Below are 57,671 nucleotides of genomic sequence, written 5' to 3'. Positions count from 1 at the left end.
GGCACGAAGCCGGCGCGGCCCACGCAGCCGAAGGCTATGCCCGCTCGACCGGCAAGCCCGGCGTCGTGCTGGTCACCTCGGGCCCGGGCGCGACCAACGCCATCACCGGCATTGCCGACGCCTACATGGATTCGATCCCGCTCGTCGTCATTTCGGGCCAGGTCGCGACCAACCTGATCGGTTCGGACGGCTTCCAGGAGGCCGACACGGTCGGCATCTCGCGCCACTGCACCAAGCACAACTACCTCGTGAAGGACCCGGCCGATCTTGCCGCGGTCATCGACGAGGCCTTCCAGATCGCAACGACCGGCCGCCCCGGCCCGGTCCTCATCGACATTCCCAAGAACGTCCAGGTCGCCACCGCCACCTGGAGCGACGCGCCCATCCAGCGCCGCGATCGTTACGTGCCCCGCCTGCGCGCGGACACCAACGAGATCGCCGAAGCGATCGAGATGATCGCCTCGGCCCGCGCGCCCGTGCTCTATACCGGCGGCGGCGTGATCAACTCGGGCCCGCACGCCACCGCGCTGCTGCGCGAACTGCAGGCCAAGACCGGCGCGCCCGTCACCTCGACCCTGATGGGTCTGGGCGCGTTCCCGGCGGACCACGCGGACTGGCTCGGCATGCTGGGCATGCACGGCACCTACGAGGCCAACCTGGCCATGAACCAGGCCGACCTCATCGTCTGTGTCGGTGCGCGCTTCGATGACCGCGTGACCGGGCGTCTCGATGCCTTCGCGCCCAACTCGAAAAAGATCCACATCGACATCGACCGCGCCTCGATCAACAAGATCGTGCCCGTCGACCTGCCGCTCGTGGGCGACTGCGGCGAGATCCTGAGCCAGCTTCTCGAAGCCTGGGGAACCCGCGCGCCGCAGGACCTGTCGGGCTGGAAGGCCCGGATCGACACCTGGCGCGAACGCAACAGCCTGGCCTATCCCGGCAACACCGCCGCGATCATGCCCCAGCACGCGGTCGAACGCCTGTTCGAGCTGACCAAGGCGAAGGACCCGATCATCGCCACCGAAGTCGGCCAGCACCAGATGTGGGCGGCGCAGTACTTCCACTTCTTCGGCCCGAACAAGTGGCTGACCTCGGGTGGCCTTGGCACGATGGGCTACGGCCTGCCCGCCGCCATCGGCGCGCAGCTCGGCAACCCGGACAGCCTCGTCATCGACATCGCGGGCGACGCCTCGATCCAGATGAACATCCAGGAAATGGGCACCGCCAGCCAGTACCGCCTGCCGGTCAAGGTGTTCATCCTCAACAACGAATGGATGGGCATGGTGCGTCAGTGGCAGGAGCTCACCTACGAGAGCCGCTACTCGAATTCCTACTCGAGCAGCCTGCCCGACTTCGTGACGCTGGCCGAGGCCTATGGCTGGAAGGGTATCCGCATCGAGAACGAAGGCCAGCTTGACGCGGGCATCGAGGAAATGATGGCCTATCAGGGGCCGGTCATCGTCGATTGCCGCGTGGCCAAGGAATCGAACTGCTTCCCGATGATCCCCTCGGGCGCGGCCCATACCGAGATGATCCTCTACGGCGATGCCGTTGCCGGTACGCTCGATGATGCCGCCAAGGCGCTCGTCTGAGCGCGCTTGCGAACCCAGGAATACGGACAATGATGCAGATTAAGCAAGAGGTCGAGGAACGGCACGTCCTGACCGTCATGGTCGACAACGAAGCCGGTATCCTTGCCAAGATTGCCGGGCTGTTCACCGCGCGCGGCTACAACATCGACAGCCTCACCGTGGCCGACATCACCGAGAACCACTCGGTGAGCCGGATCACCATCGTCACCCACGGCCCGCCGAGCCAGATCGACCAGATCCACGCGCAGCTCGAACGCCTCGTGCCCGTGCACAAGGTGGTCGACCTCACCGAAGCAGGCCCGCACGTGCAGCGCGAACTCGCGCTCATCAAGGTGGCGGGCGTGGGCGAAAAGCGCGTCGAGGCGCTGCGCGTCGCCGACGTGTTCCGCGCCAAGGCGGTCGACACGACCACGTCCAGCTTCGTCTTCGAGCTCACCGGCAGCCCGGAGAAGATCGACAGCTTCGTTGCCATCATGCGCGAGCTGGGTCTTGTCGAAGTGGGCCGCACCGGCATTGTCGCGATGATGCGCGGCGCCGAGGAAGCCTGACGAATTAATCCCAACTTCGCGTCGCACCGCACTTGATTGCGGGCAGGCGGTCGATAAACCGCGACGCAGGATCGAAAGCGAGCTGGCCGTCCCATCCGCACAGGACGCGCCCGAGCACCAGAAGGAAAGCCAGATGAAAGTCTATTACGACGCCGATTGCGACATCAACCTGATCACCTCCAAGAAGGTCGCGATCCTGGGCTACGGCAGCCAGGGCCACGCCCACGCGCAGAACCTGCGTGACAGCGGCGTCAAGGACGTGGCGATCGCGCTGCGCCCGGGTTCGGCTTCGGCCGCGAAGGCCGAAGGTGCCGGCTTCAAGGTCATGGCGAACGCCGAAGCGGCCGCCTGGGCCGACGTGCTCATGATCCTCGCGCCCGACGAGCATCAGGCCGCGATCTACGCCGCCGACCTGCACGACAACCTGAAGCCCGGCGCGGCCCTTGCTTTCGCCCACGGCCTCAACGTCCACTTCGGCCTGATCGAGCCGCGCAAGGACATCGACGTCATCATGATCGCGCCCAAGGGCCCGGGCCACACCGTGCGCGGTGAATACCAGCGTGGCGGCGGCGTGCCCTGCCTCGTCGCGGTCGACCAGGACGTCTCGGGCAACGCCCACGACATCGCCCTTGCTTACGCCTCGGGCGTCGGTGGCGGCCGTTCGGGCATCATCGAGACCAACTTCCGCGAAGAGTGCGAAACCGACCTCTTCGGTGAGCAGGCCGTGCTCTGCGGCGGCACCACCGCCCTCGTCCAGGCCGGTTTCGAAACCCTGGTCGAAGCTGGTTACGCACCGGAAATGGCCTACTTCGAGTGCCTTCACGAGCTCAAGCTGATCGTCGACCTGATGTATGAGGGCGGCATCGCCAACATGCGCTACTCGATCTCGAACACCGCCGAATACGGCGACATCAAGACCGGTCCGCGTCTCATCACCGAAGAGACCAAGAAGGAAATGAAGCGCGTTCTGGAAGACATCCAGTCGGGCCGCTTCGTGAAGGACTTCGTCCTCGACAACCGCGCCGGCCAGCCGGAACTGAAGGCTTCGCGCAAGACCGCGCAGCGCCACCAGATCGAGGAAACCGGCGCCAAGCTGCGCGCCATGATGCCCTGGATCGGCGCCAACGCCCTGGTCGACAAGACCAAGAACTGATCGCGCTGCGTCCCACCGGACGCCGCATCGCGACACTTGCAGACCCGATCCTGTTCGCGCAGGGTCGGGTTTGTGCTTTCTCGGGTTCTGCAAACACGCAGCCAGCACCCGTTCAGCCGCCCCTTGCGAAGGATCGCGAATGACACGCTATACCCGCCGCCTCCCCGCCCTCGTGGCCGCTCTTGCCCTTCCCCTGATGGCCCTGCCCGCCTGCTCGGCCTCCTCGCATGGAAGCCCCGACATGGCTGCAAGCCCTACCGATCCGACACCGGCTGCATCCCGCGACGCCTCGCCCATCGGCCCCGAGCCGGAAGCGCTGTGCGGTGTCGAACTGTTCGAACGCCACGTCGGCGAAGAGGCCACGGAAGCTCTCCTTGCCTCGATCCGTGAAGCGCGCGGCAAGAAGCCCATGCGCGTCCTGCCGCCCGGCTCTGTGATGACCATGGATTTTCGCCAGGACCGCCTCAATATCCTGACCGACGAGGACAATATCATCACCACCATGCGCTGCGGCTGATCTCTCCCCACGCCCCGTTCTGCCGCCACGCGGACAGATGCGCGCCGCGCGGCGCGGCGTGCGGATTTGGCGCAATCAGGCCCTTTACATTGCGCGCAGCAGTGCCCATAGGCTGTGGCATGACTCGTCGTCTTGGCCTTCTCCTGCGACTTACGCGCCCTTGGGCGTGAGCTTGCGTGCTGCCCTGACAGCGCGCACGGCGCTCAAGGGGACCTGAGAAAGACGCGCGCAGGACGCCAGATCCGCGCAGCGCAGTGCCGACAAGACACATTCCGAACGAGACACACCCATGACAATGCTGAAAGACCCCTCGGTCAAGTATCGCCCCTTCCCGCAGATCGACCTGCCCAACCGCCAGTGGCCGTCGCAGACGATCACCAAGGCGCCGCGCTGGCTCTCCACGGACCTGCGCGATGGCAACCAGGCCCTCATCGATCCGATGGGCGCGGAGAAGAAGACCCGCTTCTTCGATCTGCTCGTCAAGGTTGGCCTGAAGGAGATCGAGGTCGGCTTCCCAAGCGCAGGCGCGACCGAGTTCAATTTCATCCGCGGTCTCGTCGATTCGGGCCGTATCCCCGAGGACGTTCTCGTCCAGGTGCTGACCCAGTCGCGCCAGGACCTGATCGAGAAGTCGTTCGAGAGCCTCGCGGGCGTTCACGAAGCGATCGTCCACGTCTACAACGCGGTTTCGCCGCTGTGGCGCAATGTGGTCTTCAACATGGACCGCAAGGACGTGCGCGGCATTGCCGTCAACGGCGCGAAGATCATCCGCGACCAGATCGCGAAGTATCCGCAGACCAAGTGGAACGTGGAGTACAGCCCCGAGACGTTCTCGACCGCCGAACTCGATTTCTCAATCGAGTGCTGCGAGGCGGTGATGGAGGTTCTCCAGCCCACGCCCGAGAACCCGATCATCCTCAATCTGCCGGCCACGGTCGAGGCGGCAACGCCCAACATCTACGCCGACCAGATCGAGTACTTCTGCCGCAACCTGCCCAACCGCGAAAGCGCGGTCATCTCGCTGCACACCCACAACGACCGGGGCACCGGCGTTGCCGCGGCGGAACTGGGCCTGATGGCGGGCGCGGACCGTGTCGAGGGCTGCCTGTTCGGCAATGGCGAGCGCACCGGCAACTGCTGCCTGGTGACGGTTGCGATGAACATGTACACGCAGGGCGTCAGCCCCGAACTGGACTTCTCGGACATCGACGAAGTGATCCAGACGGTCGAGTACTGCAACCAGCTCAAGGTTCCCGAACGCCATCCCTACGGCGGCGAACTGGTCTTCACCGCGTTCTCGGGTTCGCACCAGGACGCGATCAAGAAGGGCTTTGCGGCCAAGGAAACGCGCAACGACGAAGTCTGGGCGGTACCTTACCTGCCGATCGACCCCGCGGACCTCGGCCGCGACTATGAGGCGGTCATCCGCGTCAACTCCCAGTCGGGCAAGGGCGGCTTTGCCTGGGTCATCGAGCAGGACCAGGGCCTCAAGCTGCCCAAGCGGATGCAGGCGCACTTCTCCAAGCACGTGCAGAACCTGGCCGACGAACTCGGCCGCGAGCTGCAGGCCGGTGACATCTGGGACGTGTTCCGCGCAGCCTATCGCCTCGATGCGCCGCAGCGTTTCCAGCTCATCGACTGGGACGAGGCACGTGGCAGCGACGGCACCCGCGTCTTTGCCGGCAAGATCGGCGTCGATGGCCAGGAACAGTCGGTCTCGGGCCGTGGCAAGGGCCTGATCTCCTCGATCGTGGCGACGCTCGATGAGGGCTTTGGCGTCAAGCTCGACGTGCGCGACTATGCCGAGCACTCGATGGGCAAGGATTCCAACGCCCGCGCCGCCGCTTACGTCGAATGTGTGACGCCCGAGGGCCAGGTCATCTGGGGTGTGGGCATCGACGAGGACGTGGCGACCGCCAGCGTACGCGCGGTGCTGAGCGCAGCCAACGCCGTGGGCGCCTGACACCCCCACCAAGACAAACGCAGAAGGGCGGGAAGAGCATATGCTTTTCCCGCCCTTCTCGTATGCCGCGCCGACGATTTTTCTTTCCCTATACGTAAAGCAATCTCGACAGTTCGCTTCCGCCCGCCTATCCTTTTGGACAAAGCATATGTTCTGGAAGAGAGATTGCCCGTGACTGGACCTGACAGCGGCGCCGCAGCGCGTCTTCGCGCCAAGCTGCGCCTGCCCGTGATTGCTGCTCCAATGTTCCTGGTCTCCGGCCCCGAGCTCGTGATCGCACAGGTGCGCTCCGGCATCGTCGGCTCCTTTCCCTCGCTCAACGCGCGGCCCGTCAGCCAGCTCGACGAATGGCTTCATCAGATTACCGAGGAAACTGCGGGGTGCGAGGCTCCCTTTGCGGTCAACATGATCGTCCACAAGTCGAACGCCCGCGTGGAGGAAGACCTCGCCGTGCTGGAAAAGTGGAAGGCGCCGCTTGTCATCACCTCGCTCGGAGCCAATGCGGAGCTGAACCAAGCGGTTCACGACTGGGGCGGGATGGTCCTCCACGACGTGATCGACGACCGCTTCGCCCGCAAGGCGGTCGACAAGGGCGCGGACGGCCTCATTGCGGTCGCGGCCGGGGCTGGCGGGCATGCCGGACGCCTCTCCCCCTTCGCGCTGGTTCAGGAGATCCGCAGCTGGTTTGATGGGCCCCTCGCCCTCTCCGGCTCGATTGCCAATGGTCCCGCCATCCTCGCCGCACAGGCCCTTGGCGCCGACTTCGCCTATATCGGCACCCCCTGGATCGCGACCGAGGAAGCCCAGGCCGTACAGGGCTACAAGGACGCCATCGTGGCGGGATCGGCCTCCGACATCGTCTATTCGAACCTGTTCACCGGCGTTCACGGCAACTATCTGCGCCCCTCGATCGTGGCGGCCGGGCTCGATCCCGACAACCTGCCCGAAGGGGACCGAAGTCAGATGAACTTCGGCTCGGGCGGGAATACCGCGGCCAAGGCCTGGAAGGACATCTGGGGCGCCGGGCAAGGGATCGGTGCTGTCCAGGCCGTGGAAAGCGTTGCGGCGCGCACCGAGCGCCTCGAACGCGAATATCAGGAGGCCCTGGCCCGCCTGCGTGGCCGCACCGGCATGGCCTGAACCGCAGGCTCGGCGCTTTCCGGCGGCACGGCGGGGACAGGCGTTGCCGCCCAGAGGGCTTCGGCCACCTCATCGAGCTCGGAGAAGTCGCGCGTGGCCGGGTCATAACGGTTCAGCAGCGGACGCTGGATCCGCGTGTCGAGCAGGAAGCGCCGCAAGGCCCGCTGCAGAAGCGCGAGGCGCATCTGCGCCTGGCGTGCCGCCTGCGCGGGATCGCGGCTCCGCTGGCGGGCCCAGTCCGCCTCGATCTGCCCCACCCGCAACGTGACGAGTTCGCTGTAACGGCGATGCGGCCCTCGGTGGAGCGGCAGCCCAAGCCGCAGCGCCGCCACCTCGCGGCAGGGCAGCAGCAGGCCATTTTCGCGAAAGTCCTCGAAACGGGCATGACCATCGCCGATTTCGCGAAACATCCGTTCAAAGCTGGTGCGGGCCAGCAACTGGCGTGGCAGGAGGTGATGACGCTGAAGGGCGGGATCGTATCCCGGTGCGCTCTGGCGGTTGACCGATCGGAACGCGAGGAATTTACGCCTGCCACCCTCGCGCAGGGTCATTCAGCGCGCCACGCCCAGATCTTGCGCCCCTGCCCTGCAGGCTCGAGGACAAGCTGCTCGGCGCCGATGCAGATCTCCACCTCGTCTGGAGGCACTCCGTTTGCGACGAGGTAATCAACCAGCCGCACCGCAAGCTTGATATCCGCCACGGGGTCGCCCTCAGCTCCGGCTTCGAGTTGCATTTCCGCGCCCGTGAAGAACGCCAGCCCCTGGCTCGCTACGCTGCCATCGGGCGCACGGGCCAGCGAGGTCAGCCCCAACGCCGGAAAAGCCCCGCCCGCCAGCCAGTTGAGGACGAGGCGGGCAAAATAGGCGGGCTCCATCGCACTGCGGGCTGGAGGCCAGAGTATCTCTCGGAGCGGCAGATGCAGCGCCAGGTTCGCGGCCAGCCCGGCCATGGTGCGAATGACCGGCGCCAGTCCCGCTCCAGCGGCAATATGGCCCGCAGGCCCCAGGATCACGGCTTCGCCCGGTGCTGTGGGCGCATTCTCGTCCGCCGGAGCAAAACCATATCTCTGGGCAGACGCCGGTAGCGGCTCGGCCTCGGCGGGGGCAAGGCCGCGCAGGTCGAACGTCAGGCCGCTTGCCAGGATTTCCACCCAGCCTTCCTCGGCCGGGGGCTCATGGCTCAACCGCGCGACAAGGCCGTCGTTTCCGCCTTCCTCGACAATGCGGCGTATGGTGGCAAGATCCGGGCGGGCTCCAGGCGCGAAGACGAGCGCAAAGGCCTCGTCCGCGACGGGCCAGGCCCTGGTTGAAACGCTCGCTTCCACCGCTCTTGCCGTCCTCCCGGGCCCCCGAACCGCATTGGCGCACAGCCAAGCCTCCTCGTCCAATAGGCCACAACTGGCCCCCGTTCGTCGAGTCTCTTGCGCACCTTCGTCTCAGGACGGGTCAGAAGACGCCCATGGCAAGCCCTGTCGCGAGCGCCTCGCCCATCTCCCGGCATGCCGATAGAGATGCCTGCGGCACTATCTTGGGCGCCAGGATCTCCTCGGGCGTCTGCGCCCCCAGGTTGACGATCATCCCGTCGGCCACACGCTTGAGCCGCCAGCCCATGGCGATACGCTCGATCTGGGCCTGCGCGCCGTGTCCGTCCGAGCCGGCCGCGATCACCGTCGCATAGCCCCGCCCCTCGATGCGGCCCAGCACCGGGTAGTAGGCCTGGTCGAACATCTCCTTCATCTCGCCCGTCATGCTGGCAAGGTTCTCGGGGCACACGAAGACATAGGCCCCTGCCTCCAGGATATCGTCCGCCGTCACGTCCCGCGCGCGGATACGGCGCACACCGGCCCCCTCACCTGCATCACGCGCGCCCTCTTCCAGCGCCTGCGACAGCGCGCGGGCCGCCCCTGTTCGGCTGTGCCAGATGATCGCCAGATGGCTCATTTCGGGGTCTACTCCTCATGCCCGGGTGCTGGCGGCGTGAACGCTCTTTACCGTTGCCACGCGGTACGTGTAACCGCAGCGCCATGGCTTCGCGACCTTCAACCGTTTTCGGCATCGAACGCTCCCTCACCGGCAAGTCCTGGCTCTGGCGTGGGGGAAACATGGATATCTCGCAAGGCTTCGGAAGCCCCGGCGGGCTGGAGGACGACATCGTCACCCAACTCCTTCTTTCACGCGGGGTCGATCGCAGCGATCTTGACCGCCATCGTAATCCCTCGCTGCGCGCCTTCCTGCCCGACCCGTCCGAGTTCCAGGACATGGACGTGGCCGCTGCGCGCCTGGCCGATGCGGTCCAGAAGCGCGAGGCGATCACCGTCTACGGCGACTATGACGTCGATGGTGCAACCAGCGCGGCGCTGCTGATCCTGCTGCTGCGCCGTCTGGGCATCGAGGCGCGCTACTACATCCCCGACCGCCTGCTCGAAGGCTACGGTCCTTCGGGCGAAGCGCTGGTACGCCTGGGCAAGGAAGGCTCCGATCTCGTCGTCACGGTCGACTGCGGGGCCATGGCGCACGAGGCGCTGGCCATGGCGAAGGATGCCGGGCTCGATGTCGTCGTGGTCGACCACCACAAGTGCTCGCCCGAGCTTCCCAGAACGGTTGCCCTGGTCAATCCCAACCGCCTCGACGAGAGCGACCTTGCCGCCTCACACGGCAACCTGGCCGCGGTGGGCGTTGCGTTCCTCCTTGCCATCGCCACCGTGCGCACGCTGCGCGCGCGCGGCTATTTCCAGGAGAGGCCTGAGCCCGATCTCTTCGCCCTGCTCGATCTCGTCGCGCTGGGCACGGTGGCGGACGTCGCCTCGCTTCACGGCCTCAACCGCGCGCTCGTGGCCCAGGGGCTCAAGGTCATGGCCAGGCGCGAGCACATCGGCATGTCCGCGCTGATCGATGCGAGCCGCCTGAGCCGCGCCCCCACCTGCTCGGACCTCGGCTTTGCGCTGGGCCCGCGCATCAACGCCGGCGGGCGTGTCGGCGAATCGACGCTGGGCGTGCGCCTTCTCACCACCACCGACCCGCACGAGGCCGAGCAGATCGCCGCCCAGCTCTCGCACCTCAACGACGAGCGCCGCGCGATCGAGCAGGCCGTGCAGGAAGCCGCCGAGGAACAGCTTGCCCGCCAAGACAACCGCTCGGTCCTCGTCCTCGCTGGCGCAGGCTGGCACCCCGGTGTCATCGGCATCGTCGCCGGGCGCATCAAGGAGAAGACCGGCAAGCCTGCCCTTGTCATCGCGCTTGAGGCTGACGAGGCAGGCAATGGCAAGGGATCGGGCCGCTCGATCGCGGGCGTGGACCTGGGCGCGGCGATCATTGCCGCGCGCGAGGCGGGCCTGCTGGTGGCAGGCGGCGGCCACGCCATGGCCTGCGGCCTTACCATTGCGCCGGACAAGCTGGATGCCCTGTCCGACTGGCTCGACGAGCGCCTTGCCGGCGATGTCGCGCGCGCCAGCGCCAGCCAGTCGATTCGCCTCGACCTGGCGCTCTCACCGGGGGGGCTTACGCCCGATCTTGTCGAAACGCTCGACGGCGCAGGCCCTTACGGCATGGGTTGGCCGGGCCCGCGCGTGGCCGTGGGGCCGGTGCGCGTGTTCAAGGCCGACGTCGTGGGCAAGGACCATGTGCGCCTGATCGTGGGCGGACAGGACGGCGGGCGTTTCAAGGCCATGGCCTTCCGCGCGGCCGAAACCGACATGGGTCAGGCCCTCCTCCATGGCAGCGAGGGACGCCGCCTGTGGCTCGCCGGGCGCACCAAGATCGACGACTGGGGCCCGCGCCCCCAGGCCGAACTGCACATCGAAGACGCCGCCTTTGCCGACTGAGTTTCAAGAATTTTTGCAGGAATTTCATTTTTCGCCAACGATAGGGGTTGACCGTTCATGGGACCCCCGCTAGAGGCGCGGTCCTGCCACCGGCGCAGCACGGTTTGGCCCCTTCGTCTAGCGGTCTAGGACGCGGCCCTTTCACGGCTGAAACACGGGTTCGAGTCCCGTAGGGGTCACCATTTCGGTGCTGTGCCTGGCAGGTTTTAAAATGGCTTAACGGCCCCTTCGTCTAGCGGTCTAGGACGCGGCCCTCTCACGGCTGAAACACGGGTTCGAGTCCCGTAGGGGTCACCAAGCTTTTTTGAAACGCCTTACATGGCCTTCGTGGCCCCTTCGTCTAGCGGTCTAGGACGCGGCCCTTTCACGGCTGAAACACGGGTTCGAGTCCCGTAGGGGTCACCATTTCGGTGCTGTGCCTGGCAGGTTTTAAAATGGCTTAACGGCCCCTTCGTCTAGCGGTCTAGGACGCGGCCCTTTCACGGCTGAAACACGGGTTCGAGTCCCGTAGGGGTCACCACTTCTCTTCCCGGCCAAAGCGCCGGACCGGGTGCGACAGAGCGCCCTCCCATCACATTCATGACACCTCGTCCTAGCGACAGGCCGTAGCGCCCATCGTGCGCCGCGCCTGGTCCAGATGAAGGTGATTGGCGTGCGCGGCGTTGTAGTCGGGCGAAAGCACGGTCGCAAAGGGCCCGCAGGCTGCATCGCGCACCGCGTGGAGAAACGCCGCCTTGCCGCCGCTCTCCTCCTCCCAGTCGTCGAGCACGGTGACGCGCGTGCCATCCTCCAGGACGAAGCCCGCAATGTCGATGGCGTTGCCGGTAGCGTGCTCGCTCCAGCTTCCCTCCTCGCCGCCACCGATCCGGCGGCAGTTGTAGGTCCCCATGTGCTCGATCCGGGCGACACCCTGCCCCAGATGTGCGCGCGCCGCGGGCTCGATGCCATGGCGCAGCCAGCGCGCAAAGGCGGCATCGACCGCGCAGGTCGTCTGCGCCGTGGAGGGGCGTAGCCCAAATCCCAAGGCAGAGACCGCGGCCAGTTGCTGGCGATCCTCGCGCCGACAGGCGCCATCGCCGGTGGCCGGCAGGATCTCAGGACTGATGGCGCTGCGCTCCAGAAAGGCGGCACATGCCTTGGCATCGTCACGCAGGGCCGCGAGCTTGAGCCCGGTGGCCCACCCCTCGGGCTGGTCAAGCGTCAGCGGCGCGCGCGGATCGTGTTCGGGATGATCGGCGAGCCAGGTCAGCCCGGCCGCCACAAGGCACACCAGCGCCAGGAGAACGAGGGCAATCCGGTCGAGAGGCAGGCGGCCAAGAAACGAGAACATGGCCCTTACAAGCCGTGTCGCGCCGCTTTGCTCCCGCCTGGCGTGTCCTGCAAGTGGCGGTCTCAGTCGCTCAGCATGGCCACGACGAACCAGGACAGGCCGGTTGCGGCCAGGAACAGGGGCCAGGACCAGAAAAAGGTATGGCCGTCGATCGACGCGCGCTCGAGCAGGAGTACGCCGCCACGCATGCCCTGCGAGCCCAGAATACCCGCCACGATCCAAGTCAGCAGCCCGGCCGGAAAGAACGCCTTGATAAGCGCCACGTCGCAATCTCCTCCTTCAATTCCCCGGCTAGACATGCGCCCAAGTGGTTAACGTCGTGCAAATACATAACGAACGATAGCGAAATTCAATGAAAGTCACGTGACTTGGGGATCACGCGGACATCGCGCGGGTGGCTGCGATGGTAGCCGCAATCGCGGTTGCCCGGACCCGGCGCGCGCCAGGGCTCGACCGGCGTGAAGGCCTCCCCCGATCCGTCGCCTCGGGCCCCGGCCGCGGCCATATGCTCGGCGCGGCTCGGCAACGGGTTGGTCACATGATCGGCACGCGCCGGGGAGGCGGGCAGAAGGTCCTCGGACAAGCGGTGCAGGTCCTGCGTCGCGTCGGTAAGGTGCGCGGCGATGACGTGGATCACCTCGTCGTCGTATTCGACCCGCCCGCGCACTTCCATGACGCGCGCCCCCATGATGACGCGGCGCTGCTTTTCCATGAGATCGGGCCAGACCACGATATTGGCTACCCCCGTCTCGTCCTCCAGCGTGATGAAGCACACGCCCTTGGCGCTTCCCGGGCGCTGACGGATGAGGACCACGCCCGCGACCTTGACCATCGCGCGAAACTTGCGCGCGCGCAGATCTCCGCAGCGTACGAAGCCACGTTCGGCCAGGGATGCCCTCAGAAAGGCCATGGGATGCGCTTTCAGGCTCAGCCGCTGGGTCTGGTAGTCGGCGACCACTTCCTCGCTGAGAGGCATGCCCGGGAGGCGTGTGGGCGATGTCTCAGCCCCCTCGTCGCGGGCCGCCGCCGCCGCGAAGAGCGGAAGGTCGGGCGCGGCGATCAGGCTGCGCGCCTCCCACAGGGCCTGGCGGCGCGGCAGGGCAAGCGAGGAGAAGGCATCGGCCGAGGCCAGCTTCTCGACCAGGGCTGGCCCCAGATGCGCCCGCTCGCGCAGGGCGGCAACGTCGGCGAAGGCCCCACCTGCGGTGCGCGCGGCCACCAGCTTGGCCGCGGCGTATTCGGGGAAACCATCGATCTGCCGCAGACCCAGCCGCAACGCGACACGTCCAGCGTCCCTGGGAGAATCCTCCAGCGTGCAGTCCCAGTGCGAGTGGTTCACGTCAACGGCACGGACCTCCACCCCGTGCTCACGCGCATCGCGCACGATCTGCGCGGGCGCGTAGAAGCCCATGGGCTGCGAATTGAGGAGCGCGGCGGCAAAAGCCGCCGGGAAATGGCATTTCAGCCAGCTCGACACGTAGACAAGGTGCGCAAAGCTCGCCGCGTGGCTTTCGGGAAACCCATATTCGCCAAAGCCCTTGATCTGGTTGAAGCAGCGCTCGGCGAAATCGGGATCGTAACCGCGCGCGACCATCCGCCCAACCATCATGTCCTCCAGTTCGTGGACCATCCCGCGCGAACGGAAGGTCGCCATGGCCTTGCGCAGCCGGTTGGCTTCGGCGCTGGAGAACTTCGCGGCATCAAGCGCGATCTTCATCGCCTGCTCCTGGAAGATCGGAACCCCCAGCGTGCGCGCGAGAATACTGGTCAACTCGTCCGGCGGGCCATGCTCGGGCGCGGGTGCGGGGATCGCCACCGCCTCCTCCCCGCGCCGCCGCTTGAGGTAGGGATGGACCATGTCGCCCTGGATGGGGCCGGGGCGCACGATGGCGACCTGAATGACAAGGTCGTAGAATTCGCGCGGACGCAGGCGCGGGAGCATGTTCATCTGCGCGCGGCTCTCCACCTGGAACACGCCCAGCGAATCTCCCTTGCGCAGCATCGCGTAGGTCTCCGGGTCCTCGCGCGGGACCGTGGCCAGCGTCAGGTCGCGGCCATGATGCGCCCCCAGCAGGTCCAGGCACTTACGGATGCAGGTAAGCATGCCGAGCGCCAGTACATCGACCTTGAGAATGCCCAGCGCGTCGATGTCATCCTTGTCCCACTCGATGAAGGAGCGGTCCGCCATGGCCCCGTTGCCGATCGGCACGGTTTCGCTCAGCGCCCCTTGAGTGAGGATGAACCCGCCCACGTGCTGCGACAAATGCCTTGGCATACCAATCATTTGTTCGGTCAACTTGAGAACACGCCGCAAGTGTGGATCAGTAAGGTCCATGCCCGTCTCGTTGACGTGCTTCTCGCCGATTTCCTTGCCGTAGCCACCCCAGACGGTGCGCGCGAGCGCGCTTGTCACGTCCTCGGTCAGGCCCATCGCCTTGCCCACCTCGCGGATCGCCATGCGCGGACGGTAGTGGATGACCGTGGCGCACAGCCCCGCCCGGTGGCGGCCGTAGCGCTTGTAGATATACTGGATCACCTCCTCGCGCCGCTCGTGCTCGAAGTCGACGTCGATGTCGGGCGGCTCCTTGCGCTCCTCGGAAATGAAGCGGTCGAAGAGCAGCGCGTGCTTGGCCGGATCGACCGCGGTGATCTCGAGACAGTAGCAGACCGCCGAATTGGCCGCCGAGCCGCGCCCTTGGCACAGGATCGGCGGCTCCTGCCCGCGCGCGAAATCGACGATGTCCTTGATCGTCAGGAAATAGCGCGCCAGCCCCATCTTGCCGATCAGCGCGAGTTCGCGGTGCAACGTGGCGTCCACCGCCTCGGGTGTGCCTTCGGGGTAGCGCCGGGCCGCCCCCTCCCAGGTCAGGAGCTCAAGCTGCGCCTGCGGATCGCGCCCGCCCGGGCAGATCTCTTCGGGGTACTCGTACTGCAATTCCTCCAGGCTGAAGGTGCAGGCATCGGCGAGGTCACGCGCGGCATGGATCGCGTGGGGCCAGCGCGCAAAGAGCCGCTCCATCTCGGCCGGGGACTTGAGGTGCCGCTCGCCATTGGGCTCCAGCGCCAATCCGGCGCGTGCGACGGTGGTCCGGTGGCGGATCGCGGTCATCACGTCGTGCAGCGGACGGCGCTCGGGCGCATGGTAGAGCACGTCGTTGGTGGCGAGCAGCGCAAGCCCTGCCCCGCGCGCCATCGCGTCAAGCTGCGCGATCCGCGCCACATCATCCCCGACATGGAGATAGCACGCGGCAATGTGGCCAAGCCCGGGGAGGTGGACGGCAAGGTCGGGCAGCAGCTCTTCCAGTGAGCCTGTGCGTTCAAGCAACGCCGGGGCCTGCGCGCCCTCCCCCCCAAGGGCAACCACGTTGCTTTCCACGGCAATCGTGAAACGCTCCTCCAGGTCGCGCGGCGGCACCAGCACGAGGTGGACGCCCTCCCCCCGCGCAGCCAGCATCGCCAGCGAAATCTCGCATACGCCCTTGTCCTGCCATTCCCCGTCGAGCGTCCCCATGCGCCCGGCTGAAATCAGCGCGCAAAGCCGCCCATAGGCCGCGCGGTCCTGCGGATAGGCAAGGAAGGTCAGCCCCTCAACGGTCTCGACCCGGCAGCCGATGACGGGGCGCAGCTTGAGCGCGCGGGCCTCGGCGTGGATGCGCACCACGCCTGCCATCGAGTTCACGTCGGCAATGCCGATGGCATCGTAGCCCAGCTCATACGCGGTCTCGACCAGGCTCACCGCATCCGAGGCCCCGCGCAGAAACGAGAAGCAGCTCACCAGCCCCAGTTCCACGAAGGAACTGCGCGCAGGCGGCTCCACGCTGTCGGGATCGACAGTCACACGGCGGCGATCAGGGGTCAGCGGAGCTTCGGGCATGGCAAACGAACGCAATCACGAAAGGAATAATGTTCCTTATATGTTCTTATTTGACCCTGCGCCAGCCCGGAGCCTAGGAATAGGTGGCGATCGTCGCGGCCATGTCATCGAAGCGCACCCAGGCGGCCACTGCCACCGCCGCCGTGAGCAGGCAAGTCACGCAAATGGCCAGGGTTCCGCGTGAAAGCGGCTGCGGACGCAAGGGAAGCAAGGTCATCACGGCCACGCCCAGCGGCAGCGCCACCGCGCCCGGCATATCCGGCCCCACCCCCTGCATCAGCAGGAAGCCCAGCGTCAGGCCGTACCCCAGGCTCACGGCCGCCACCACGCCGTCCACCACCAGCGCAAGGCCAGCAGGAACGAAACGCCGCAGCCCGGCGGCAAGCCCCGTCAGCATGAGCGGGATCGTCAGCGGATAGGCCGCCACCGGCGCAAGCGCCTGTGCCGCGCCGCCCAGCAGCAGGATCGGCACCATTGCGCCGACGTCGCCGCTCACGCCCCGGGGCTTGCGGCCGAACGTCGCCACGGCCAGCGCCACGGCGGCCAAGGCGACCATGGCCTGAAGGCGTTGGATCGCGGCCAGCCTGTCATAGTAGTTCACCCCCTCGCCCGAGACCGAGAGCATGTTGAGGCCCGTGAAGACCAGCGCCGATCCGACCAGCAGCACCAGCATCCGCACCAGCCCGCTCAGCGCCGCGCACCCCTCGACACGTCCCGCGACCGCCAGCCCGCCGCCCGCAACGGCAAGGGCCAACATGACCCAGCCCCACACCGGCGCGTAGTCGAGCACGAAGAGGCCAAAGACATCGAAGAAGACCCGACCGGGCGCAGGCTCAGGGAGGTGTTCCGCGCCCAGCAGCGCCCGGGTCAGCCCCAGCGTCTGGTCGCCCATCTGCTGGAGCGAACCCCGGTCCAGGTTGGCTGGTGTGGCCTGGGGCGAATGGTAGAGTTCGGGCCGCCCGATGAAGGCGAAGTTCCAGGCCGCGTAGTCGCGCTCGAGCGCAACGGTAAGATCGGTGTCGTTGGGCAGGAAGGCATAGATGAAGGTCGACAGCGAATCCCCGCCCGGGTGCCTCGCCGCCTTCGCCCAGAGACCCGCCACTTCGCCGTTGTCCCGTGAGGTCTGGAACATGCGGGCCACACCCCCGCCGCCGCGCGCCTCGAGGTTGATGATAGCGCCGATCCGCTCGGCCTCGGGCGCGGCTTCGAAGAACATCCTGGCTCCGCGAAGCCCGGCCTCTTCGCCATCGGTCAGGAGAACGTAAAGGGTGCGCGCTGGAACAGGCCCTGCCTTCAGGGCCCGCACGGTTTCAAGGATCGTGGCCACCCCGGCTCCATCATCGGCTGCGCCGGGCGAGCCCTCAACGCTGTCGTAGTGCGCCATCAGGGCCACCCCGGGCAGCGAGGGATCGCGTCCGGGCAGCTGCGCAACGACGTTGACGAGCGGGATTTCCGCTCTGTCCAGCCCCGCCCTCGCGTTGAGATGCTGGCGGCTCAGATCGTCAAACGCGCCTGCCTGTTCACGCACCACCAGCCCCTGTTCGCGCAGCTGCGCGCTCAGCAGGGCACGTACCTGCGCAATTTCGGCGGAACCGCTGGGGTGTGGTCTACGGGCGATCCGATCCACATGCGCCATGGCCCTTTCGGCCGAGAACGCCTCGCCGGGCGCATCCTGTCCGCGCGGCGACGGAGGCGTGGTCCCCATGATCGCCAGGACCAGAGCGCACAGGACTGCGCTGCATAACACCAGAACCTGCTTCAACGGCGCACTCCCCTCAAGTGCGCCGGTTGTCCCGCTTCGGGCGCAAGACTGTCAAGAGCGCGCGCGCAATGCGCGGCACGCTCAGAGGATGAGGCGATCGGCGCGCAGCTTGGCAAAGAGATCGAAGAACGCCTCGTCGGTCGCCTGGTACCCGGCAAATCCCAGCTTGCGGCTCTTGCCCATGTCGGTGACGACCTCGATGGGGCGCCCCAGATCGGCATCGGTGTGCCAGGGGGACGCGAGGCGCGTAAGATCGCTCTCGGCAAGGCTATGGCGCGCCGCGATGCCGGTCCAGATGGCGGCATCGCCCCGCATCTGCTCCTCCAGCGGGCGCACGGTGCCATCGAACGGCGCAGCCTCGATGCCGAACCACTGCGCGATCCGCTGCCACATCCAGCTCCAGCGAAAGACGTCGCCGTTGACGATGTTGAAGGCCTCGTTCGCCGCCTCAGGTGTGGTTGCGGCCCAGACCAGTTGGCGGGCCAGTTGGCGCGCGTCGGTCATGTCGGTGAGGCCATTCCACTGCATCGCCGATCCCGGGAAGGTGAAGGGACGCCCCGTTTCGCGGCAGATCGTGGCATAGACGGCCAGCGTGGTGCCCATGTTCATCGCGTTGCCCACGGCCTTGCCGATCACCGTGTGCGGGCGGTGGACCGACCAGGTGAAGCCATCGCGCTCGGCCGCGGCGAAGAGTTCGTCCTCCTGCGCGTAGTAGAAATTTTCGACATCGAGCCGCCCCTGCTCCTCGCGGAAGGGGGTCTTGGGCAGGAGGCCCTTACCGTAGGCCTCGAAGGGCCCGAGGTAGTGCTTGAGCCCGGTCACCAGCGCCACGTGCCGCGTACTGCGGGCGGGAGGCAGCGCGGCCAGCAGGTTGCGCACCATCGCGCCGTTCACGCGGATGTTTTCGACCTCGCTGTCCCGGCGCAGCCATGTAGTGAGGAAGACCGCGTCAGGATGGATGCCCGCCAGGGCGGCCTTCGTGGCTTGCTCGTCGAGCAGATCGGCCGCGACCGGCATCACCCCGTCCTGTTCCTGCGGGCGGCGAGCAAGGGCATGGACCTTCCAGCCTTCGGCGACGAGCTCGCGCGCGACGGCGCTGCCGGTAATGCCAGTTGCGCCCACCACGAGTGCAGTGCGGGTCATGCAATTCTCCGTTTCTCAGCTTTGCAGGTTTACCTTGGCCCCCGATCTAGGCAGGAATGCACGACCCTTCCAGAAGGCACCATTTCGGGACATAGGCACCAGGAGGTAACCACCCATGCAACCAGGTACCCCCGAGGACCAGTGGCGCGAGGACTGCGCGCCGCGCCGGGTCCTCGAACTCTTCGCGACCAAGTGGACCAGCATGGTCCTGCACACGCTCCACGCCCGCCACGAAGGGGCCGCGCGCACCGGTGTGCTCTTGCGCAGCCTTCCTGGAATCTCCAAGAAGATGCTGACGCAAACCCTTCGAGATATGGAATATTCCGGTCTCATATCGCGCCACGTCCAGGGCACGATCCCACCCGCGGTCGAATATCGCCTGACACCGCTCGGCCTGCGCTTCGTGGAGCCTGTCGAACTGCTCTACGGCTGGGGGCGCGACAACGCGGACGCCCTCGACGAATTGAAACAAAGGCCGACCTCGCGCCGTTGAGCGCACGTTCGCTGCATCCCAAAGAAAGACCTCTCCATGCGCCAGGTTCTCCGCCAGCACCCCGCCCTTCGCGACGATATCGGCGACCTCACCACGCGCCGCCCGCTGCCGAGCCGCGATCTGCCCCAGCTCGATCCATTCCTGTTCCTCAACCACCATGGCCCGCAGGTCTATGCCCCCGGCAACCATAGCCTCCCCTTCGGCCCGCACCCGCACCGCGGCTTCGAGACGGTCAGCTTCATCCTCAAGGGCGAGATGGCACACCTCGACAGCGGCGGGCACGAAAGCGTGATCGGTGAAGGCGGGATCCAGTGGATGACGGCGGGCTCGGGGCTCATCCACGCCGAGATCAGCCCGGAGAGCTTCAAACAGAGCGGCGGCCCGCTCGAGATCCTGCAACTGTGGGTCAACCTGCCCGCCCGCCTCAAGATGACCCAACCCTCCTACACCGGCCTGCAGCGCGCGGACATTCCGGCCATCGCGGTGCCAGGCGGAACGGTGAACCTGATCTCTGGCGAGTTCCGCGAGGAGACAGGGCCCTATACCTCGCTTACCGGGGTGGCGATGATGACGGTGGAACTGGAGGCCGGGGCCAGCCTGACGCTGCCGGCTCCCTCGGCGCGCACGGTGTTCCTCTATGTCGTTACGGGCGAGCCGGTCATTGGCCGCACTGCGTGCCGGGAAGCGCATCTCGTCGAACTCGACCAGGGCGGTGACGAGGTGGAGATCACCACGCAAGCCCCCGTAACCCTGCTCTACGGGCACGCCGATCCCATTGGCGAGCCGGTTGTCGCACACGGCCCCTTCGTGATGAACACCCGCGAGGAAATCCACGCGGCGATCCAAGACTACCAGGCAGGCAAATTTGGCGCGATTGCCGGGTAATCGGGCAACGCGCCTTCAGCGCAGGCGCCGCCTGTCGAGGGCGATCCCGGCAAGGTTCTGCCCCCGCCGGACCCAGCGCACGCGCACTCTGGGACCACCTGCGATGAGGGCGCGCAAACGCGCGGCGTAGAGCTCCCGCCCCGAACCACCGTCCAGCACGGCCTGCGCCTCGTTCACCACGGCCAGCGCATCGCCGAGCAGGACCACGTCCTCAAGGCCAATCCGGCAGGCAAGATCGAGCGCCTCCAGCAGCGCTATCCACTCGGCATCGAAACTGCCGCCCTCTCCCATATCGTCGAACAGATGCGCCTCGCCGCGCACGACGACCGCCGCCTCCATGCGGCCCGGGTTGGGACGGCAACCGCCGTCGAAATAGATCTTGGTCCTGCCACCTGCCATGACGCCCTCTACCGCGCCACTGTCGCCTGCGCGAGCCTCTCTTGCGGGAATGCCGAGAAGCAGATCGACCTGAAGAAGGAAATACGTTTTCAAGGGGCCATCGTCCCTTGACCCCAAAATCGGCAACCTCGCCTTTCTCAACCAATGTGGCGCGCGCAAGGTGAGCTAGACGGGATGGGGAGCCCGAGGGCGATGGCCCTCGGAAAATTCCTTATAAACTTGAAATGTAGACATTAAATAACTGAAAAATATAGATTTAAATCTACCCAAAGATCCCTTGGAGAAACCACGCCGGGACACCCCCGCGCCCGTCTCCGACAACCCCGCTGCGATAGATCCAGTAGCGACGTCCTGTCGCATCCTCGATCCGGTAATAGTCGCGCAGGCGCACGGCGCCGCGCTCCCGCCACCATTCCGGGGCAATGCGTTCGGGCCCTTCGGAGCGCAAGACGTCGTGCGTTGCGCCTCGCCAGCGAAAGCGCCGGGGCAGGCCGTCCGGTGTCTCGTAAATCACCGATATAGGTTCTGGATTATCCAGTATTTTCAAAGGTCTGATCTTGAAATCGGATACGCTTTGCGAAGTTTTGAGGGGGGCTAGAGGTTCCTGCCAGCGCTGCGCACGCTCGGGCATGTGGCTGGCAAAGGGAACCGGGCGGCCCACCGCCCCGGCCCCGAGGCGTACCGTCAGCCGGTCTACGCAAGCCGCAAGGCTGGTTCCGCGCGCCTCGCCTTCCTCGCCTGCCTGTTCGAGATCGCCCTGGGCCAGGTCGAGCGGCTCGCACCAGGGCGCACGCAGGCGCACCATCTCGATCCCGAAGCCCGCATCGACATCCTCGATCCGCCGCGCGAAGAGCTCGGCCAGATGCGCGGCCGCGCGCGAGGGCGCCGCCATCTCGACCTTGCGCACGACGAGTTCGCCATCGACTTTCCAGAGGCCCAACTCGAGCCGCCGTGCCCCTTCCCCCCGGCCTTCCAGCACGCGCTCCATATCCCCCGAGAGATCCCGCACCACCTGCTCCAAAAGGGCCAGATGGCGGATCGGTTCGAGCAAGCGCCGCTGGACAAGCGGGGCGTGGGTAACAAGGACAGGCAGAAGCGGTTCGGGCACGCGGCCCAGAAGCTGGTCCATGCGCATGAGCGGGTTGGCGCTGGCCGAACGGCGGTTGCGAAAGCGCCGCACCAGCGCGTCGCGTGCCACGCCGTCCAGATCTCCCAGCCGCTTGAGCCCCAGCCGCCGCAGAACTGTCAGGACGTCCCCGTCGAGCCGGAGCGCGGCCACGGGAAGGCTAGCGAGGCGCTGGACCGGATCGTCCCCTTCGCGCAGGATCGCCCCGTCCGGGCCATGGTGCGCAAGCGCCCAGGCGGCTCCGGCGGTGGGCGCGATGGCCATGCGCGTCGCCAGCCGGCGGCGCGCAAAGGCCCTGCGCGCATCGGCCAGCAGCGCCGCCTCCCCCCCGAACAGATGCGCGACCCCGGTCACATCGACCAGCAGGCCATCGGGGGGATCAAGCGCGGACCAGGGCCCCCAGCGCAGCGCCCAGCCCGCAAGCTTTTCCAGAAACGCCAAGTCTCCTGCCGGGTCGGACGGGGCCACGGCGAGGTCAGGACAAAGCGTGCGTGCATCGGCCAGCATCATGCCCGCCTGTGCGCCTGCGGTGAGCCCCGCCGCGTTGGCCGCGGCAATGCGCGGCCCATGCGCGGTCTCGGCGATCAGCGCGAGCGGGTGGGCATCAGCGCCCTCCCCTTCGGCAAGGCCTTCGCCCAGCCGCCAGCGGTCGAGCGCCAGAACACGTAGCCAGATGCCGAGGATACGGCGGGAGGAGGCTCCTTCCAGCATGGCGCGTCAGGCCCCGCCACCTCCCTTGGCACGCGCCAGGGTGTTCTGCAGTTCGGGAGCCGCGCCGCCGGTTTCGGCCACCAGCCGTCCATCCCCACGCAAAAGCCACTGGCCCGGAGGATGGCGCCGCGCGCGGAAGAGCTGCGCCTGCCAACTGGGCGCGCCGGGCGCCTGCGCGTTCCAGCGCGGCGCAAGGGACGGCGCGGAGGCCACCTCCCAGCGCATCCGCGCGGAGGAAAGATCGCGCCGGGCATCGAGCCGGACCAGCCAGAACGGCACGCCATGACGCTCCGCAGCAAGACCAAGACGGCGCGAGGCGGTCATGTCGAGCGCGCGCGGGTTGCCCGAAATCTCGCCGATGACGAAGGCAAGGTCGCGGCAGCGCAGCCCTTCCTCAAGCGCGAAGAGCGCATCCTCCGGGCTCTTCACCGCGACATGGATCAGGCGGTCGCGCAAGCTCTCGGGAAGCCCGGCCCGGTAAGGGCGTCCGCTGTGGGTCAGGGCCTTGCGATCCTGCACCCAGAGCCACATGCGCGTATCGGGCGTGTCGGCCAGCGGATCGGGCGCGCGGGCCTGCTGGCGATCAAGCGCAAGGGCAAGGGCCAGCGCGGCGCCCGCGCCCTCATCGCCCGCAGCGAAGATCTCGCCATGCGCGGTGGCTTCCCCTGCCTGTCCCGGCGTCCATCGCGCGCCCTGCTGCTCACCAAGACGGGTGGCGCCAAGCTCGGCGGCGGTCGGGAGGGAAAGGGACGGATGCGAAGTCATGGCAGAACACCGTTACGGGAACAATGTTCTCATTATGTTCTCATTGGCGTGCGTTTGCAATCGCCTTGCTGTGCGCAAGGGCGTGGAGATGCATGTGGATAACCTGTGCGCACAATGAGGATATCGTCAGCGCGATCTCCCTCCCCGCACGAAAAAGGGGGCGCCCAGACGCCCCCTTTTTCTGTTTCGAAACCTGATGCGCAAGGCTCAGTCGATCGGCGGGACCGGCTGCGGTGGCGCATCGGCGTCGCTCTCATGCACCTCGACAAGGCCGCGTCCGACGTGGCTCTTGCGGTAGCCGTAGGCGAAGTAGACGATCAGGCCGATGCCGCCCCAGACCGGAAGAACCATCTTCGATTCAAACGGCAGGTTGAGGAACAGGCCGAAGCAGCCAGCCGCGGCCAGCGGGGCAACCACCCACACCAGCGGCGTGCGGAACGGACGCGGACGGTCGGGTTGGGTGCGGCGCAGGATCAGGACGGCCAGGGCCACCATGAAAAAGGCGAACAGCGTACCCGAGTTCGAGATGTCGGCCAGCTGGCCCACCGGCAGGAACGCGGCAAAGAATGAGACGGCAACGCCGGTGATCATGGTCACGATGTGCGGGGTCTTCCACTTGGGGTGGATCGAGGCGAGCTTCTCGGGGAGAAGGCCATCGCGCGCCATCACGAAGAAGATGCGGGTCTGGCCAAAGAGCATGATCAGAATGACCGAGGGCAGCGCCAGGAAGGCGGCTACGCCGATGAGGTCGCCCACACGCTCCCAGCCCACCGCGCGCAGCACGTGGGCCAGCGCCTCGCGCGAGCAGACGAGCGGCTCGGTGCCGGCGGCAACAAGGCTCTTGCACTGGTCGGCCAGCATCGAGGTGCCGGGCGCCAGGATCTCGCCGTTGGGGCCCGAAACCGGCTGCGCGCCGATGGCGCCGATCGCGCCTGCGGCAACCAGCAGGTAGAAAACGGTGCAGATCGCCAGGCTGCCGATCAGGCCGATGGGCACGTTCTTCTGGGGGTTCTTGGTCTCCTCAGCCGCGGTCGAGACCGCGTCGAAGCCGACATAGGCGAAGAAGATCGAGGCCGCCGCGCCCACCGCGCCAAGGCCCGCGCCCTGGCCATTGCCGAACCAGCCGTTGGGCATGAAGGGTTCGAAGTTCTCGCCCTTGATGACGGGCAGTGTGAGCACGATGAAGACCGTAAGTGCAGTAACCTTGATCGCCACGAGCACGGCGTTGACGCGCGCGCTTTCGGTGGTGCCGACCATCAGCAGCGCGGTCACCAGCAGCGCGATCAGGAGCGCGGGCAGGTTCACGATACCGCCCGCATAGGGCCCGACCGAGATCGCATGGGGCAAGGTGATGCCCCAGCTGTTGAGAAGGCCCACGAAGTAGCCCGACCAGCCGACCGAAACGGCGCTGGCGGCCACCGCATATTCGAGGATGAGCGCCCAGCCCACCATCCAGGCGAGCAGTTCGCCCATGACCGCGTAGGTATAGGTGTACGCCGAGCCCGAGACCGGCACCATCGAGGCGATCTCGGAGTAGCACAGGGCCGCCACGCCGCAGACGACCGCGGCGATGACGAAGGCCCACATCATGCCCGGCCCCGCCTTTTGCGCGGCCTCCGAGGTGAGAACGAAGATACCGGTGCCAATGATCGCGCCAACGCCCAGAAGCGTCAGCTGGATGGCCCCGAGCGAGCGATGTAATGATTTCTTTTCCGCCGTCGCCAAAATGGCGTCGAGCGGTTTGACGCGTCCAAACATGCGTGGATCCCTGAATTCGCTGATGGGCGCAAGCTAGTCCAAGGCGCGCGCAAGGCAATAGCTGCAAGCCCCATAAGGGCGGCCTTTGAACAGGAATCCGCGCAAAACATGCCATTTGCGCCAAGTTTCACCTCCCGCTAGGAGGCGCAGCACATAACGGGCACACCAAAGGAGAGGCCATGTCCACGACGTTCCAGCTCGACACGGCGACCAGCCGTGCCCATCCCACGCCCGCGCCGATGAAGCGCCTGACGATCCCGGCCATCCGCGCGCGCAAGGATGATGGCGTCACGACAGAGCCCATCGTCATGCTCACCGCCTACACCGCGCGCCAGGCGCAGCTGCTCGATGCGCACTGCGACCTCCTGCTCGTGGGCGACAGCCTGGGCCAGGTGATCTACGGCCTGTCCTCCAGTGTGCCCGTCACGCTGGAGATGATGATCAACCACGGCGCCGCCGTCGTGCGGGGCAGCTACCACGCCGCCGTAGTCGTCGACATGCCATTTGGCACTTACGAGCAGTCGCCCGAGCAGGCCTTTGCCAACGCGGCCCGCCTGCTGAAGGAAACCGGCTGCGCGGCGGTCAAACTGGAGGGCGGCGAGGCCATGGCCGAAACCGTCGCCTTCCTGACGCAGCGCGGCATTCCGGTGATGGGCCATGTCGGCCTTACCCCCCAGGCGGTGAACGTACTGGGCGGCTACAACGCGCGCGGACGCTCGGACGCCGAGGCGCAGAAGATCGTGGACGATGCCAAGGCGCTCGACGCGGCAGGGGCCTTTGCGGTCGTGATCGAGGGCGTGGTCGAGCCGATCGCGATTGCCGCCACCAAGGCCATCGCCTGCCCGACCATCGGCATCGGCGGCTCGGCGCAGTGCGATGGGCAGGTGCTCGTGACAGAGGACATGTGCGGCCTGTTCGAGCGTGTGCCCCGCTTCGTGAAGCGCTATGCCAATCTCGCCGAGGAGATCGAGACCGCGGCGGCGACGTACGCAAGCGAAGTGCGCGCGCGCAGCTTTCCCGGACCCGAGCAGACCTACCAGCCCCGCAAGGGCTGAGCTGGTCTCCTCTCACCCGGCGTTCGGCGCCTCGTCCAGCAGCGCTTCGCCCTCGGCGATGAGCGGGGTCTCTCCAACCATGCTCCGCGCCTTGGCGAGAAGCGCGCGGGCGGTGCCGGGCGCCTCGTCCGAAGCGGCCAGCGCAAAGCCGAGCGCCTGCGCCGCGTCCGGGCTGGAGCGCTGGAGGCGGTAGGCCGCCTGCGCCGCCTCGCGTGCCTCTTGCGGGTTGCCCAGCCCCGTCTCGACGAGGGCCAGATCGCAGAGCAGGCGCACATCACGCGCGCCGCCGTTCTCGCGCAGCCAGATCAGGATTGCCCGTGCGCGCAGATAGTCCCCGCTCGCCATCGCCAGCCCGGCCGCTGCGCGCAGAGCCACGCGGCTCTCCGGGTTCTGATCGAGATAGCCCTGCACCAGGCCTTGCGCGCCCTTCGGATCGCCGGCGAGAAGAAAAGCCTCCACGCGGCGGCGGAACAGGCTGGGGGGCATGCGCACTCTTGTGGCAAGAGCATAGCGCTCCTGCGCGGCGGCGGGATGGCCGAGTGCCAGTTGGACATCGCCGGCAAGCGCCTGGCTGTCGAAGAACCCGGGCCTCTCGCGGCGCATCGCCTCGGCGGCCTGTTCGGCCGCGCGCCCCTGCCCTTCGGCAAGTAGCCTACCGATCCGCCCAGCTCGCCCGACAACACGCAGCTGCGCCTGTGCCGGGCGCGCGGCGCGGTCGAGCAGTTCGCCGGCCTTCTGGCGATTTCCCAGGACCTCGTACGCGCGGGCCACCTGGGTCAGCAGGTAGGGCGACGCCTCGTCCCGGGCGATCTCCGTGCCAAAGCGCATCGTCGCAAAGCGGAACTGCCCGGCCTCGTAGATCGCGCGGGCGAGCAGGTCCTTGGTGCGGCGGCTGTCAGGCCGCTGGCGCAGCACCGCCTCGAACGCCTCGATCGCGGTCTGCGGATTGCCGAGCGCGAGTTCGGCCACGCCGCGCAGTTGCTGGACACCGGCTACCGTATCGAGCTGGCCTTCCGTGTGCGCAAGCAGGCTGCGGGCCAGCTCGAAATTTCCGGCGCGCGCGGCGATCACCGCCTGAAGGTAGTAGGCCTGCGGATTGCCGGGCATCAGTTCGAGCACGCGCCGCGTGACCGTTACGGCCTGCCCGGCGCGTCCGAGGTCGCCAAGGGTTGCCGCGTAGTCGAGCAGCAGCGACACGTCCGCAGGCGCAGCCATGATGCCCTTCTCGAACCACGGCAAGGCACCCGCAAGGCCATAGCGATCGCGCACGAGCTGCCCCTTGAACTGCAAGGCCCGGGCGTTGTGCGGCCCCAGTTCCAGCGCATGGTCGGCTGCGGCAATGGCGTCCATGTGAGCGCCGCGCACGTAATCCAGCCGTCCCATCTCGACCCACAGTTCCGGGTCATCCGGGGTCAGCGCGCGCGCCTTGGCGAAGGCCGCCTGTCCAGCCTCGAAGTGCCCTGAAAGCTGCTCCAGGCGGGCCAGCGCGCGCCAGCCGCGTGCGGCGCTGCCGGGGGCAAAGCCGCCCTCCTCCAACCAGGACCGCGCCTTGGCAAGCTGCCCTTGCGCCAGATAGGCTTCGCCCATCCAGGCCGCGACCTCACCGCGCGATGCCCCATTGCCGAGCGCGGCGCGCAGTTTCATTTCGGCCGCAATGCCATCGGCGCGCGCCAGCGCCGCGCGCGCCTCATCGATGAGCGCGGACGCGGCCACCGGCTCCTGCCCGCGCCCCTCCCCGCTACCGGGCAGCGGACACAGCACGAGCAGAGCCGACACCAGCGCGGCGCGCCCCCACGTCCATCTTCCCACCGTCATCGGGGCATCAGGGCTGCAGGTCGTACTGCTTGAGCAGATCATAGAGCGTGGGACGGCTGATCCCGAGCATCTTGGCCGTGCTGGAGATATTACCTTCGCTGCGCGCCAGGGCATGGCGGATCACCTTGCGGTCAGCCTGCTCGCGCGCGGTCTTGAGATTGAGCGCGTTGATGACCTGCTCGTCAGGATCGGCGAGGTCGAGGTCGCTGGCCGAGACCAGCTTCTCGTCGGCCATGATCACCGCGCGCTTCACCCGGTTCTCCAGCTCGCGCACGTTGCCCTGCCAGGGCCAGGCATCGATCGCGGCCAGAGCATCGCTGGCAAAGCCGCGCACCTTGGGGTTCATCTCGGCCGCGTAGCGCGCAAGGAAGGTCTTGGCGAGGAGCGTTGCATCGCCCGGACGCTCGGCCAGGCTGGGAATGCGTACGACGATTTCAGCGAGGCGGTAGTAGAGATCCTCGCGGAAACGGCCATCGGCGATCATCGCATCGAGATCCTGATGGGTGGCGCACACGATGCGCGTGTCGACCGGGATCGATTCGCGCGAGCCCACCCGCTCGATCACGCGCTCCTGCAAGAAGCGCAGCAGCTTGACCTGGAGCTGGAGCGGGATGTCGCCCACCTCGTCGAGGAACAGGGTCCCGCCCCCTGCCTGCTCGATCTTGCCGGGCGTCGTCTTGACCGCTCCGGTAAAGGCGCCCTTCTCGTGGCCGAACAGTTCGCTTTCGAGGAGGTTCTCGGGGATCGCAGCGCAGTTGATGGCGACGAACTCGCCGCGCGCCCGGTCGCTCGCATCGTGCAGGCCGCGTGCGAGCAGTTCCTTGCCGGTCCCACTCGCCCCCAGCAGCATGACCGAGACATTGGTGTTGGCGACGCGTTCGATGGTGCGCGCGACCTTGAGCATTTCGGGTGCGGCGGTGATCATCCGCCCCAGTACCTTTTCCTCCTTCTCGACCTTGGAGGACAGGCGCCGATTCTCTTCCTCCAGCCGGTGAAGCTGGAGCGCACGGCGCACGATGAGGCCCAGTGCATCGATGTCGACAGGCTTCTGGTAAAAGTCGTAGGCTCCGCGCGCGATGGCGGTCAGCGCGCTTTCCCGCGCACCATGGCCGCTGGCGACGATGACCTTGGTGTCGGGCTTGAGCGCCATGATCTCGTCGAGAACGGCAAACCCCTCGCTCGTGCCATCGGGATCGGGCGGCAGCCCCAGGTCGAGTGTCACCACGTCGGGCGCCTCGGAGCGCAGGAGGGCAAGCGCCGAGGGACGATCGCCGGCCACGATGACCTCGAAGTCCTCGTAAGCCCACTTGAGCTGGGCCTGAAGCCCGGCATCGTCCTCGACGATGAGGAGCTTGGGCAGCGACTTTGCGGCAGTATCACTCATCACGCGACTTTCTGATCATTCTTCGTGAGGTTCTGGTAGAGATTGGTCGCCTCGCTGAGCGGGATACGCACGACGAAGCGCGAACCCAGCCCCTCGCGCGATTCCACGTCGAGCCGGCCGCGCATCGCGCGCACCAGTTCGCGCGCCTCGTACGCACCGATCCCGAAGCCTCCGCTCTTGGTTGACACGAAAGGCTTGAATAGACCGTTGCGCACGAACTCGGCAGACATGCCACAGCCGGAATCGAGCACCTCGAAACGGGCATGGAGGCCGTCGGGAACGACCGACAGGAAGACAGGGCTATGCGGATCGCTTGCATCGATCCCGTTCTGTACAAGGTGGACCAGCACCTGCTCGAGCGAATGGCGATTGGCGGTAATCGCCAGATCGGGCGAATCCACCGCCACGAACTGCGCGCTGTTCTCGAAACTGGTCCCGACCGCGGCCAGTACGTCGCGGGTGCGAATGTTCTCCAGCTTCTCCACCGCGCCGTTACCGTAGCGCCCGAGCCGGGCGATCAGAGCGTTCAGCTTCTCCGAGGAATTGCGCAAGGTCACCAGCATGTCGGCACGGAAGGCCGGCTTGTCGGCGTGCAGTTCGGCGTTGCGGGCAAGCAGGCTGAACTGGCTCGCGAGGTTCTTGATGTCGTGCATGACGAACGCGATACGGCGGTGGAAGTCATCGAACCGGTTGGCCTCGGCCAGCGCAGTCTGGCTGGCGTTCTCCGCAAGGTAGCTCGCCACCTGCTGGCTGATGACGCGCAGGAGATCGAGGTCCTCCCAGTCAAAGGTGCGCGCGAACTGCGGCCGGGCGAGCACCACAAGGCCGACCAGGCGCTCGAAGTGGACGAGCGGAATGACCGCCCAACTGCGCGCATCGGCGAGGAGCCACTCCGGGATCTCGAATACCGTGTCCGCATCCGGGGCTGCGCTGCGGCCGCGTACTTCGTCGAGATCGACAATATAGCCGGTGCGTTCAAGGTAGGACTGGCTCTGCAGCGACATCGCGACACCCGGCACCTCGATCTCGGGCCAGTTCCAGCGTGCCGCGAGCGTCATTTCGCCCTGCTCACCGGGCGCGAGGAGAAGTCCTGCGGGGCTCTCGAACAAGTCCGCCACCGACTTGACCACGCGTTCGCCCAGCGGCGCGGCGTTCTCCCCCCCGCTGCCGATGGTGCGGGTGAAGCGCAGCCATTCCTCGCGGTAATCGTAGCGGTGCTGGAAGAAGTGCTTGGCCAGCGTCACCTTGAGCCAGCTGCGCAGCTTGCGCGAGGGCAGAACCACCAGCGCAATCGCGCTGGCGAGGGTCAGGAAGGCGAGTTCGAGCAGGCGCGCGAAGTTGCCCCCCGCATAGGACAGCCACTGCGCCACCGCGACCATCCCCACCAGATAGGCCCCGATCACGAGCAGCGAAAAGGTCTGGAACGTGACCGCACGCGAAGGACGGATTTTCAACTCGTCCCGGTTGGCCGCGACCGAAAGACCGATGAACATCGCAAGGATCACCGTCGCCACCGCACGCAGGGCCGCCACTTCGCGCGGCCAGGACCCGGCGAGGTACGAGATCGTGTAAAGATTGAGGTCGAAGGCCCACAGCACGGCGAGGCCAATCGTCGGCCAGCGAAGCGCCGGGCGCGCATCGTGCGAACAGCCCGCGTAGAGATTGTGGACCAGGACCAGCCCACCCACCGTCACCAGGAGCCGGAACAGGACATTGAATTCGAAGGCCAGGCTTCGCAATTCGGGGGGCAGTGGCAGGGTTCCCATCCCATAGTCGATGCCCAGATGCAGTATCTCGACAAAGCACAGCGCGATGACGACAGGGCGGATCGGGGCCAGCGTGGTGTCGCGTCCATCGCCGCCGAACAGGCGAAAGACGACAAAGAGCCATCCCATGTTGCGCGCGGTCTCGCACAGCGATGCCAGGATCGGCGGCACCGTCCCGACCGCGACGGCCGCCACCGAAAGGCTCCACAAGGAGGTCAGGAACAGGGCGAAGAGCGCGGCCCCGCCCGCACCGGCAAGACGGTGGCGGCGTGGCCACAGCGAGAGGCCGACGGCCGCCGTCGCAATGGCGCCCGTAAGGTCGAGCGCGATCGCGATGGTGGTCCAGATATCGGGACTGTTCCAGGCCATCATCGAGCTCCCTCGCTCCAGATCACGACCCGCAGGGTCTGCAACAGGATCAGGAGGTCGAGGAAGGGCGTGTAGTTCTTCGCGTAATAGAGATCGTATTCCAGCTTGTTGCGCGAATCCTCGACCGACGCGCCATAAGGATAGTTGATCTGCGCCCACCCGGTAATTCCGGGTTTGACCATATGGCGCTCGGCAAAGAAGGGAATGTGCGCTTCGAGGTCGGCCACGAACTCGGGTCGCTCCGGGCGGGGCCCGACGAAGCTCATCTCGCCTTTGAGGACCGTCCAGGCCTGCGGCAGTTCATCGATCCGCAGCTTGCGCAGGAAACGGCCCAGCCGGGTGATGCGGGGATCGTCCTTGGTCGCCCATTGCGCTCCGGCCGCTTCCGCATCGCTGCGCATCGAGCGCAACTTGATGACATCGAAAGGCACACCGAACAGGCCGACACGGGACTGGCGGTAGAAGGCCGGCCCCTTGCTGTCGAGCTTGACGAGGACCGCGAAGACCAGGACCACCGGGCCGGTCAGGAGCAGAACGCAGGAACTTGCAACGATGTCGAAGAGACGTTTGACCGCGCTGGAAACGGCACGCCCTGACGAAAAGCCATCCGAAAAGATCAGCCAGCTGGGATTGACCGTGTCGAGGTCGATCCGGCCGGTCTCGCGCTCGACCAGGCTCGAGAAATCGTTGACGTGAACGCCGGCGGTCTTGATCCGCAGCAGGTCCTTGAGCGGCATCGCGTTGCGCCGCTCCTGCAGGGCCAGCACGACCTCGCTGACCCCGAGGCTCTCGACGAAACGGGTGAGGTTCTCGATCTCCGCGCGCGGGGTTGCCCCCTCCACGCAGGGAGGCCCCTCGTTCATATCGACGAAACCGGCGACCGCGAAGCCGCTTTCCGGGCGCTTGGAGAGCACCTCGATACGCCGCGCACGCGCGCCCGAGCCCAGCACCAGGACACGGCGCCGGAACACGGCGGAGCCGAAGGCGGCGTGGAAGAAGAGACGGTTGCCCATCAACAGCACGATTGCCAGGCCCATCGAATAGACAAGGGTGGAGCGCCAGAACTGCTCACTGGCCACAACAAAGTCGACGAAGGCCAGCGCGATCACGCCCAGCGAGACTGCAACGAGCAGGCGCGCGGCGGCAAATCGCATGGAACGAAGCGCCTCCGAGGCATAGACGCCGACCGAAACCATCGCGAGGATCATCACGGCCCCGAAAGCGCCGTGCGCGGCCATACGCGCCAGGAGCGAGCCCATGTCCATACCGATCTGCATCGCCCGCAAGCGCCAGGACAGCTCGTTCGCGAGGACGAGCAGGGCGAAGTCGACAATACACAGCAGGATCACCGCGTAGGGGATGTAGTGTTTGAAAAGCCGGACCATCGCCTCGGGTCGCTATCCTTGTGCATGTTAACACGTGTGACGTCAGCTTAACCCCAAGGCGTAAACTGTCGGTAAAACTAACACATCACTACCCGTCTGCCCGCGGGACACAAGGACGCAAATCCCGGATCATGGGGCCTTCACAGCTGCCGCCCATGCAAAATGTCGGCGTATTTTACAGGAACGTGCGGCACTTCTGAGGGCGCCCGACGCCTTTCCGGGACTGACTGTAAACCATGCGCTAACCACGAGAGGAAACCATGGTGTTACGCGCCTCGCGCTAGATGCCGCGCTGCCATGACAGGAATACGCACCAGCCGCGCGTCAGCCGGCAAACTCTCGCTTAAGCAGATCTCGGTACACTTCGCAGCCATCACGCTCGTCGCCACGGGCATGCTGGCCGTGTTCGCCGACGGCGAGCGCAGCAAGGCGGCCCTCGCTGCCGCGGCCGCGCATGAGGCCGACGCGGAGGATGCGATCGGCGAGGCCGCAAAAGGCGCGGCCAAGAACCTCATCAAGATACGCCCGCGCCGCGATACAGCCGGGCAGTTCGGCCCGGACCCGGTGCTGCGCCCTGCCCCATCAGGCGCAATGGCCTATGCTCAGGGCCACGACATGCGCCATGAGCCCGGCTACGAACCCGGCCCGGACCTCCTGCCCACATCCCCCCTCGCGCCGTCGGCACCTCCAGCCAATCTGCCAGCGGGCATGACGCTCGAGGAATGGCTGGCCCTGCACGACGAGGAGCGCGGCGAACTGCCCGCCATCCGCCTTGGCCCTGATGACCTGCGCGCGATGGGTGCCCTGCCCTCGTCCGGCCAGCCCGCCGGCTGACCGAACATAGGCCACAAGGCGCGCCTACTTCGTGCCGAGGATATCAAGCGCGGTGAGCGTCAACGTCTCCGCGCCCGAGCCGATGACCTTGTCCGCTTCGGGCGCCCAGAACGCGCTGTGAAGCGAGGGCAAGGGCGGCCCGCCGTCCTGCGCGGCCTTGTAGGCGGCCTCGGGCACACCGCCGACCCAGAAGATGATCGATTTGATGTTTTCCTCATCGGCGCGGCGGTACTCGCCAAAGTCCTCCCCGCCCATCACGGATGGGAGTTCGCCGACCTTGTCGGTCCCCATCTTCGCCTGGAGCCGCCCCAGCGTTTCTTCTGTAAATTCCGGCGAGTTCCAGGTCGCCCGGGTATAGAGCTCCTTCCAGCTCACCTCGGGCAGGTCCTCTTCAGGGACGCCTGCGGCCAGCGCTTCGCCGCGCGCGATCCGCTGGATACCCTCCAGCAGCTTGGCGCGCGTTTCATCCGAGTAGCTGCGCACCGTCAGCTCCAGCTTGGCGCTGGAGGAAATGACGTTGTGCTTGGTGCCTGCGTGGAACGAACCGACCGTCACCACGACCGAGTCCTTGGGATCGATCTCACGTGACGCCAGGGTCTGCAGCTTCATGACGATCGAACTGGCCAGCACGATCGGGTCGATCGTGGTGTGGGGGTAAGCTCCGTGCCCGCCGCGGCCTTTGACGAGGATGTCCACGCTGTCGACGTTGGCCAGCGCCCAGCCCACGGCCGCGCCGACCTTGCCCGCTTCCATTGCGGCGGAATCGTGAAAGGCCAGCGCATAATCCGGCTTGGGAAAGCGGGAATAGAGGCCGTCCGCCAGCATTGCGCGCGCACCGGTCCCCATTTCTTCGGCAGGCTGGCCGACCATCACGAGCGTGCCCGACCACGCCTCGCGCCGGGCCGAGAGCAGCCGCGCGGTCTCGATCCAGGCGGTCATGTGGGTGTCATGGCCGCAGGCGTGCATGATGCCACTCTCCACTCCGGCCGTGGATACCCCCTTCATCTTCGAGGCAAAGGGAAGGCCGGTCTGCTCGGTCACGGGAAGGCCATCCATGTCCGCGCGGATAAGAACCGTGGGGCCCTCGCCGTTGCGCATGACGGCAACGATGCCCGTGCCGCCCACGCCCTCCGTCACCTCGAACCCGGCCTCGCGCGCGGCCTCGGCCATGATCCCGGCGCTGCGCGTCTCCTGCATCGAGAGCTCCGGGTGCGCGTGCAGATCGCGGTAGATCTCCATGAGCGCGGGCATATCGGCCGAAATCGCCTGCGCGACCTCGTTGCCCCCCTGCGCCGCCACAGGTGAGGAGGTAAAGCCCAGCGCCGTGCCGGCGGCCAGAGCCAAGCGAAGCATGTCAAGATGTCCCATGCGCGCAAGGCTATGGAATGCCCTGTAAAAGGCAAGTGCTCATAACATCATGGGAGAGAGCCGAGCCACAGCGCGTGGCGGCATGGTGCCCCTGGCCCGACTCGAACGGGCACGCCTTTCGACAAACGATTTTGAGTCGTTCGCGTCTACCATTCCGCCACAGGGGCACGGGATGAAGGCCAGACGCTTAGCGGCAGCCATCGGCGCATTCAAGAGGCCAATGCGCGAATACCCACCGGGACGCACATTTGCGCAGGTAAAGGTCTTTTTCTCAGAATTCCCAATCGAGTGCGACGTGGAGCAATTGGCGCTTCATCGCGCCCTTGCGCGATCCGATCGAGCCGATCTCGAAGCGCGGCCCATCTTCACCAGTGGCGTACTGCCAGCGCAGCTTGATCTTCTCGGCGTCCGCTTCGGGAGCCGGGCCGAGCTCGACGCGTTCGTTGCGCAGTTGGGTATTCAAGGGCTTGGCGGAAAGAGAAAATCCACGAAGATCAAGACGTGAGCCCGACAATGGCGCGCTGGCCGAAGTGGCGGCGAGTGCCAGCGGAACCACGCCCTTCGCGACAGGCTCTCCCGCATGGACAGCGGCGGCCGGGACACATGCCCCGAGACCAAAACCCAAGCAAAGGACGTTCCTGATCGCCATTCCATCTCCCCGGATCAGCTCTACGTAAGTACCACGTAGAAACGGCGTGGGGAACACGACAGTTCCCGGCAAGACCGGGAAAGGCTCATAAAGGCGGCCTGGAAAGGGATACTAAGCCCCCATTTCCAGCGCCTTGGGCCATCCGAAAAAAATCGATGCACCCGACACGAAAAAGGGCGGCCGAAGCCGCCCTTCCCCGATCCGGATCATCCGCGAGCCTCAGCCCTTGAGCGAGTTCGCGAGAATCTTGTGAATGCGCGAATGGAGCACGTCGTTGCCCGCCAGGATCTGGCTATCGCAATAGGGAAGCGAACGGCCCTTCCAGTCGGACACGAAGCCTCCAGCCTCGCGCACGAGAAGGCAGCCCGCCGCCGTATCCCACGGCTTCAGGTCGGCTTCCCAGAAGCCCTCGTAACGGCCCGCCGCAACCCAGGCGAGATCAAGTGCAGCCGAACCGAAACGACGGATGCCCGCAACCTGCGGTGCCAGCGCCTGATAGATGCGCGACCATTCCGCGACGTTGCCATGCCCCTGAAAGGGAATGCCCGTCGCGATCACGCTCTCATCAAGATGACGGCGCGAGGATACGCGCAGGCGCGCATCGTGAAGCCAGGCGCCCCGGCTCTTCTCGGCCCAGAAGCTCTCGTCGGTGATCGGCTGGTAGATCAGCCCCGCGGTCACTTCGCCCCAGCCGCCGTTGATCGACTTGTTGCCGTCAAGGCGCGGCTCCTGCACCGCGATCGAGATCGCGAAGTGCGGGATGCCGTGAAGGAAGTTCGTGGTGCCGTCGAGCGGATCGACGATGAAACGCGGCTTGTCAGGATCGCCCTCGATCGAGCCGCCTTCCTCGAACAGGAAGCCCCAATCCGGGCGGGCTGCGCGCAGCTCGTCCCAGATGGTGCGCTCGGCGGCCTGGTCCGCCTTGGAGACGAAGTCGGACGGCCCCTTGCGCGAGACCTGGAGATGTTCGACTTCACCGAAGTCACGGCGAAGTCGGCCACCAGCCTTGCGGGCGGCCTTTTCCATGACGCGGATGAGACCGGAAATTGCGGCCATAACCTTTACTCTGCTCCTACTGCCGGCCGGGCCGGCACATCAATTTTCAAACGCGCCGACCTCACCCGAACGATCGGGTGGTCAGCGCTCGTTGCCCGCGCTCGCGCCTTCGGGCTGATAACCGCAGACCAGGGCAATGGCTTGCAGCAACTCGCCGGGCTTGTCACGGTGAACCTTGTCGGCGTTCTTGGCGATAAGGCCATCCACCGAAGTACCGATCTTGCCCAGCGAGTTGTTGTAGAGACAGCCCACCAGCGCGTTCTTGACCGGCTCCTCGACCTGCTCGGAGCGCAGGGCAGAGACCATCACGTTGAGATAGAGGACCGCGTTCTGCACGTCCTCGGCCTTGGGCTGGGCCGGGGCAGCGTCCTGCGCCGCCACGCCGACCGGCAGGGCCGAGAGGGACAGGGCAGCGCCGAGCGCCAGCTTGTGGAGGTTGGAACGCAGCTTCATGATCAGTCCGCCTTTCGCACGTAGGCCTTTTCATAAACATCAACGACGATGCGCGTACCGCTTTCGATGTGCGGCGGCACCATCACGCGAACACCGTTGTCGAGGACAGCGGGCTTGTAGCTCGACGAGGCGGTCTGCCCCTTCACCACGGCGTCGGCCTCGACGATGACGGCCTCGACCTGCTCGGGCAGCTGCACCGAGATCGGGCGCTCTTCCCACAGTTCCAGAGCGACCTGCATGCCGTCCTGAAGGAAAGCCGCGGCATCGCCGAGAAGATCGGCGGGAAGCTGGATCTGGTCGTAGGTCTCGGTGTCCATGAACACCAGCATGTCGCCTTCGGCGTAGAGGTACTGGAAGTCCTTGGTGTCGAGACGCACCTTCTCGATCGTGTCGGCGCTGCGGAAGCGCACGTTGGTCTTGCGGCCATCGACGAGGTTCTTCATCTCGACCTGCATGTACGCACCGCCCTTGCCGGGCTGGGTGTGCTGCGTCTTGGCCACCTTCCAGATGCCCTTTTCGTATTCGAGAATGTTGCCGGGACGAATGTCGACGCCGCTGATCTTCATGGAAACCTGCCTTCGATGGGAAAGAGCTGAGCGAAACGGTTCCGGACCTCTACAGGAGAGACACAGGGTTTCGCAAATCCCGCGCCCCTTAGCCGAGGCAGACGGGCATGGCAATTGCCTCGCTGCGGTGCTAGCGCAGCTGTCATGAACCGAGCCGCCCTCTCCCGCCGCCTTTCGCCGGCGATCCTGTGCCTTGCTGCTTCTCTGGCTCTTGCCGCGCCGCTCAGTTCGGCGGGCGCCGACAGTTCAGAGCCGCCGCCGGTTCCGGGCGGCAAGATCGGCACGCTCAAGATGGGGCGCTACGCCTGCGAACTGCCCGGGGATGCGGGCGGCCTGATCGGCGAGCCGGTGCCCGAGTACGACTTCACCATCGTCAATGCGTCCAGCTATCTCGCCAAGGGCGTGCGCGGAAGCTACCTGCATACAGGCTCCGAGGTGGTGATGACGGGCGGCGTCTTCCGCAACCGCCGCTTCACGCGCATCAGCGCGGGTTTCCTCGAAGAAACGGGCCCCGGTCCCGAACCTGAGGCCGGCGCGATGCGCTGCATTCTGGTGCCCCGGCGCTGATCGCGAATTTCGCGCTCCTTCAACGCCTGACGGCAAAAGCGCACCGGGGCGTGCAGCCTTTTGCGCATCGGACCATTTCCTCCCCCAAGGCGACGCGGCCCCGGTTCCTCCGGCCCCGCCAGACAAAGGGGATCGGGAATGACCGACAGGATCAGGATCGGAGTGCTCAACGACGCAGCGGACCTGCGCGCGGACGAGGATGACGATTCGCCCGCCTGCCACGACATCGCCTTCTGGCTTGATCGCGAGATCGCGGCCTTGCGCAGGCGCGGTTGCGCAGTCCCCGAAGTGGAGATCGTGCATGCCTACGCGCTGGGCCTGCCCGGCGGGACCGGAGCCGCGGTTGAGGACGCCTGCCATCGCCTGGTCGACGACGGTGTGGCCCTGATCGTGGGCCCCCTCGTCAGCGACAACGCCGCCATCGCCGCGCGCGTCTACGAAGATCGGCGCGTTCCCGCCGTGATCTGCTCCCACGACGAGCACGCGCGCACGCGCCATGCCTTTCAGCTCCAGTCGGGCGGCGCTGTCGAAGAGGCCGTGCGACTTGTCGAGCATCTGGTCGCCAGCGGATGCACTCGCCCGGTGGTCCTTCACGAAACATCCCGCCTGGGTGAACGTCTGGCCAAGGCATTCCAGGAAGAGGCCGGGATCGCGGGCCTGGCTCCGAGCGCGAGCATCGCGGTGCCGACGCTGGCCGGAGCGGACGACGTTCCGGATATTCTTGCCCCAGCGCTCAACCAGGAAGGCGCACGCCCGGATGCGCTGATCTATCTGGGGCGCACAGCGCCGCCACGCGAACTGCGCGATGCGATTGGCCAGTCCGGCTATGACGGCGCCTGCCTGCTCAACCTCCTCGCGGCCCGCAGCGCCGCGAGGCCGCACGCTCCTGCACGCCCCGAAGACCTCGAAGGGTGGCTGCATCTGTCGCTCGTAACCGAGAGCAACCCGCGCTTCCGGGCGCTTCAGAGCGAATTTCCCGCTGCCGGCGCGCACCATGACACGATGGCCCGCAATCACGATCTGGCACGGCTGGTCGCCCATGCGCTTGCGCGCGCGCCTTCGCTTACCCCTTCGGGCCTGCGACTTGCTCTGGAACAGGTCCGCCTTCTTCCCGCAGCGCAAGGCGAGGATGGTACGATGCTCGGCTTTGGTCCGCTTGTGCGCGCGGCCCTACAGGGCGCCTACCTCACGATCCGGCGATGGCAGGCCGGAGGCAGCGTGGCGCTAGCAGAAACCTGAACTAGACGCCCCCCTCTGCCGAGGCGCCCAGAACCGGGGAAGCCGCAAGGACAGGCTCCAAGCCCTTGGCGGCATTGCGGATTGGCAGGATCGAACCCCGGAAAGGGCGCACACAGTTCCGGCCTGCGCTCTTTGCCTCATAGAGCATCTGATCCGCCCGTGCCATGGCGGTCACAACCCCGCGGGGCGAGGTCCTGTCCACTTCCGCCACGCCGACACTCAACGTGACGCTGAGCGCCCTGCCACCAGCCATGAACGGCTCTCCGGCCACGGCCTCGCGCACCCGGTCAGCCACATCAATCGCGCCCGCGAGAGACGTCTCGGGAAGCAGGATGGCAAATTCCTCGCCTCCAATGCGCCCGACCAGATCCTCGCGGCGCCCCTGCATGTCGAGGATCTGGGCAATCCCGAAGAGCACCTCGTCCCCCGCAAGATGCCCATGGACATCGTTGACCTGCTTGAAGTGATCAACGTCCAGGAGCAGCAGCGACATCGGCCGGTCATGGCGACGCGCGCGCTGGATTTCGGTCTCGGCCCGCGCGGTGAACGCCCGGCGATTGAGCATCCCGGTCAGATAGTCGTGGTCGGCCAGATCGAGAAGCTGGCCGACGTATTCGGAAATGCGCCGCACCATCGGCCGGAAGATGAAAAGGGCCTCGAAGGCCAGGGTCAGGAGCACGATCGCAAGTATCCCCCACTGGATCCGCTCCATCTGCTGCGCGCGAATCTCGCTGACCGACTGGTGGATCGCGACCACCTCCTCAAGGCCGGCGAGCAAGGGCCCGCGCGAGAGCACCGACAAGGTGCGCAGGTTCCCGATCTCGCCAGCGGCCGCGGGCCGATGGCCTCCCCGCGGGAGAGCGATCTCCGCCTCGGCCGCATCCAGAAAACGCCGAGCCAGGCGGTCTATTTCGGCAGGCCCGTAGTAGACGTCGTACAAACGGCGCTCGGCAACCGAGGCACCTTCCTTTCTGGAAGCGAGGCTGGCCAGTTCACGGTGGGCGTCGGCAAACTGGCGCACGGCCGTCTCGAGCGGTTCGCGCACCTCCTCGTCGCCCCGGTGCAGATCGTCCGCGAGTGCGCTGATACGCTGCGAAAGCATACGCTGACGCCCGCTCATGTTGATGATCGCTGCGCCGCCTTCGTTCGCCCGCAACGTCTCGGTGAGGACAAAGTGCGAAACGATGCTGAGGAGCGCGATCAGTCCCAGCGCCACGACATAGCGTAGCGTAAGACTGCGCGGTGTAACCTGCGACATCTGCAACCAACCCCCGTTCGAAATCCGCGGGGACAGTGCCTGTGAAGGCTTAACAACTAGTAATAATACTTAGGATTCAATCATATGTGCAATTTGCACACACATTTGACCTCACAGGAGTATCCCTGAACGACGCCCTAGGCCCGCCGAACCCGGGGGCCTTTGACATGGCCCAAAGTTCGCCAGGATTTTTCCTGTTGGCTCTGATCAGTAGATGCCGCCCTGCTCCTCGGCGAAATTGTCGGCAACACCCTGGGCAGCTTCGGCCGCCGCCGCCCGCGCCTTGCGCGCACCATCGATCTCGGCGATCAACGCGTCGCGGCGCTTGGTGAACTCATCCTCGGCGGTGTACTGGCGCGGTTCGGTGTCAGGCTTGAAGGCTTCCCAGATGACCGACGCCTTGGGTTCGTCCGAAGGCTCCACGCCCATCACCTGCTTGCCGGTCACGCGGTCGATGCGCACCATGCGCACACCCGGCGGCGCGACGAAAGGCTGGTCGCTCCAGCGCTCGCGCGTGGCCTCGATCACGTCTTTGAAGATCGGCGCGGCAATACGGCCGCCCTGGGCATAGCCGCCCAGCGAACGCGGATTGTCGTAGCCCACGTAGACGCCGCCCACGTAGTCCTGCGAGCCGCCCATGAACCACACGTCGGTCGGACCGTTGGTGGTGCCGGTCTTGCCGAAGAGCGGCAGGTCGAGGCTGCGCAGACGCACCGCAGTACCGCGCGTAACGACGCCTTCGAGCATGTGGATAGTCTGGTAAGCGGTGTCCGCGTTCATCACCTGCTTGCCGCGGCGCGCGATGCGCGGCATCGGCTTGCCGTCCCATTCGGCCATGTTGCAGCCATCGCAGTTGCGCTTGTCGGCCTTCCAGATAACCTTGCCGCTGCGATCCTGCACGTAATCGATGACCGAGGCGTCATACTGCACGCCGTTGTTGGCGAGCGCGGAGTAGGCGTTGGCCATGCGCGCCACGGTCGTCTCGCCGGCGCCGAGCGCGAAGGAGAGGTAGGGCTTGTACTCGCCGATACCCATGGTCTTGAAGGTCTTGACCACCTTGCCCATGCCGATGTCGTTGGCAATGCGCACGGTCATCAGGTTGCGCGACTGTTCGAGGCCCCAGCGCATGGTGCGCGAACCCGCGCCGCCTTCGTTGCCGAAGTTGCGGAAGCACTTCTGCCCTAGATTGCCGCCCTGGTAGACACAGAAGGTACCGTCGAGCACCTGCGTCGCAGGCGTCATGCCGTTGTCGAGCCCGGTCGCATAGACAAAGGGCTTGATCGTCGAGCCGGGCTGCCGCTCGGCCTGGACCGCGCGGTTGAACGAGCCCAAACCGGAATCGAAGCCGCCCTGAAGAGCCAGCAGACGTCCCGAATAGGGCTGCTCCATGACCATGCCGCCCGAAACCTCGGGCACGGTGCGCACCGCGTAGGTCCCCGCCGAAACCGGGGCAGCGGCCAGAAAATCTCCGACCTTGGCGCGGTCCGGGACATTGGTGAGCGCGGCGATGTCGCCATCGGAAAAGCCGATGCGCCCTTCCCCGTTCGCGGCATCCAGCACGACGCCCACGCGCCAGTTCTGGTAATCGATGGTCTTGTTCGAGACGATGAGCTGGGTCTGCCAGTTCTCCATGTCGTTGATGTGCGCAATCGGCCCCGCCCAGCCACGGCGGCCGTGGTAGTTCAGAAGCCCTTTGCGCAGCGCCGCGCGCACCGCGCCCTGCAGTTCAGGATCGAGCGACGTGCGCACCCACAGACCACCAGCGTAGACACTGTTGGGGCCGTCCTCGGCCTTTTCGCCGTAACGGTCGATCAGGCGGCGGCGCACTTCCTCGATGAAGTAGCCGTTGGCGGGATCGTAGTCGGGGCCGCGCTGCGTGACGAGGCCAAGCGGCTGCGCCTTGGCCTGCGCGGCATCGGCTTCGCTCACCCACTCATTACGCACCATCTGGTCGAGCACCCAGTTGCGGCGTTCCAGCGCGCGGGCCTCGTGCTTCTTGCGCCCATAGACCTCAGGCGCGCGCGGCAGGATGGCGAGAAAAGCGGATTCGCTCAGCGTCAGCTCGTCGACGTCCTTATCGAAATACGCGCGCGCCGCGGCCTGGACACCGAACGAGCGGCGGCCAAGCGGGATCTCGTTGAGATAGAGCTCGAGGATCTGCTCCTTCGAAAGCACGCCCTCGATGCGATAGGCGAGCACCATTTCCTTGAGCTTGCGGGTGACCGAGTACTCATCGCCGATCAGTATGTTCTTGGCGACCTGCTGGGTGATCGTCGAGCCACCCTTGGCGCGCTGGCCCGAGCCGTACTTGGACACATAGTCGACCACGGCGCCTGCAAAGCCGCCGATATCTACGCCGCCATGCGACCAGAACGTACGGTCCTCGGCTGAGAGGAACGCGTTGACCAGCGGGCGCGGCAGGTCGACATAGCGCAGCTGGACGCGGCGTTCGCGCGCGTAACTATAGGCAATATCGCCATTGATATCGCGCACCATGGTCGGCAGCGGCGGTTGGTAGGCAAGCAACGACTTGGCATCGGGCATGTCGCGCATGAGCACGACCCACAGACCGATCAGGCCAATGACACCGGCCACACACAGGTACACAAATCCGCGCAGGAGCCGGCTCGAACGCCAGATCCGTGCGATTCGACCCTGGCCACGTTCGCGGCGGGGGCTGGTGCTTGCGTCTTCCGGCGTATCCTGGGCCGCGCCGGGGCCGGTGTCAGAGCTCGTGTCGGTCATCGTGCAAGCCCTCTAGCACGCCCTTTTTGCGCAAGGCCAGCGCGAGATCGGCCAAGTCGCGGATAACACGGCGAAGCGAGACACACATCGACGCCCTCGCATACGCCAGGGCCGAACTCCTGTGCGCCTACTGGAAATCCGCCCGCCGCGCGAAATAGCGCCGGATCGCGCGCGCCGCCGCGCCTGCAACCACGCCCTGCCCCTCGCGCGACTGAAGGAAAGCGGCATCCTTGGCATTGTTGATATATCCGGTCTCGAACAGGACCGAGGGCATGTCCGGCGCCTTCAGGACGGCCAGCGCGGCGGTTTCGACGTGACGACGGTGAAGCCGCACGTCCGCATCGGCCAGCTCCTCGATCAGGAAGGAGGCAACTTGCGCGGAGGCCTCCTGCGCACCGCGCTGCGAGAGGTCGAGCAGGATCGCGCCCACTGCATCATTGGCGGCATCGAGGACGATGCCGTTTACCCGGCGCGCGCTCGCGGCGTCGCTCTCGGCAGCGCTGGCCGCGAACCGGCGTGCAGCCTCGCTGCTCCCCTTCTCCGAAAGGACATAGGCGCTGGCACCGCGCGCACGGTCGCTTTCCGCGCTGTCGGCGTGGATCGAGAGAAAGAGGTCGGCCCCCAGGCGCCGGGCAATATCGGGGCGATCGGCAAGCGAAATGAACCGGTCGTCATCCCGCGTCAGCGCAACCCGGATATCGCCGTGGGCGAGCAGGTCGGCCCGGATCTCGCGCGCGATCTGCAGGGCAATCTGCTTCTCCTTGACCCGGCCATGTCCCGCGCCCGGATCGAAACCGCCGTGCCCGGCATCGATCACGACCAGTGGCTGGCGGGCGTCGCGCGGCCCTTCGACCGGGGGCAGATCGGCCGGAACGCCAATCTCCGGCAGCTTCATGCGCACCACGTATTCACGCCCGCCACTCGCTTGTGCGAACGTGCGGTTAATCACGAAGACGCAGGCAAGCAGCGCAAGCGGAGCCAGCAGCAGCAGGAATATCTGGACCAGACGCACCATAATCGGTGTCTCGTTAGGGCCTCGCCGCAAGCCCCGCAATCCTCTTGCGCGCGTCGGCACGGATCCCCCCGCAACACGGCGCCTTTCAGCGGGCGCACGCCCCGCTACAGCGATGTTCGGTCCACTTCGGAAGGCACGGCACACCAAGCAACTTGCCGTGGCTTACGTGTAGTGCTAGGCAGTTCAAATCCGCGACTGTTCACCCCAGACAGGTTGGCAAGTTATCTTCCTGAAAAGGACTTGCAATCTGCCATCAGGGCCGACAGCCTACGCGGAGAGAATTGAACCGGCCGCTTTCCGGTCCGGCTCCAACAGGTTGATGCGAGAGATGAGAAGCCAATTGCCGCCTTGCCAGCCCAAGCCCTTCGGGGCGGTGGCGGCGTGGCCGCAACTTTCGGCGTGTTGGGTTTCGCCACGCGAACTTCCGCTCGCAGACGCAATCGCTGCCGCAACGGCAGTGGAATTTGATACGACACTCGGAGCGATGGATTGCTCCGACCCCATCTACAATCCGGTCCGCTACGGAGACGAGGCACCCCGTCGTTACGGCGCCCTCCCGTTCTCCTGCGACCTTCACGACAATCGACGCGCGCCACTGGCTGATCCGGCCGGAAGGCAGCGCGTCCGGAGACTTACCAATGGCAACGCGCATGCTCATCGATGCGCGCCACCCGGAAGAAACGCGGGTGGCGGTACTCAAGGGAAATCGCATTGAAGAGTTCGATTTCGAATCGACCGAACGCAAGCAGATAAAGGGTAACATCTACCTCGCGAAGGTGACGCGCGTGGAGCCTTCGCTCCAGGCCGCCTTCGTCGATTTTGGTGGCAACCGTCACGGCTTCCTCGCCTTCAGCGAAATCCACCCGGACTACTACCAGATCCCCAAGGAAGACCGCGATGCGCTCCTCGCCGAGGAAGCTGCGCACGCGGAGGAAGAAGCGGCCCTGCGCGCAAGCGAAGTGGACGATGAGGACGAGGACGAAGAGAACGACACCGACGGCGAGGACTTCGACGACGGCGGCCTGACCGAGGTCGATACCTCCGAGAAGGACGATGTCGCCACGATCGAGGACGGCAACGTCGAGCGGGGCTTCGAGGACGGCGAAGACAGCGAGGACGACAACCAGGGCCGCTCGCGCCGTGGCCGTGGTCGCGGCCGCCGCCAGGGCAAGGCCCGCTCGAAGGAAGCCGAAGAGCTGCGTTCGAAGCGCCTTGCGCTGCGTCGCCGCTACAAGATCCAGGACGTCATCCATCGTCGCCAGGTCCTGCTCGTGCAGGTTGTCAAGGAAGAGCGTGGGAACAAGGGCGCAGCTCTCACCACCTACCTCAGCCTTGCCGGTCGCTACTGCGTGCTCATGCCCAATTCGAGCCACGGCGGCGGCATCAGCCGCAAGATCAGCTCGGCCTCGGACCGCAAGCGCCTGAAGTCGATCATCGCGGAGATGAACCTGCCGCGTTCGATGGGCTGCATCGTGCGCACGGCCGGCCTCCAGCGTACCAAGACCGAGATCAAGCGCGACTTCGACTACCTCGCCCGCCTCTGGGACGAACTGCGCGAAAAGACGCTGCACTCGGCCGCGCCCTCGCTGATCCACTCGGACAGCGACCTGGTGAAGCGCGCCATCCGCGACATCTACAACCGCGAGATCGAGGAAGTCGTCGTCGAGGGCGAGGAAGGCTACCGCGCGGCCAAGGACTTCATGAAGCTCCTGATGCCCAGCCACGCGCGCCGGGTTAAGCCTTATTCGGATCCCGTGCCGCTGTTCCAGCGCTACGGCGCCGAGGATCAGCTGACTGCGATGTACGACCCGGTCGTGCAGCTCAAGTCGGGTGGCTACATCGTCATCAACCCGACCGAGGCGCTGGTCTCGATCGACATCAACTCGGGCCGCGCCACCAAGGAGCACGGTATCGAGCAGACGGCGGTCGCCACCAACCTCGAAGCCGCGCGCGAAATTGCCCGCCAGCTGCGACTGCGCGACATGGCCGGCCTCGTCGTGATCGACTTCATCGACATGGAATACGGCTCGAACGTCCGCAAGGTCGAGAAGGCCATGAAGGACGCGCTCAAGAACGACCGCGCCCGCATCCAGGTCGGCCGCATCTCGAGCTTCGGCCTCATGGAGATGAGCCGCCAGCGCCTGCGCACCGGCGTGCTCGAGGCGACCACCCGCTCGTGCCCGCACTGCGACGGCACCGGCCTCGTGCGCACCGCCAGCTCGGCAGGCCTCTCGGCCCTGCGCCTGATCGAGGACGAAGCGGCCAAGGGCAAGGGCGTGATCGTCTCGCTCTTCGCCAGCACCGAAGCGGCGGTCTACATGCTCAACGCCAAGCGCGCGGACCTCGCCGACATCGAGGAACGCTACGGCGTGACCGTGGAAGTCATCCCCGAGGGTGAGAACGAGGGCGCCAAGATGCGCGTTGCCTCGTCCGGCCCACGCAACGACTTCGTCCCCCGCTTCGACCCGATCGCGACCGAAGTCGAGGACGACGGCCTCTACGAAGACGAGGAAGACGAAGCCTTCGAGGCCGAGGAAGCCCGTTCGAACGACGAGGACGAAGGCGGTTCGCGCCGCAAGCGTCGCAAGCGCCGCCGTGGTCGTGGTGGTCGTGACCGCCGCGAGGACGGTCAGGATGCGGGCGAAGCCCAGGCCGAGGCTGACGAGGACGGTGAAAGTGCCGAAACCAACGGCGCCGAAGCCAGCGACGAGCACGACGATGAAGCCGAAGCTCCCCGCAAGCGCCGTCGCCGTGGCGGTCGCCGCCGCCGGGGTCGCCGCAACGCCGAGGGCGAAGGCTTTGGCAGTGAAGGTGACGAAAACACTTCGGACGAGCGCCCTGCGCTCGAAGCCGAAGCGGAAACCGAAGCACCTTCCGAGCCCGCCGTGAGCGCGCCCGAACCGGCCCCTGAACCCGAAGCCGCCGTGGCCGCCGAAATGGCGCCCGAGCCGGTCGAGGTTGCGGAAGTTCCGGCCGAGGAAGAGCCGGCTCCCAAGCCGAAGCGCACGCGCACTCGTCGCAAGAAGGTCGAGCCTGCTGCCGAAGACGCCGCCGCCGAACCGGCTGCGGAAGCTCCGGCCGAGGCTGCGACTGCCGAAGCGCAAGCCGAGGAAAAGCCCAAGCCCAAGCGCGCCCCGCGCCGCAAGAAGGCTGAGCCTGCCGCCGAAGAGGCCGCAGCCACGACCGAAGCGACCGAGGAGAAGCCCAAGCCCAAGCGCGCTCCGCGTCGCAAGAAGGCTGAGCCTGCCGCCGAAGACGCGGCAGCCACGCCCGAAGCGACCGAGGAAAAGCCCAAGCCCAAGCGTGCCCCGCGTCGTAAGAAGGTTGAGCCCGTCGCAGAAGAGGTCGCCGCCGAGGCTGCCCCCGAAGCCGCGGCAACCAAGCCTGCCAGCGAGGAAACCCAGACCAAGGTTGAAGCCGAGGCCGAGGAAGCCCCCAAGACCGAGGCTCCGCGCCGCGGTTGGTGGCAGCGCACCTTCGGCGAATAATCGCCGCGACCGCGCAAAAATCGAAAAAAGGCTCCCCGCTCTTCGGATGCGGGGAGCCTTTTTTTGCATGGGCCATCGCAAACTGCGCTGGCGTCTCTATCCAGGCACACAGCCTCAAGCCTTGCGCCCGCTCGCGTTCAAAATACCGTCACCACATCCCCCTGATCTGCAAAATCATCGATTTTCTGCGACTTACAAACCACGACTGTCGCTACAGATCACGGATCCCGCAGACGCCATTTCGCCGCTCGGTTCAGCCGAAGGTGCGCAATTTGCATGCAAAAAAGCGGTGTTAGAGAGCTGGAATGCCCATCTGTTCACACTCCCCCCTTGCCCCGCGCGGCTGAATCGCTAGAGGGGAACCACCGAGGCGGTTATGCCGCAATGCAAGAAAACGGGGATTCGTTCATGGCGCAGTTCACCCTTCCGGCCAACAGCAAGATCAAGAAGCAGGGCAACGTCCACAAGGCTGAAGGTGCGACCCGCGTCAAGAAGTTCACCGTCTACCGCTACGACCCGGATTCGGGTGAGAACCCGCGCTACGACACGTTCGAGATCGACCTCGACAACTGCGGCCCGATGGTTCTCGACGCGCTCATCAAGATGAAGAGCGAGCAGGACCCCACCCTCACTTTCCGCCGTTCGTGCCGCGAAGGCATCTGCGGTTCGTGCGCCATGAACATGAATGGCGCCAACGGTCTTGCCTGCACGACCGCGATCGAGGATCTCAAGGGCAACATCCGCATCACGCCGCTGCCGCACATGGACGTGGTCAAGGACCTGGTTCCCGACTTCACGCACTTCTACGCGCAGTACGCGTCGATCCGCCCCTGGCTGCAGACTGTCTCGACCACCCCGTCGGGCAAGGAACGCCTGCAGACCCCCGACCAGCGCGAGAAGCTCGACGGCCTCTACGAGTGCATCCTGTGCGCCTGCTGCTCGACCTCGTGCCCGAGCTACTGGTGGAACTCCGACAAGTTCCTGGGCCCGGCCATCCTGCTTCAGGCCTACCGCTGGCTGGCTGACAGCCGCGACGAAATGACCGGTGAGCGCCTCGACGAGCTGGAAGATCCCTTCCGCCTCTACCGCTGCCACACGATCATGAACTGCTCGAACGTGTGCCCCAAGGGTCTCTCGCCCGCGCGCGCGATCGCCGAAATCAAGAAGATGCAGGCCGAACGCCAGATCTGATCGGCGTACCCCGGCGTTTCATCGATGTCAGTCGTGATGCATTGCGCGCTCCCCGTCGGCGGCCTTCGCCTGCGTGATAGCAACCGAGAGCGCGCGGCATGACCGCGATGCTCGGTCGCTACGAGACCTTGGTCGCCACCGGAGAGCTGCGCTCGGATCCCGAGCAGGCCGCCGTGGCCGAGCGTCTCGATCAATTGCAGCGCGCCTTCTACAAGGCGCGCAATTCCACAGGTCTTTTCGGCAAGCTTCTGGGCAAGAAGGCCCCCTCCCCGCGCGGTGTCTACATGTGGGGCGGCGTCGGGCGCGGCAAGTCGATGCTGATGGACCTGTTCCACCAGACGCTCGACATCACGGCCAAGCGCCGGGTTCACTTCCACGCCTTCATGCTCGAGGTGCACGCTCTCCTCAACGAAGAGCGCAAGAAGGAAAGTGGCGACCCGATCCCGCCTGTGGCCGCAACGATCGCACGCAACGTGCAGTGCCTTGCCTTTGACGAAATGGTGGTCAACAACTCCGCCGACGCGATGATCATGAGCCGCCTGTTCACGCAGCTCATCGAGCACGAGGGCGTCACCATCGTGACGACGTCGAACCGGGCGCCGTCCGAGCTCTACAAGGACGGCCTCAACCGCGAACACTTCCTGCCCTTCATCGACCTCATCGAGCGTGAACTCGACGTCTACACGCTGAACGGCCCGACCGACTATCGCCTCCAGCGCCTCGGCGGCATGGCGACCTGGCACACCCCCTTGGGCGAAGAGGCGACCGAGCAGACCCGAGAGGCTTTCTACCGCCTGACCGACTATCCACCCGAGGATGCCGAGCACGTTCCCCCGGCGGATATCGACGTTGGTGGCGGACGGCTGCTGCATGTACCCAAGAGCCTCAAGGGTGTAGGCGTCTTCAGCTTCAAGCGCCTGTGCGCCGAAGCGCGCGGCGCCTCCGATTACCTGGCGATTGCGCGCGCCTACCACACGGTCATCGTCGTCGGCATTCCCCGTATGGGCCCGGACCGCCGCAACGAAGCGGCACGCTTCGTGACCCTGATCGACGCCCTTTACGAAAACAAGGTAAAGCTCATCGCGGCCGCCGATGCCTCTCCGGAAGAGCTCTACGAGGCCGGCACCGGTCGCTTCGAGTTCGAGCGGACGGTCAGCCGCCTGAACGAGATGCAAAGCGCCGACTACCTCGCCAAAGGCCACGGCGAAGACTGAACGCCCGCCGATGGGCTGACACGGTGGCTGCTCCCACACCTTCGGGTCGTACTTCACCATCCGACTTCTCGGCAGATGAGGGCCACGAATCTGGCGTGGTGGGCGCATGATTGCCTGGATGGGCTTGCCTTCAAGGATCTCCGCCCTGGATCGACAGGCACTACGGCGCCTTAGAGCAGTCAGGCACTTAGACCGAGATGCAGTATTGCCTGGCAACCAATCCAAGCGGCCTACCTCACCCTTACCCTGACCGCCCCGGACAAGGACGCTCAGATCCTAACAGCCCCTGACGTGGGACTCCGTCAAATGGATTGCGCCCATGGCCCAGCGCGACAATCTCGAACCACTTCCCCCAACAATAGCTGCGCGGAACCCCGAAATTCGGTGGCAGCGGCGAAAGTTCGAGACTCGTCATCCCGCCCCTATAGCCGCTCGAAAAGCCGCATGAGGTCACGCATAAGAGCTTGGCTTGCACGCTCTCGGCCAGAAGCCTGACTATCCAAAAGCGCTGTAAGGCCTGGCGGCTCCAATAAGGCGCTTCTTGCCGACGTTCCGTCCTCAAGCGATTACGCCCCCCTCCCCGCAGAATCAGGTTACCTAACGCCGACTCGCAAGCTCCGGAGTTAGTCACAGAAACTAACTAAAGAAGATTACTTAGAGAGACTGCAGATCACCAGAGGTCGCCCATTCGGCACAAGAGCAGCCACGCGAACCGACCAGAAAATACGCAATCCGTAGAAAATAAGCAGAATACCAAATAAAAAACCCCTCGGAAATCAATATTGACTTCCAAGGGGCTTCTTTTGAATGGGCCATGAAGGGCTTCTAGCCAATCATGTCAGTCAGATATTACTGACCGAACGAGCCCCACCAGTAACCAGAAAGCATTGTATTTCCCCATGTGAACCGTCGCTATTGCTGCGACAGACACAGGGTTAACCGTTAGCTAACTCAATCTCAAGACTTTTTTAACCATGGAGCTTCAATTGCCCCGCGGCAATCATCAGTGCGAGGTCAGCGAAGGGCACGGGCCGGCCGATGTGGTAGCCCTGTACAATGTCGCAGCCCTGCCGCTTGAGGATGTCGAGACCAACCGAGGTCTCCACACCTTCCGCGACAACGGTGCGATCCAGTGAATGCGCCATCTCGATGATCGACTGGACGAGCACGAGATCATCCTTGCTGGTTTCCATGGCGGAAACGAACGAACGATCGATCTTCACCTCGCTCGCCGGCAGGTAGCGCAGGTAGTCCAGGGTCGCGTTGCCCGTTCCGAAGTCATCGATCGAGAGACGCAGCCCGGACTGCACGAGACGCTGCAGCATCTGGTAGGTCCGCGAACTGCGGTCCAGCTTGTCCGTCTCGGTGATCTCGAGGATCAGGCGGTCGGCAGGCAACCCATGCAAGGCCAGGATATCCGAGATCATCGTCGGCAGAACCGGATTGCGCAGCAGTTGCGCCGAGATATTGACCGACATCGAGATATCGAGCCCTTCACGCATCATCTCGACCGCGCAACGCACGGCATCATCGACCACGAACCGCGTGATGCGCTCGATCCGATGAAATTCCTCGGCGATGCGGATGAATTTTTCCGGCGAGATCGGACCACGCTCGGGGTGGGTCCAGCGCACGAGCGCTTCGGCACCGCAAATCCGGTTCGAGCGAAGGTCGAACTTGGGCTGGTAGGCAACCCACACCTCCCCGTTGTCGATCGCCCGATCAAGCGAGGTCAGCAGCGAGATTTCCCACTGCGCCTCGTGCTTGCGACTGTCGTGCTGGTAGACCAACTCGTCATTGCGAATGGCCTCTTCCGCCGACTGCATGGCTCCGGCCACACGGGTCGACATGGCGCGGTCAAACTCGGAATCGACGCCGCAGTTGAACGAGAGGTCGATATCGAGACCACCAACCTGAATGCCGTTCTGGACGATACGATGAAGACCCTCCAGGTTCTCGAACAGGTCAAAGGCATTGCGGATCGACGAGAGCCACATGAACATGCCCCCCTCGTGATAGACGGTGGCGGTATCGTCACTGATGCGAATGCGCCGGACAATCTCGCGGGCGACGTTGGCTTCTACATGCTCGGCAAAACTGCCGATGATCGCGCCATAGTTGCGAATCTTGAGTGCAACGAGGATCCGATTGGACTTTTCGGCCGAGTTGCGCAGCGCCTGAACGCTGGGCAGGCCCGATCCCGCATTGGTTTCGCTCGCGACTTCGACCCTGTCGAGACTGCGCATGCGCAGAACAGCCGTCAAGGCCACCACGAAGGCGGGAGCAACCTGCATGGACACACGGACATATTCCAGCATGAATGGAGCCGCGACGATGACCGTGAGAAGTGCGCCCGAGCGCTTCCAGTCGAGCACACGGCCTCGCCCGATGCCCGTCACGATGATCGCGACCACGATCACCAGCGGCAGGAGCCACCCGACATTGCGCGGAAGGCCCTGCTGCAAGGTCTCCCCCGCCAGGGCCTGAATATAGCCGCCAGGAACGGTACCGTACTGGCCCGCAATCTTGTGGATGTCGTTGTAGTTCGCGGCCGCGGCGACAACGATGACATCCTTGCCCGTCACGTTTTCGCGGATGAAATCACCACGCAGCACGTCAATGTAGCTGATCTCGGGATAGGAACGGACATCAATCGAGGTGTCTGGGGTAAAGAGGGTGCTGGTATCGCCTTCCACGCCCGCAAGGGCTGCCGACATGCTGGGTATCTGACCGATCGGACTGTCCGAGGCGAACGGCATTTCAAAGCCGATATTGAACGGATGATGCAGCGTCAGCAACGAGACGACCTCGATGTGCTGCGCATAGGCGCTCGTCGGTACGCGCGCCGCGTAGTTGCCCGGCTTCTGGTCGGAACTCGGCAGGGCACCGGTAAACACGCGTCCCGGATGCGCCTTCAGCTGCGCGATGAACGCGTCACGATCTTCAGGCCTCGCCTGGTCGGGAAGAAGGCGGGCAAAGAATACCCGCTTCGCACCAGCTCCGAACAGCGTGTCCAGCAGCTTCGCATCATCTCCTCGTGACACATCGAGACTGTCGAGCGCACCAAGCGTCCGATCGTCCATCAGGACCATCACGGTCTGGCCGTTGGAAGGATGCAGCCGCAGCGGCACACGCAGATTGCGCAAGACGTCCTCGATCGGCACACTGAGGCCGCTTACACCGAGCATAAGCCCGGTGAAAGTGGCCCAGAACACGATCCGGAACCGGGCACTCTTCCAGTACTGGCGAAGCCGCGCGATCATGTCAGGCGAAGTCCCCACTCAGGCGCCCTGAGGCAACTGGTGTACAGGCATAGCCCGCGGCTACGCCGCGTTCGCGCCAAGACACCTCGGATTTGCAACCAAAATTCGTCATCTACGTCCCATCTGTGACGTTTCGTCCTACCCTCTTAGGGCCAACTTCCTAAGAATATGTGTAGTTAATCTTAACTTTGCTGCACACCTTTGCAGAAAGCCGAGAACCCCGGAATTCAAGCCATTTCAGACCAGTCCCAACGTGGTAAACGAGCGTTCAAGCATAAGCAGTTGCCAGAGCAATCGCGCGTGATCGCTCCGACCGGACACATGCTCTTCCACGAGATGCCCGAGGTGGCGCTGGTCAAACCAGCCTGAGGCAGCGAGCCCCTTGCCATGTACGATTTCCCGTGCCGCGTCGCGGAGCGGCCCCCGGAACCATTGCGCAATAGGCGTTACAAAACCCTGCTTGGGGCGATAGAGGATGTCCTCGGGAAGGTGGCGCTGCATCGCCTTCTTCATCAGCCACTTGCCCTGGCGTCCCCGCACCCTCAGGCTTTCGGGCAAGCAGGCGGCAAATTCGACGAGGCGATGATCGAGCAGCGGTTCGCGCGCCTCAAGGCCCACCGCCATGCTCGTCCGGTCGATCTTGGTCAGGATATCGCCCGGTAGCCAGAACTTGAGATCGGCGTACTGGGCGCGGTCCAGTCCCGAGCGCGCTGGCGCCCTGCGCATCAGCGCCTCGAGCGGCTGCTCCGCGCGGTATTCGCCGCGCAGTCGTTGAAATTCGGGGGAATACAGCCCCTCACGCATTTCCGGCGTGGCGTAGGCCAAGGCCCGTGCATACCCTTGCGCACTGTCGCCTGCCAAAGCCAGCAGGGTCGACTTCGCCCGCAAGGGACGCGGCGCCCAGTCGGCCTTGGGATAGAGCGCGCCGAGCCTGCCGAACACCGAGGCACGCATGGACGCGGGAAGCGCACCGCGCACCCGATCTTCCGCACGCTGAAAGACATGGCGGCGATATCCCGCCAGGGCTTCGTCCGCGCCATCGCCCGACAGCGCCACGGTGACATGCTCACGCGCAAGCTGGCAGACCCGCCAGGTCGGAAGCGCCGAGGCATCGGCGAAAGGTTCATCGAACATGCCCGCCAAGGCTTCGACCGCCTCGAAATCATCAGGTGAGACGCGCCTTGTGACATGGTCGGTTCCAAAGCGCTGGGCGATCTTCTGCGCGTAGGCGGTCTCGTCGAGCCCTGTGACGTCAAAGCCTATCGAGCAGGTGCGCACCGGCTGCGCGCCTGCCTTGGCCATGAAGGCGACCACGCTCGAACTGTCAACGCCGCCGGACAGGAACGCTCCCAGGGGCACGTCGGCCACCATGCGCGAGCGGACCGCTTCCTCCAAAAGCGCATGAAGTTCCTCTTCCAACGCAGCCCGGCGTCCAGCACGACGCCCGGCAAAGCTCACGTCCCACCACTCGCTCGGGGCTGGCAGGGGCTTGCCGTGGCGCAGGAGGAGGAAATGGCCGGCCGCCAGCTTGTGCACGTTCTTCAGGATTGCGCGGTGATCGGGCACGTAGCCCCAGGTCATGTAGTCCTCGACCGCCAGCGGATCGGCCTCGCGCCGCAGCAGCGGATGGGCCAGCAAGGCCTTGAGTTCCGACCCGAAGATGACGCTGCCATCGCTCAACGTGGTATAGAACAGTGGTTTGACGCCCAGCCGGTCACGCGCGAGGAACAGGCTGCGCGCCTCCAGGTCATAAATCGCAAAGGCGAACATGCCCTGCAGATGCTGCAGGCAGTCCGTGCCCCAACGCTGCCAGGCCGCAAGGATCACCTCGCTGTCGCCATCGGTGCGAAAATGCACGCCGCCCGCCGCCAGCTCGCGGCGAAGTTCGCGGAAATTGTATATTTCGCCATTGAAGACCAGAACCGCGCGGCCATCGCTCGAGGCCATGGGCTGGGGAGAACCGGCCAGGTCGATGATGGAAAGACGGCGATGGCCAAGCCCCACGCCCGGCGCCGTCCAGACACCTTCGCCATCAGGGCCACGATGCGCCAGCGCATCGCACATGCCCGCCACCCGCGCCGGATCGACCGGCTTGGGTGTATCCAAATGATATATGCCCACAATTCCACACATGGCGGATGTGCCCTATCTCAGCCCGGCCACGCCGTCCATCCAAAGGGACAGATCGCCAGTCGCCTCCAGGAAATGTCCGATCCTCTGCTGGGCCCGTTCACCCTCCCCCTCTTCGGCGGAAAGGATGAGCGTGAGCGTTGGCTGCGCCCGCAGGACGAGCTGGTCCTCGATGACGGCAAGCTTGAGCCGGGCGTTGCTCCCCGAAAGGAGATCCCCATTGCGGTACCAGGTCATCGCCAGGCGTTCGAGCTGGCCATGTGCGACCAGGCGTTCGCCGTGCCCGCCCTGGGGAGCTGTCGCCGGAGCCGCCCAGGCCCAGGGGCTATCGGACATCACCGCGCCCTGCCCAAAGCCACCGGCCTCACGGCCCTCGCCCTGGCCCGAATAGAGCGCGACGAAGACGTCCACGGTCCCGCCCTTGCCGTCCGCATAGCGTCCGAGCAGGCGGTGGTCCGCGCCTTGCGCGCGCGGTTCCCACCAGACTTCAGGGGTGTAAGGAACCCGCCGCCAGCCTGTGACTTCGGGCAAGGCGATCTGGACTGGCAAGGGCGCGGCCAGCCGGTCTGCGCTCCAGGCCCAGGCTTTCACCCCCATGAGCAGAAGGCACAAGGCCAATAGGGCCATGACGCTCTTGCCACGTCCGATGGCTTCCAGTTTCGCCAGGACAGGGCTGCGCGCGAGCTTCTCCAGATCGAGCATCGGGGCCTCCAACGGCCGATCGAAGAAGCGCCATGCCCCGGCAATGACCAGCCCCAAGACCACTGCGAAGAAGATCCAGCCATAGACGATGTGATCGAAGCCCGCGGCGACCTCTATCCCCACGTGCTGGGCGGCGTAGATCGTCCCCCATGCGCGCAGCCCGTTCGCCAGGATCGGCACGACAACGCAGGCCGCCAGCAAGGCTAGGCGCCGCCCCCAGCGCACGAAGCATACGTTGGCGGCAAGGACGCCAAAGGCCACCATCGCGATAAGGAACTTCACGCCCGAACAGGCTTCGGCCACCTTGAAGAGGCCAGCGGGTGTGTCGATGAAGACCCCCTCGATCACGGCGGGAATGCCACTCGCGCGGGTCAGGGCAATGGTGATCTCGGCCGTGATCATCTGGAGCGGCTTCACCAGCTCCTCCCCGAAGGGCACCATGAACACGAGATAGAAGAGTGGAAAGCACAGGGCCATGGCCACGCGCGGCCCGAGCAGCAGGGGAACGCAGGCTCCCAGCAAGGCGACGACGCCCGCCTGGCGCGCGAGGTCCAGTCCCGAAACGCCGCCCAGCAACCACACGAAGGCCGCGCCAGCCATCAGGACCAGGCCCGGCCACCAGGCCGCCGGTTGGAGGCGCGCCAACTGGTGGCGCCTCTGCCAGACAAGCCACATTTCGACCGGCGGGATAAGCAGCATGTGGTTGTAGGTCGAGATGTCCCACCACTGGCGCGCCATGGCGCCCCAATCGCTTGCAAATCCGACCAGCAACACGAGCCAGGCGGCGACCAGTGTCGTCAGCGGTGTGCGCCAAGCCTGCGGAATGCGCGCGGGCAGATCACGCAATGCCTTGGAATATGCGGCGCTAGGCATCGCCGGGCTCCCCGCACAGCCCCGCAAGGGCCGAAAGAGCGGCCTCCCAACTGGCGTGCTGGCAGACCCAGGCGCGTGCGGCCATGCCCATATCCCGCCGGATCTCTGTCTGGATGGCGAGATGAACAATGGCCGCGGCAAGGTCCTCGTCGGTGTCCCCCACGCGAAAATCCACGCCATCGCGCGCGGCGATGCCGGTGGCCGCGCCCGATGTCAGGACCACCGGGCGCGCCATCGCCATGGCTTCCAGCACCTTGTTCTGAACGCCGCGCGCAATGGACAGCGGCACGAGCGCCATGTCCGC

44 protein-coding genes and 5 tRNA genes (2 of these 49 only partly in view) are annotated in these 57,671 nt (G+C 65.7%); 20 read left to right on the top strand and 29 right to left on the bottom strand.

Annotated features, from left to right (window positions below; genetic code table 11):
* The 6 genes from ilvB to MTR65_RS03545 form a co-directional block, all read left to right on the top strand.
* Positions 1-1,595: the 3' portion of a biosynthetic-type acetolactate synthase large subunit gene (gene ilvB, locus MTR65_RS03570; protein WP_243797116.1), read on the top strand. Its footprint begins 148 nt before the window's first position; the window shows 1,595 of its 1,743 coding nt (coding positions 149-1,743); its start codon lies off the left edge, out of view; the stop codon is at positions 1,593-1,595.
* Between the two features lie 29 nt (positions 1,596-1,624).
* Positions 1,625-2,143, top strand: a complete 519-nt coding sequence (gene ilvN / locus MTR65_RS03565; RefSeq protein WP_413465110.1) for an acetolactate synthase small subunit — start codon at positions 1,625-1,627, stop codon at positions 2,141-2,143.
* Between the two features lie 82 nt (positions 2,144-2,225).
* On the top strand, positions 2,226-3,296 hold the full coding sequence (gene ilvC, locus MTR65_RS03560) for a ketol-acid reductoisomerase (protein ID WP_226636521.1): 1,071 nt from the start codon (positions 2,226-2,228) through the stop codon (positions 3,294-3,296).
* Between the two features lie 139 nt (positions 3,297-3,435).
* Positions 3,436-3,813, top strand: a complete 378-nt coding sequence (locus tag MTR65_RS03555; protein ID WP_243797110.1) for an I78 family peptidase inhibitor — start codon at positions 3,436-3,438, stop codon at positions 3,811-3,813.
* A 289-nt stretch (positions 3,814-4,102) separates the two neighbouring features.
* On the top strand, positions 4,103-5,776 hold the full coding sequence (gene leuA / locus MTR65_RS03550) for a 2-isopropylmalate synthase (RefSeq protein ID WP_243797108.1): 1,674 nt from the start codon (positions 4,103-4,105) through the stop codon (positions 5,774-5,776).
* Between the two features lie 243 nt (positions 5,777-6,019).
* Positions 6,020-6,916, top strand: a complete 897-nt coding sequence (locus tag MTR65_RS03545) for an NAD(P)H-dependent flavin oxidoreductase (RefSeq protein ID WP_243797529.1) — start codon at positions 6,020-6,022, stop codon at positions 6,914-6,916.
* Here the strand turns inward: MTR65_RS03545 and MTR65_RS03540 are convergent.
* The 3 genes from MTR65_RS03540 to MTR65_RS03530 form a co-directional block, all read right to left on the bottom strand.
* Positions 6,871-7,467, bottom strand: coding sequence for an AHH domain-containing protein (locus tag MTR65_RS03540; protein WP_243797105.1), 597 nt, complete (start codon positions 7,465-7,467; stop codon positions 6,871-6,873). The genes MTR65_RS03545 and MTR65_RS03540 overlap by 46 nt on opposite strands.
* Entirely contained in the window at positions 7,464-8,240 is a 777-nt protein-coding gene (locus MTR65_RS03535) for a hypothetical protein (RefSeq protein WP_243797103.1), read from the bottom strand. Before MTR65_RS03535 ends, MTR65_RS03540 begins: the two co-directional genes overlap by 4 nt.
* Positions 8,241-8,361: 121 nt before the next feature.
* A complete protein-coding gene (locus MTR65_RS03530; RefSeq protein ID WP_243797101.1) occupies positions 8,362-8,856 on the bottom strand; it encodes a flavodoxin family protein in 495 nt (164 codons plus the stop codon).
* A gap of 83 nt (positions 8,857-8,939) precedes the next feature.
* Between MTR65_RS03530 and recJ the strand changes: the two genes are divergently transcribed.
* The 5 genes from recJ (at position 8,940) to MTR65_RS03505 (ending at position 11,256) form a co-directional block, all read left to right on the top strand.
* On the top strand, positions 8,940-10,736 hold the full coding sequence (recJ, locus tag MTR65_RS03525) for a single-stranded-DNA-specific exonuclease RecJ (RefSeq protein WP_243797099.1): 1,797 nt from the start codon (positions 8,940-8,942) through the stop codon (positions 10,734-10,736).
* Positions 10,737-10,842: 106 nt separating this feature from the next.
* Positions 10,843-10,918 (top strand) — tRNA-Glu (locus MTR65_RS03520).
* Between the two features lie 39 nt (positions 10,919-10,957).
* A tRNA-Glu gene (locus MTR65_RS03515) sits at positions 10,958-11,033 on the top strand.
* A gap of 32 nt (positions 11,034-11,065) precedes the next feature.
* Positions 11,066-11,141, top strand: a tRNA-Glu gene (locus MTR65_RS03510).
* A 39-nt stretch (positions 11,142-11,180) separates the two neighbouring features.
* A tRNA-Glu gene (locus MTR65_RS03505) sits at positions 11,181-11,256 on the top strand.
* 72 nt (positions 11,257-11,328) lie between these two features.
* Here the strand turns inward: MTR65_RS03505 and MTR65_RS03500 are convergent.
* The 5 genes from MTR65_RS03500 to MTR65_RS03480 all read right to left on the bottom strand — a co-directional run bounded on the left by MTR65_RS03500 (position 11,329) and on the right by MTR65_RS03480 (position 18,845).
* Positions 11,329-12,066 (bottom strand): extensin-like domain-containing protein, encoded by a 738-nt coding sequence (locus MTR65_RS03500; RefSeq protein WP_243797096.1) that lies wholly within the window; start codon positions 12,064-12,066, stop codon positions 11,329-11,331.
* Positions 12,067-12,128: 62 nt separating this feature from the next.
* Positions 12,129-12,329 carry a hypothetical protein gene (locus tag MTR65_RS03495; protein WP_243797094.1) on the bottom strand — a complete coding sequence of 67 codons (201 nt, stop codon included), beginning with the start codon at positions 12,327-12,329 and terminating at the stop codon, positions 12,129-12,131.
* Between the two features lie 86 nt (positions 12,330-12,415).
* The gene (locus MTR65_RS03490; protein WP_243797092.1) at positions 12,416-15,940 is read right to left on the bottom strand and encodes an error-prone DNA polymerase; all 3,525 of its coding nucleotides are present in this window, start codon (positions 15,938-15,940) and stop codon (positions 12,416-12,418) included.
* Between the two features lie 73 nt (positions 15,941-16,013).
* Entirely contained in the window at positions 16,014-17,687 is a 1,674-nt protein-coding gene (locus MTR65_RS03485; RefSeq protein WP_243797089.1) for a M20/M25/M40 family metallo-hydrolase, read from the bottom strand.
* 96 nt (positions 17,688-17,783) lie between these two features.
* A complete protein-coding gene (locus MTR65_RS03480; protein ID WP_243797087.1) occupies positions 17,784-18,845 on the bottom strand; it encodes an SDR family oxidoreductase in 1,062 nt (353 codons plus the stop codon).
* Between the two features lie 115 nt (positions 18,846-18,960).
* Between MTR65_RS03480 and MTR65_RS03475 the strand changes: the two genes are divergently transcribed.
* Together MTR65_RS03475 and MTR65_RS03470 are read left to right on the top strand one after the other, a co-directional pair.
* The gene (locus MTR65_RS03475; RefSeq protein WP_213501588.1) at positions 18,961-19,338 is read left to right on the top strand and encodes a winged helix-turn-helix transcriptional regulator; all 378 of its coding nucleotides are present in this window, start codon (positions 18,961-18,963) and stop codon (positions 19,336-19,338) included.
* A 36-nt stretch (positions 19,339-19,374) separates the two neighbouring features.
* Positions 19,375-20,223 (top strand): pirin family protein, encoded by an 849-nt coding sequence (locus tag MTR65_RS03470; protein WP_243797084.1) that lies wholly within the window; start codon positions 19,375-19,377, stop codon positions 20,221-20,223.
* A 15-nt stretch (positions 20,224-20,238) separates the two neighbouring features.
* Here MTR65_RS03470 and MTR65_RS03465 read toward each other — a convergent pair whose 3' ends face one another.
* The 4 genes from MTR65_RS03465 to MTR65_RS03450 all read right to left on the bottom strand — a co-directional run bounded on the left by MTR65_RS03465 (position 20,239) and on the right by MTR65_RS03450 (position 24,982).
* A complete protein-coding gene (locus MTR65_RS03465; protein WP_327194310.1) occupies positions 20,239-20,715 on the bottom strand; it encodes a ribonuclease HI in 477 nt (158 codons plus the stop codon).
* Between the two features lie 169 nt (positions 20,716-20,884).
* Positions 20,885-22,459 carry a DNA polymerase Y family protein gene (locus tag MTR65_RS03460; RefSeq protein WP_243797082.1) on the bottom strand — a complete coding sequence of 525 codons (1,575 nt, stop codon included), beginning with the start codon at positions 22,457-22,459 and terminating at the stop codon, positions 20,885-20,887.
* A gap of 6 nt (positions 22,460-22,465) precedes the next feature.
* The gene (locus MTR65_RS03455; RefSeq protein WP_243797079.1) at positions 22,466-23,224 is read right to left on the bottom strand and encodes a hypothetical protein; all 759 of its coding nucleotides are present in this window, start codon (positions 23,222-23,224) and stop codon (positions 22,466-22,468) included.
* 207 nt (positions 23,225-23,431) lie between these two features.
* A complete protein-coding gene (locus MTR65_RS03450; protein ID WP_148626517.1) occupies positions 23,432-24,982 on the bottom strand; it encodes an amino acid permease in 1,551 nt (516 codons plus the stop codon).
* Positions 24,983-25,161: 179 nt separating this feature from the next.
* On the opposite strand from MTR65_RS03450, the gene panB reads away from it, so the two are divergent.
* Positions 25,162-26,037: a 3-methyl-2-oxobutanoate hydroxymethyltransferase gene (gene panB, locus MTR65_RS03445; protein WP_243797077.1), complete on the top strand. Its 876-nt coding sequence runs from the start codon at positions 25,162-25,164 to the stop codon at positions 26,035-26,037.
* 12 nt (positions 26,038-26,049) lie between these two features.
* Here panB and MTR65_RS03440 read toward each other — a convergent pair whose 3' ends face one another.
* From MTR65_RS03440 to MTR65_RS03425, 4 genes are read right to left on the bottom strand one after another with little or no spacing between them, the layout of a single operon-like run.
* Positions 26,050-27,852 (bottom strand): tetratricopeptide repeat protein, encoded by a 1,803-nt coding sequence (locus MTR65_RS03440; protein ID WP_243797075.1) that lies wholly within the window; start codon positions 27,850-27,852, stop codon positions 26,050-26,052.
* 7 nt (positions 27,853-27,859) lie between these two features.
* Positions 27,860-29,236 carry a PEP-CTERM-box response regulator transcription factor gene (gene prsR / locus MTR65_RS03435; protein ID WP_213501576.1) on the bottom strand — a complete coding sequence of 459 codons (1,377 nt, stop codon included), beginning with the start codon at positions 29,234-29,236 and terminating at the stop codon, positions 27,860-27,862.
* On the bottom strand, positions 29,236-31,371 hold the full coding sequence (prsK, locus tag MTR65_RS03430) for an XrtA/PEP-CTERM system histidine kinase PrsK (protein WP_243797072.1): 2,136 nt from the start codon (positions 31,369-31,371) through the stop codon (positions 29,236-29,238). The genes prsR and prsK overlap by 1 nt, the downstream gene beginning before the upstream one ends.
* Positions 31,371-32,756 carry a TIGR03013 family XrtA/PEP-CTERM system glycosyltransferase gene (locus tag MTR65_RS03425; protein WP_243797070.1) on the bottom strand — a complete coding sequence of 462 codons (1,386 nt, stop codon included), beginning with the start codon at positions 32,754-32,756 and terminating at the stop codon, positions 31,371-31,373. The genes prsK and MTR65_RS03425 overlap by 1 nt, the downstream gene beginning before the upstream one ends.
* A 297-nt stretch (positions 32,757-33,053) precedes the next feature.
* Between MTR65_RS03425 and MTR65_RS03420 the strand changes: the two genes are divergently transcribed.
* Positions 33,054-33,590: a hypothetical protein gene (locus tag MTR65_RS03420; RefSeq protein ID WP_243797068.1), complete on the top strand. Its 537-nt coding sequence runs from the start codon at positions 33,054-33,056 to the stop codon at positions 33,588-33,590.
* Positions 33,591-33,614: 24 nt separating this feature from the next.
* Here MTR65_RS03420 and MTR65_RS03415 read toward each other — a convergent pair whose 3' ends face one another.
* The 6 genes from MTR65_RS03415 to efp form a co-directional block, all read right to left on the bottom strand.
* Positions 33,615-34,943 (bottom strand): amidohydrolase, encoded by a 1,329-nt coding sequence (locus tag MTR65_RS03415; RefSeq protein WP_243797066.1) that lies wholly within the window; start codon positions 34,941-34,943, stop codon positions 33,615-33,617.
* A gap of 98 nt (positions 34,944-35,041) precedes the next feature.
* Positions 35,042-35,125: transfer RNA gene (locus MTR65_RS03410), tRNA-Leu, on the bottom strand.
* A gap of 104 nt (positions 35,126-35,229) precedes the next feature.
* A complete protein-coding gene (locus MTR65_RS03405; protein WP_243797063.1) occupies positions 35,230-35,583 on the bottom strand; it encodes a hypothetical protein in 354 nt (117 codons plus the stop codon).
* A gap of 243 nt (positions 35,584-35,826) precedes the next feature.
* Positions 35,827-36,663: an inositol monophosphatase family protein gene (locus tag MTR65_RS03400; protein WP_226635702.1), complete on the bottom strand. Its 837-nt coding sequence runs from the start codon at positions 36,661-36,663 to the stop codon at positions 35,827-35,829.
* 81 nt (positions 36,664-36,744) lie between these two features.
* Complete coding sequence (locus MTR65_RS03395) at positions 36,745-37,116, bottom strand: hypothetical protein (protein ID WP_039393969.1); 372 nt, start codon at positions 37,114-37,116, stop codon at positions 36,745-36,747.
* Positions 37,117-37,118: 2 nt separating this feature from the next.
* Positions 37,119-37,682 carry an elongation factor P gene (gene efp, locus MTR65_RS03390; protein ID WP_148626507.1) on the bottom strand — a complete coding sequence of 188 codons (564 nt, stop codon included), beginning with the start codon at positions 37,680-37,682 and terminating at the stop codon, positions 37,119-37,121.
* Positions 37,683-37,826: 144 nt separating this feature from the next.
* Here efp and MTR65_RS03385 point away from each other — a divergent pair, with 144 nt between their 5' ends.
* Together MTR65_RS03385 and MTR65_RS03380 are read left to right on the top strand one after the other, a co-directional pair.
* Positions 37,827-38,249 carry a hypothetical protein gene (locus tag MTR65_RS03385; protein ID WP_243797061.1) on the top strand — a complete coding sequence of 141 codons (423 nt, stop codon included), beginning with the start codon at positions 37,827-37,829 and terminating at the stop codon, positions 38,247-38,249.
* Positions 38,250-38,387: 138 nt separating this feature from the next.
* Complete coding sequence (locus tag MTR65_RS03380; RefSeq protein ID WP_243797058.1) at positions 38,388-39,488, top strand: ABC transporter substrate-binding protein; 1,101 nt, start codon at positions 38,388-38,390, stop codon at positions 39,486-39,488.
* Position 39,489: 1 nt separating this feature from the next.
* Here the strand turns inward: MTR65_RS03380 and MTR65_RS03375 are convergent, their stop codons facing one another.
* The 3 genes from MTR65_RS03375 to MTR65_RS03365 form a co-directional block, all read right to left on the bottom strand.
* A complete protein-coding gene (locus MTR65_RS03375; RefSeq protein ID WP_243797055.1) occupies positions 39,490-40,746 on the bottom strand; it encodes a diguanylate cyclase in 1,257 nt (418 codons plus the stop codon).
* A 207-nt stretch (positions 40,747-40,953) separates the two neighbouring features.
* Positions 40,954-43,491 carry a penicillin-binding protein 1A gene (locus MTR65_RS03370; RefSeq protein ID WP_243797052.1) on the bottom strand — a complete coding sequence of 846 codons (2,538 nt, stop codon included), beginning with the start codon at positions 43,489-43,491 and terminating at the stop codon, positions 40,954-40,956.
* A 127-nt stretch (positions 43,492-43,618) separates the two neighbouring features.
* On the bottom strand, positions 43,619-44,506 hold the full coding sequence (locus tag MTR65_RS03365; RefSeq protein ID WP_243797049.1) for an N-acetylmuramoyl-L-alanine amidase family protein: 888 nt from the start codon (positions 44,504-44,506) through the stop codon (positions 43,619-43,621).
* A gap of 638 nt (positions 44,507-45,144) precedes the next feature.
* Between MTR65_RS03365 and MTR65_RS03360 the strand changes: the two genes are divergently transcribed.
* The 3 genes from MTR65_RS03360 to zapE all read left to right on the top strand — a co-directional run bounded on the left by MTR65_RS03360 (position 45,145) and on the right by zapE (position 50,399).
* Positions 45,145-47,994, top strand: coding sequence for an Rne/Rng family ribonuclease (locus MTR65_RS03360; RefSeq protein WP_243797046.1), 2,850 nt, complete (start codon positions 45,145-45,147; stop codon positions 47,992-47,994).
* A gap of 408 nt (positions 47,995-48,402) precedes the next feature.
* Positions 48,403-49,185: a succinate dehydrogenase iron-sulfur subunit gene (locus tag MTR65_RS03355; protein WP_039393979.1), complete on the top strand. Its 783-nt coding sequence runs from the start codon at positions 48,403-48,405 to the stop codon at positions 49,183-49,185.
* A 98-nt stretch (positions 49,186-49,283) separates the two neighbouring features.
* Positions 49,284-50,399, top strand: coding sequence for a cell division protein ZapE (gene zapE / locus MTR65_RS03350; protein WP_226635724.1), 1,116 nt, complete (start codon positions 49,284-49,286; stop codon positions 50,397-50,399).
* 968 nt (positions 50,400-51,367) lie between these two features.
* Here zapE and MTR65_RS03345 read toward each other — a convergent pair.
* The 4 genes from MTR65_RS03345 to MTR65_RS03330 all read right to left on the bottom strand — a co-directional run.
* A complete protein-coding gene (locus MTR65_RS03345) occupies positions 51,368-53,662 on the bottom strand; it encodes an EAL domain-containing protein (protein ID WP_243797044.1) in 2,295 nt (764 codons plus the stop codon).
* Between the two features lie 237 nt (positions 53,663-53,899).
* Positions 53,900-55,795: an XrtA/PEP-CTERM system amidotransferase gene (locus MTR65_RS03340; protein WP_243797041.1), complete on the bottom strand. Its 1,896-nt coding sequence runs from the start codon at positions 55,793-55,795 to the stop codon at positions 53,900-53,902.
* Between the two features lie 12 nt (positions 55,796-55,807).
* On the bottom strand, positions 55,808-57,367 hold the full coding sequence (xrtA, locus tag MTR65_RS03335; protein WP_243797038.1) for an exosortase A: 1,560 nt from the start codon (positions 57,365-57,367) through the stop codon (positions 55,808-55,810).
* Positions 57,360-57,671 carry the 3' end of a TIGR03087 family PEP-CTERM/XrtA system glycosyltransferase gene (locus MTR65_RS03330; RefSeq protein ID WP_243797036.1) on the bottom strand. The gene runs 903 nt beyond the window's last position, so the window shows 312 of its 1,215 coding nt (coding positions 904-1,215); its start codon lies beyond the right edge, outside the window; the stop codon is at positions 57,360-57,362. The genes xrtA and MTR65_RS03330 overlap by 8 nt, the downstream gene beginning before the upstream one ends.

The sequence above is a fragment of the Novosphingobium mangrovi genome (genome assembly GCF_022818885.1).
Taxonomy (GTDB): domain Bacteria; phylum Pseudomonadota; class Alphaproteobacteria; order Sphingomonadales; family Sphingomonadaceae; genus Novosphingobium; species Novosphingobium mangrovi.
Note: the sequence above shows the minus strand (reverse complement) of the source record. Positions and strands in the feature narration are given on the sequence as shown.

Coding starts and splice junctions, on each gene's coding strand:
- ilvN (WP_413465110.1), top strand. CDS start 1,625: ATGATGCAGATTAAGCAAGAGGTCGAGGAACGGCACGTCCTGACCGTC.
- MTR65_RS03555 (WP_243797110.1), top strand. CDS start 3,436: ATGACACGCTATACCCGCCGCCTCCCCGCCCTCGTGGCCGCTCTTGCC.
- leuA (WP_243797108.1), top strand. CDS start 4,103: ATGACAATGCTGAAAGACCCCTCGGTCAAGTATCGCCCCTTCCCGCAG.
- MTR65_RS03545 (WP_243797529.1), top strand. CDS start 6,020: ATGTTCCTGGTCTCCGGCCCCGAGCTCGTGATCGCACAGGTGCGCTCC.
- MTR65_RS03540 (WP_243797105.1), bottom strand. CDS start 7,467: ATGACCCTGCGCGAGGGTGGCAGGCGTAAATTCCTCGCGTTCCGATCG.
- MTR65_RS03530 (WP_243797101.1), bottom strand. CDS start 8,856: ATGAGCCATCTGGCGATCATCTGGCACAGCCGAACAGGGGCGGCCCGC.
- recJ (WP_243797099.1), top strand. CDS start 8,940: ATGGCTTCGCGACCTTCAACCGTTTTCGGCATCGAACGCTCCCTCACC.
- MTR65_RS03500 (WP_243797096.1), bottom strand. CDS start 12,066: ATGTTCTCGTTTCTTGGCCGCCTGCCTCTCGACCGGATTGCCCTCGTT.
- MTR65_RS03490 (WP_243797092.1), bottom strand. CDS start 15,940: ATGCCCGAAGCTCCGCTGACCCCTGATCGCCGCCGTGTGACTGTCGAT.
- MTR65_RS03480 (WP_243797087.1), bottom strand. CDS start 18,845: ATGACCCGCACTGCACTCGTGGTGGGCGCAACTGGCATTACCGGCAGC.
- MTR65_RS03475 (WP_213501588.1), top strand. CDS start 18,961: ATGCAACCAGGTACCCCCGAGGACCAGTGGCGCGAGGACTGCGCGCCG.
- MTR65_RS03470 (WP_243797084.1), top strand. CDS start 19,375: ATGCGCCAGGTTCTCCGCCAGCACCCCGCCCTTCGCGACGATATCGGC.
- MTR65_RS03460 (WP_243797082.1), bottom strand. CDS start 22,459: ATGCTGGAAGGAGCCTCCTCCCGCCGTATCCTCGGCATCTGGCTACGT.
- MTR65_RS03455 (WP_243797079.1), bottom strand. CDS start 23,224: ATGACTTCGCATCCGTCCCTTTCCCTCCCGACCGCCGCCGAGCTTGGC.
- MTR65_RS03450 (WP_148626517.1), bottom strand. CDS start 24,982: ATGTTTGGACGCGTCAAACCGCTCGACGCCATTTTGGCGACGGCGGAA.
- panB (WP_243797077.1), top strand. CDS start 25,162: ATGTCCACGACGTTCCAGCTCGACACGGCGACCAGCCGTGCCCATCCC.
- MTR65_RS03440 (WP_243797075.1), bottom strand. CDS start 27,852: ATGACGGTGGGAAGATGGACGTGGGGGCGCGCCGCGCTGGTGTCGGCT.
- prsR (WP_213501576.1), bottom strand. CDS start 29,236: ATGAGTGATACTGCCGCAAAGTCGCTGCCCAAGCTCCTCATCGTCGAG.
- prsK (WP_243797072.1), bottom strand. CDS start 31,371: ATGGCCTGGAACAGTCCCGATATCTGGACCACCATCGCGATCGCGCTC.
- MTR65_RS03425 (WP_243797070.1), bottom strand. CDS start 32,756: ATGGTCCGGCTTTTCAAACACTACATCCCCTACGCGGTGATCCTGCTG.
- MTR65_RS03420 (WP_243797068.1), top strand. CDS start 33,054: ATGACAGGAATACGCACCAGCCGCGCGTCAGCCGGCAAACTCTCGCTT.
- MTR65_RS03415 (WP_243797066.1), bottom strand. CDS start 34,943: ATGCTTCGCTTGGCTCTGGCCGCCGGCACGGCGCTGGGCTTTACCTCC.
- MTR65_RS03400 (WP_226635702.1), bottom strand. CDS start 36,663: ATGGCCGCAATTTCCGGTCTCATCCGCGTCATGGAAAAGGCCGCCCGC.
- MTR65_RS03395 (WP_039393969.1), bottom strand. CDS start 37,116: ATGAAGCTGCGTTCCAACCTCCACAAGCTGGCGCTCGGCGCTGCCCTG.
- efp (WP_148626507.1), bottom strand. CDS start 37,682: ATGAAGATCAGCGGCGTCGACATTCGTCCCGGCAACATTCTCGAATAC.
- MTR65_RS03385 (WP_243797061.1), top strand. CDS start 37,827: ATGAACCGAGCCGCCCTCTCCCGCCGCCTTTCGCCGGCGATCCTGTGC.
- MTR65_RS03380 (WP_243797058.1), top strand. CDS start 38,388: ATGACCGACAGGATCAGGATCGGAGTGCTCAACGACGCAGCGGACCTG.
- MTR65_RS03375 (WP_243797055.1), bottom strand. CDS start 40,746: ATGTCGCAGGTTACACCGCGCAGTCTTACGCTACGCTATGTCGTGGCG.
- MTR65_RS03370 (WP_243797052.1), bottom strand. CDS start 43,491: ATGACCGACACGAGCTCTGACACCGGCCCCGGCGCGGCCCAGGATACG.
- MTR65_RS03365 (WP_243797049.1), bottom strand. CDS start 44,506: ATGGTGCGTCTGGTCCAGATATTCCTGCTGCTGCTGGCTCCGCTTGCG.
- MTR65_RS03360 (WP_243797046.1), top strand. CDS start 45,145: ATGGCAACGCGCATGCTCATCGATGCGCGCCACCCGGAAGAAACGCGG.
- MTR65_RS03355 (WP_039393979.1), top strand. CDS start 48,403: ATGGCGCAGTTCACCCTTCCGGCCAACAGCAAGATCAAGAAGCAGGGC.
- zapE (WP_226635724.1), top strand. CDS start 49,284: ATGACCGCGATGCTCGGTCGCTACGAGACCTTGGTCGCCACCGGAGAG.
- MTR65_RS03345 (WP_243797044.1), bottom strand. CDS start 53,662: ATGATCGCGCGGCTTCGCCAGTACTGGAAGAGTGCCCGGTTCCGGATC.
- MTR65_RS03340 (WP_243797041.1), bottom strand. CDS start 55,795: ATGTGTGGAATTGTGGGCATATATCATTTGGATACACCCAAGCCGGTC.
- xrtA (WP_243797038.1), bottom strand. CDS start 57,367: ATGCCTAGCGCCGCATATTCCAAGGCATTGCGTGATCTGCCCGCGCGC.